Source organism: Chitinophaga niabensis, assembly GCF_900129465.1.
Classification (GTDB): domain Bacteria; phylum Bacteroidota; class Bacteroidia; order Chitinophagales; family Chitinophagaceae; genus Chitinophaga; species Chitinophaga niabensis.
Genome location: NZ_FSRA01000002.1, coordinates 2,821,227 through 2,878,897 on the forward strand (window position 1 = coordinate 2,821,227; position 57,671 = coordinate 2,878,897).

Here is a 57,671-nt window from a genome sequence, read left to right on the forward strand (position 1 = left end):
GTTTTAGTAAAAAACGGGTACGTACCTCAAAATAGGAAAAGATTTTAGTTTTTCATAGGTAAAAAAAAGCCCCCGATCTGTACCGGGGGCTTGTAAGCTAATTATTTCCTGTTTTGTAATTCTTTCAGCTTCGCAGCGAGTTTCTTTGGGTCCTTCATATAAGGCTTCAGGTCAAACAGCTCCACCTTCCTGTATTCTATCGGATGGCTTTCACTCTGCAAAGCAATATATCCTTCAGATAAAAGCTGCCCGTCCTTTTTCAAAGCAGGGTCATAGTTGGAAACATTCCCGCCGCCTATCTGTGGTTTTTCATACATCAGCACTGTGTCTTTCTCCACAATATGTTTAACGATGGAATCTCCCAGCACAAGCACTTCCGCTCTCACCCATACATCATTATCATAGGTTTTGGAATTTGAGTTCACGCAATGCGCCGTGATCAGCTGATTTTTCATCACCACGTTAGTGCCTGGTGTACAGAGATTAGATGTGGTACGTTTTCCTTTTCCGTCACCACCCAGCAACTGCACTTCAATGGAAATAGGAAAATCCTGGTTCACACCCATGCTCTTAGCCGATTGGGAATGGATCATGGCCCCGCTGTTGCGGTAAGCCCATCCCGGGCCGCCTTTCACCTGCTCACCTACAAAGCGGTATTCCATCACCAGTAAATAAGCAGAGAATTTCTGTTTGTGGAAGATGTGGCCATATTGTTCATCAAATGCTTTGTACCCATCATAGGATACAGTGAGTTTGCCATCTTTCACGCTGAAAGTATTACCGTTGTTGTCGTTCAGCTGGTGTCCGGTGATCTTGATGTCCCAGTTTTTAAGGTCTTTTCCGTTAAAGAGCTGCTGCCATCCCTTTTGAGATTTCTGTGCGGTGCTTATCCCTGATACAAACGCAAGTGTGAGCGTCATCAGTAATTTTATTTTTTGCATAGACGTGTATTAGGCTGTTAAGCTATGAAATTACTTTAACTCGTCAAACCAGATATCCATTAACGGATATTTTTCGGCGTCTTTCAGGTAATAATGCCACCATTCCGTTTCCAATGCCACAAAGCCATGTGCTTCCATCATTGTGCGGAGGAACACCCGGTTCTCTTTTTCTTCGTCAGTTATCTTTGCATAGGCATGATGGGCTTTTTCCGAAAGATCATCGTAATCTGTTCCCATGGGGAACTCCTTGCCGGTTTTAAGGTAGATCAGGGTAAGGTCTACTGCTATGCCCCGGTTATGGCCGGACCCTTTTTTGGGATCTGCGGCATAACGGTCGTCCGGCATCACCTCCCACATTTTCTCTGTCACCCGGTAAGGCCGGTACCCGTCAAATATTTTAAGGCCCACACCCATAGGTTCCAGCACCATTTGCAAAGCCTGCAATGCCTGGTAGGCGGGAAGCCTTAACCATACTACGGGGTAAGGGTACAATTGTACCTTGGTGAAATTATTAGCAGTAGCATAACGTACATCCTGTGCAATATCGTCGATCTTTACTAAACGAAGATCTTTGTGCTGTTTTACCAGTTCTTTGTATAATTGAAGGGAATTCACAACAGGCAGGCCGTGTTTGTTCAGCGGGATTTCCTGTGCCGAAAGCTTCCATGGTAGTAGGAATAAGCATAAAATGTATATATTTTTCACAGCATTGGGTTTAATTACATATGAAAATAGTCAAGAAAGTACAAAATCAGGGTAAAAAAGGATTGCAATAACGCTTATAATTACGGTATTTTAGAACCCTTAAAATAAGTAAAAGATGAGTTTGTTCCGTTTAGATGGGAAAGTTGCTGTTGTAACGGGTGCCGGAAGTGGCATCGGACAAGCAATTGCAAGGTGTTTTGCCGGCAGTGGGGCTATTGTTCATGTGCTGGAATTAAATGAAGAGGCCGGGAAAGGTACAGTAGATGAAATTGCTGCTACAGGGGGTAAAGGATTTGTGCATGCTGTGAATGTGGCAGAGCAGGCTGCAGTGGTAGCCGTTATGCAAAAGATCATACAAACATCCGGCAAACTGGATATATTAGTGAACTGCGCCGGCATTGCCCATGTAGGAAAACTGGAAACTACTGCCGAGCAGGATTTCGACCGCGTATTCTCCGTGAACGTAAAAGGTACTTATAACTGCATGTACGCAGTGATCGAACAGATGAAAAAACAAGGCGGCGGTGTGATCCTCAATATCGCTTCCATCGCTTCCAGTGTGGGTATCCCGGACAGGTTTGCCTATTCTATGAGCAAAGGCGCCGTATATACCATGACGCTCTCCGTAGCAAAAGATTACCTCGCTGATAAGATCCGTGTGAACAGTATTTCTCCTGCCCGTGTGCATACACCATTTGTGGATGGTTTCATTGCCAAGAACTATCCCGGTAAAGAAGCGGAAATGTTTGAGAAACTGTCCAAAACACAACCTATAGGCCGCATGGCCAAACCGGATGAAGTAGGTTATCTCGCTTTATATCTCTGCTCTGATGAAGCAGGTTTTATCACCGGTTGCGATTATCCGCTGGACGGAGGCTTTATTAAACTGAATAACTAATGAAACAATTCCTCGCCGCATGTGTGCTGGCAACAGGTATCATAGCCTGTAACAATTCCACGGACCAGAAAGAATCAAGTGCTGCTTCCACTGTAACGGATGATGCCGTAAAGGAAGCCACTCCCGCCGGGACCATCAATGTAGCTTTTAGCAAAAAAGACAAAGACACTTCCACCGTTACTTTCAATTTCACGGTAGACACGCTCAAGTATGAAAAATCATTTGACGATCTGCCGCTAATGAAAGGGTTCGCCGATACCGCCATCTACCGCATCCTTTGGGATAAGCCCAACAGCGTATGGATAGGCATTATCAAAGCTAACAGGGATAACCGCTATTATCACGGAACACAGGATGGCGCATCATTAAAGATCTTATGGGTGCCTTCCCCGCCTGCACGTATTTATCAATACATCGATAAAAAATTAGGCCTGGGTGATGTGATCCGCCAGCAGCCACTCGTGGAAAAGTATAAAGAAAACTTCCAGTCCGGCCTGATCATCTCCGATTTCATTGTAGAGTTGAGGCCTTCCAGCTCACCCAACTCAATTGATATCTATATCAAATTCGGCGGGGCGGAACGCACACTGAATATGCCGGTATACAGTAACGGCAAACCCTACATTCAGGCTTACAAAAAAGATGATGTGTTTGTTGGCTTGCAGATAGATGGCGAGCTGGAAGAATATTATGAAGTAAAAGTAGTAGAAGGCCGCATTGGCGCAAGACAATTAAAATCAGTTGTAAAATAATATAGCATATGAAACTTATCAGGTTCGGATCGTTGGGAGAGGAAAAACCAGGCATCATAACAGATGCCGGTATGTTTGATGTATCTGCTTTCGGAGAGGATTACGGAGAGCGCTTTTTTGAAACAAATGGTTTGGTGCGCTTAACCGAATGGTGGGCCGCCAATAGCAATAACTGTCCCAAAATAGCAGAAGGTACCAGGCTGGGTTCCTGCGTAGCACGTCCATCAAAGATCATCTGTATTGGATTGAACTATGCAGACCATGCAAAAGAAACCAACGCTGCCATCCCGAAAGAGCCGATCGTATTCTTCAAATCCACCTCCTCTCTCGTAGGGCCAAATGATAATCTCGTGATCCCGCGCAACAGTGTAAAAACTGACTGGGAAGTGGAACTGGCAGTGGTAATTGGAAAGAAAGCCAGTTATGTGGAAGAAAAAGATGCTTTGCAATATGTTGCCGGTTACAGCCTGCATAACGATTACAGCGAACGCGAATTCCAGATAGAAAGAGGTGGCCAGTGGGTGAAAGGAAAGAGCTGCGATACCTTTGCTCCCCTCGGCCCATGGATGGCTACACAGGATGAAATAGAAAATATCGACAACCTGCGCCTCTGGTTAACCGTGAATGGCAAAAAGATGCAGGATGGTAACACATCTAACTTCATCTTCAAAATACCTTTCGTTATTTCTTACCTGAGCCAGTTCATGACCCTGCTCCCCGGTGATGTGATCTCTACCGGAACACCTGCAGGTGTGGGCCTTGGATTCAATCCACCGGTATACCTGAAAGCAGGAGATGTGGTAGAGCTGGGTATTGATGGATTGGGTACATCTAAACAAACAGCGGTTGCATGGAAACAATAAAAAGATATTGCCTGGCGCTTGACCTGAGGGATGAACCACAACTGATCGCGGAATATGAAACATACCACCGTGCCGTATGGCCGGAGATCCTGGAAAGTATCACCAGTAGCGGTATTACCACTTTGGAGATCTACCGGGCTGGTAACCGTATGTTCATGATCATGGAAGTGGATGATACTTTTTCTTTCGAAAGGAAAGGTGCAATGGACGCTGCCAATCCTAAAGTTCAGGAGTGGGAGGAACTGATGTGGAAATATCAGCAAGCCATCCCCGTAGCAAAGCCCGGAGAAAAATGGGTATTGATGGATAAGATATTTAGTTTATGATAGATGCGCATCAGCATTTCTGGAATTTTGACCCCATCCGTGACGCATGGATCACGGAGGACATGGGCGTAATCCGCAAGGATTTTTTACCCGCTGATCTCGCACCCGTATTACAGGCAAATGGTATAACAGGTTGTGTAGCCGTACAGGCTGATCAAAGCGAAGCAGAAACAGACTTCCTGTTACAGCTTGCAGCAGAGAATCCCTTCGTTAAAGGAGTAGTAGGCTGGGTGGATCTGAAAGCAGTCAATGTACAGGAACGCCTGGCACATTATGCACAGTTCCCGCTACTTAAAGGTATCCGGCACATTGTGCAGGGAGAACCTGACCGTAATTTTCTGCTGCGTGAAGACTTCGGCCGTGGCATTGCAGCACTGGCTGCATTTGGCTTAACGTATGATATCCTCATTTATCCGCATCAGCTACCCGCCGCTGTGGAATTCGTGAAGAAGTTCCCCAACCAGCCGATGGTACTTGATCATCTCGCTAAACCGGATTTCGAAACAGGCGAATTGAAAGGATGGGAACAACATATCCGCGCCCTCGGAAAACAGCAGAACGTTTACTGCAAACTAAGCGGTATGGTAACGGAAGCGGATATACAGCATTGGAAGAAAGAAGACTTTACACCTTTCCTTGATGTGGCACTGGAAGCATTCGGCCCACAACGTTTAATGTTCGGATCAGACTGGCCGGTATGTTTGCTGGCAGCAGACTATGCACAGGTAAAGGATATCGTAACGGATTACATCAGCCGTTTATCTGCTGCTGAACAGGCACAGATCATGGGTGGTAATGCCATTGAATTTTATAAACTAGCTTAAATTTCACAAATGGATCTCGGATTACAGGATAAAGTAGTGATTGTTACAGGTGGTGCTAAAGGTATTGGAGAAGCAATAGCACGGCTGATCGTAGCAGAGGGCGGCATTGCCGTGATTGCAGGCCGCAAGGAAGCGGATAATGAAAGAACAGTAGCGGAACTGCGCAAAGGCGGTGGTAAAGCTTTTGGTATTACTGCTGAATTAGGTAAAGTAGAAGATTGCAAAAAGGTAATAGATCAAACCATCAAGGAATTTGGCCGTATAGACGGGTTAATCAATAACGCCGGTGCCAATGATGGGGTAGGACTGGAAAGCGGCAACCCGGAGAAGTTCATGCAATCCCTGCAGAACAACTTATCCCACTACTACAACCTGGCGCATTATGCATTGCCATACCTGAAAGCAACAAAAGGTAATATTGTGAACATTGGTTCTAAAGTGGCAACAACAGGGCAGGGGAATACTTCAGGTTATGCAGCATCCAAGGGGGCTATCAATGCACTTACCAGAGAATGGGCCGTAGAACTGCTGCCATTTTCAGTGCGCGTGAACACCGTGATCCCTGCAGAAGTATGGACACCGTTGTATGAAACATGGATCAAATCATTACCTAACCCGGAAGAGAAATTGCAATCCATCGTTTCTAAAATTCCATTTGAAAAAAGGATGACCACTTCCGAAGAGATTGCCGGTATGACGGTATTCCTCTTATCAGGATTATCATCTCACACCACCGGGCAGATCATTTATGTGGATGGGGGATACACACATCTGGACCGTTCTGTCAGTTAACAAACACTTGCACACAAATTCCACTTATAATCATTCACCTTAAACGCAATTGTATATGGCAGGCGGCGCAGCTGGCACAACCAATTATACATCCACGGGCACTACAACTGGTCAGAAGTTCCTCTTTCCTTTTATCCTGGTGACCAGTTTATTTCTATTGTGGGGGCTTATTCACAACCTAAGCCCAATTCTGATACCACACCTTAAAAAAGCGTGTCAGTTAACAGACACACAATCCTCTTTCATTGATTCCGCCATATTTCTTGCCTATTTTTTATTGGCATTACCGGCAGGTTATGTGATGAAGAGGTTTGGTTATAAAGCTGGTATTATTATGGGGCTATTGCTGTATGCTGTTGGCGCTTTCATGTTTATTCCTGCAGCAAATGCCAGGGATTATTCTTTCTTCCTGGTGGCATTATTCATTATCGCTTCCGGGTTGACCTTCCTTGAAACTGCAGCCAATCCTTATGTAACTATCCTGGGCAAACCGGAAACAGCTACCTTCAGATTGAACCTGGCACAATGTTTTAATGGATTTGGCGCATTTATAGGGCCCATTATCGGAGCGCAATTTATTCTCTCCGGTGTTGAGCATACGAAAGAGCAATTGAGTGCTATGCCAGCTCCGGAATTACAGCAATATCTGGCAGGCGAGGCGGCCACTGTAAAAATGCCTTACATGATCATTGGCATAGTAGTGTTATTGATAGCCGTATTATTCATCTTCACAAAATTACCCGATGTAAAAGAAGAAGATACTCCGGCTGCCAAGGCTGTTAATGAAGGAAGTATATTTAAACACAAACATCTGATCGCCGCCATTATTACACAGTTCTTTTATGTGGGAGCGCAGGTGGGCGTGAATGCATTCTTTATCCGTTTTGCAAAATTCGCAGGAGGAATGCCGGAAAAAGAAGCCGCTAATCTATTGGGAGCAGTAGCAGGCCTTGGCTTCCTGATAGGCCGTTTTGTTGGCACATTCCTCATGGGCTTTATAAAGCCACGGATATTGCTTGCATTGTATGCCTTATTGAACATTGTGTTAGTGTTGATAGCCATGAATTTTAAAGGAGACATTGCTATTTGGGCGGTGCTGGCAATACCATTCTTTATGTCCATTATGTTTCCAACGATCTTCTCATTAGGCCTCACTGGTTTAGGTGGAAGCCATACTAAACTTGGATCCTCTCTTTTGGTAATGTCCATTGTAGGTGGCGCCATTTGCCCTCCGTTGATGGGCATGATCTCAGATGCTTCCAACATTCAGATGGCTTACCTGGTGCCTCTGGTTTGTTTTGCTGTGGTACTTTGGTTTGCCATAAAAGGGTATAAATTACAGAAAGCACAGTAAGTCAACCGTTAATGTATAATAAACGCTGTAAGGCCACTTGGGTTTTACAGCGTTTTTTTATGTAACTTCAACATAAGAAACCACTTATATGAAGCTGCACCGCCTCCTGACCGCATTGTTAGTTTTATGCATGGCCTGTAAAAAGGATGTTCAGGATCAAAAAGGCACCCTGCAGATCATTTTCAAAAATGTAGTGAACGGCGCGGCACTCAAATTGAACACTGCTAATTACACCAATGCCGCCGGTGAAACATTCACCATTTCCACCTTCAAATATTACATCAGCAATATCACACTCATTAAACTGGATAACAGTGAATTGAAGTTGCCCGCTGCTTATTATCTCGTTAACGAAGCAGATTCAGCTTCCAAAGTGATCAATATCCCTGCCCCCGGAGGAGAATACAGGGCTATTTCCTTTATGCTGGGAGTAGATAGTATACGGAATGTAAGCGGTGCACAAACAGACGCACTGGATCCTGTAAACGGGATGTTCTGGAGCTGGAACAGTGGTTATATTATGGCGAAACTGGAAGGTACTTCCCCTGTGTCCACTGCCGCCAACAATGCACTGACCTTTCATATCGGAGGATTCAGCGGACGATACAACGCGCTGCAAACAATACAGCTGGTCAGCCCCATCAGTTTATCTGTTTCAGAGATACGCAAACCACAGATCACGATCAACGCCGATGCATATGCCTGGTTTAGTCAACCGAACCTGGTCCGTTTCCAGACAACTTCTACCATTCACGTACCGGGAGAAGATGCCTCGAAAATAGCCACAAATTATCGCAACATGTTCCGCATTACAGATGTAACTGACCTGTGACAAGATACCTGATATATACAGCCTGTCTGTTCCTGCTCGTATGGAGCTGCAGACGCGGAACGGATGTAAAACCGGGCCCGCAGCCGTATCCCCTCAACTTACCTTCCAACTTTCCGCAGCCAGTATATGATATGTCCCAGAATCCGCTCACCGTACAAGGTGTAGCGTTGGGAAGAAGGTTATTCTATGATCCCCGCTTATCCCGCGATAGCACTATCTCCTGTGGGTTCTGTCATCAGCAGTTTGCTGCTTTTGCGCATTTTGATCATCCTTTAAGTCATGGTATTGATAATAACACCGGCTTTCGCTCTGTGCCGGGTCTTTTTAACCTGATCTGGCAAAGGGAGTTTATGTGGGATGGTGGTGTGAATCACCTGGAAATACAACCGCTTACACCCATTACAGATCCCAACGAAATGGGAGAGGACCTTGCCAGGCTGATCGCAAAGCTGAATGGAGATGCGAAATACAGAGGATTGTTCAATGATGCCTTTGGAGCAGGAGAAATTAACAGCCAGAAGGTCTTTAAAGCCTTAGCGCAATTCATGGCCACCATGAATTCCTTCGATTCAAAATACGATAGCATCATGCGGAATGCCCCCGGTGTGAAATTCACAACGGAAGAAGAAAATGGCTACAAGATCTTCCAGGATAAATGTGCTTCCTGCCATAAAGAACCACTGTTTACAGATGGATCTTACAGGAATAACGGTCTGCCCATCAACGCCTCTTTACATGATGCCGGCCGCATGCGCATTACCAATAACACCAACGACTATCTGAAATTTAAAGTACCTTCTTTGCGTAATATCATCAAGAGCCCCCCGTACATGCATGACGGTCGTTTTTATGATATTTTCAATGTGTTCGACCACTATTCTGAAGGCGTAATTCAAACCCCAACCATCGATCCGCTCCTGCGGAATGGACTGCCGCTCACGGAGAGTGAAAAGCGTGAGTTGTACTTTTTTCTTAATACATTAACAGATCCCGGCTTCATCAACAGTAAGGCCCTGAGTGAGATAGTGATTACTAACTAACTGATAATTAGTTTCTTATTACGTTTTAACATTATCTGGCAGGAAATTTGCCAAAAGGGGGTGTCATGAAATATCTTATATTATTTATACTATTTATGGGTGGGGCACCTGTGATAGCACAACAAAAAACTAAATCTCCCTCTACCGGAATAGCGAGTTATTACGCACAGAAGTTCCATGGCAGAAAGACCGCGAGTGGGGAGATCTTTGATAACAACGCAATGACCGCCGCACATAATACGTTACCATTAGGCACCTTTATTAAGGTTACGAATATCAGGAATAACCGCTGGGTGATCGTGAAAGTAACGGACCGTTTGCATGCAGCTAACCGCAGGGTAGTTGATCTAACGCAGGCGGCGGCAAAGAAACTGGGCTTTATTCATTGGGGATTGACGAGGGTGAGAGTGGAAGTGGTGTCCAGGGAGTTTGTGAATAGTGTGCCGTTGTGGGATGTGGCGGTGAATTAATCTCATTTATATATAGGCGAAAAGAGGATGTGTCAGAACCTGATACATCCTCTTTTTTTGAATCAGTCTAAAAATCTGCTTCAAATCCGTGACCGTTTTTGCCATAAAAGGTCAGCCATTTTCCTGCGGAGTATAAAATATGAAGTTTGCTTTCCAGGCTATTTTCATCCGTATCAGGAGGAATACGTTGGTCTTTTATATGTTGCAAGTTATTAGCCGATGCTATTTCATCTGCAATAGCTAAAAGTTGTATCCCATATTTTAAAGTATCATCTGCTAATTTTGTTTCCCAGGCTTCATTTAGCAGATCTTCGCCGATCAGATCCTTACAATCAGCTAAAAACTGTCCCCTGAAGACATTCCTGTCTTGCCCCATGGCAATATATACAGGTACTCCATCTGTTTCTTCCGCTAGTTCTATTACATAGTATCCATTGAATTCCCTTGCAAATTCATCGTATGGAACCGATTTGTCAGAACTTTCATATTGATCTTTCAACCACTTATCGGCAGGAGCATCTCTTCCTACCAGCGGGGCCTTAATAGTTTCATAACTTTTAATCTGAATGGAGAACCATTCGTCTAATAATTCATCATGTGTTGGACGTTTCTTCCCTTTGAGTTTATCCAGGAAACTCAATTGAATTTTATCTTTACCCTGAATGATACGGAAGATTTCATTGAACCTTTCTTCGAAGCCAGGCTTCGGTTTCCCGAAAGGGCGCCAGTCGAGTCCCATTTGTTATCGTTTAAGTTTTATTTATTACTGTTTATCCTTATAAATTTCCTGATTCCCAGTTTGTCCAATGGTTATTTGGTTCTTTAGTAGGCTTCCAGTTTACTATTTCTCCTGTCACCAGAATATTGGCAATAAGTTTATACATTTCTTGTGAAGATGGAGGAACCGACTCATCATATGCACTAATAAAATGAAAATCATTTATGATCATTAGTTTAGGCAGTTCCTGTGGGATATGTTGATAGATCTCTTCTTCCCTGGCAGCAATAGCAGATGGGTCAGTTTCATGGAGATATCTCACGAAGTCCCCGAAGCCAATAAGCTTTTTGGGATTATCATAGTCCCGTACATTAATTCCTGTTTTTTCATAATTTTTGTAATCGCTATCAAATGGAATAAGCCTATCGCGAACTTTAATTTCTTTTATATCCTGCCCTATCAATTCAAATGTCTCCATTTCTTCGCCGACTTTATTTTCGATCCTTTCGAATTCTTCCGGATCAATAAGCACTATTCTGCTTGTATTGGATATGTAATTCCTTTCAGGGTACTTATTAACCGGATAGTCGATACAATTACCAATATAAGTCAGTTCTATTTCAGCAGCAGTTGCACGGTTTTGATAGCCGCTTTTTTCAAACACGATTGCCCATCTTGCGGTATCTCCATAGAGATGAATGCGACTACCTGCCGTTTCGCAGTAACCATGCTCCAGGTCAAGGAAAAAATTGTACTTAATATCCTCTGGTTGTGTTGCAGGATAATATGCACTTGGTTCCCCTTTGAATGTTAAGTCTAATTGGCTTAATATCTCCGCTTCTGTAAACATTTGGCTAATATAGGGGAATATTCATTTCAGCGGTACCGGAATTGCTGTAAGGCTTCGCAATTTTGGCCGGATACCCCCACCACAATGTCCATTTATACCCTCTTTAAATAGTATGCAGTCGATAACTTTGTCAAATGAAAATGAAACCCGGAGAGTTCATTGCCTTATCTGCCTGCACAATGATGCTCACAGCTTTAGGGATTGACATCATGCTTCCTGTATTAGGCGCACTACGAAAGCATTTTGGTCTTGAACCTGCATCTACTGCTGCTGCCCAGGTGATTGGCTTCTTTTTTATGGGGCAGGTGGCGCAGATCATATTTGGTGTGCTTTCAGACCGCTTTGGGCGTTTGCCGATCCTGCGTATAGGTTTCCCCTTATACATCATCGGGGGGCTCGCTGCGGCTTTTGCACCGAGTCTGCAGCTCATGTGTGCAGCGCGCTTTTTTGCTGGCATGGGAGCATCCGCTGTATTTATGACCACTATTGCAGGTGTTCGTGATCGCTTCGTTGGAGATGAGATGGCACGCATCATGTCGCTGATCTTTACTATTTTCCTTTTTACGCCTGTAGTGGCGCCTTTTTTAGGGATGGCCATTCTGAATATTTCATCCTGGAAAATGGTATTCCTCACACCTCCCATTTTTGCAGTTATTATCTTTCTCTGGTCACTCAGGCTGGAGGAATCCCTTCTTCCCGGGCAACGCGTCGCACTCAACTGGAAGAGCATCCGCAAATCTATCCGGACAGTTATCAGTAATCCCGTTTTTCTGAGGTATGCCGGCGTTAGTACATTACTTTTCATGGCATTAAGCGCCTATGTTTCCAGCTCTGAACACATTGTGGGAGAGATCTACGGTAAGCCGGAATTATTTGCCTGGATCTTTGGAAGCATGGGATTGGTAATGGCGCTTTTCACCCTGCTCAATTCCCGCCTTTCATCCAGGTATGGGGCAAGGCGTACGATAAAATGGCTGGTTGTACTATATACTATCATAGCAGGTATACTGCTGCTTTTGACCTCTGCTTTGGGGGATCCGCCAACAATGCCGGTTTTCTTTATTGCCATTACGCTTTTGATGGCCCTCAATTTAGCCATAGAACCTAATAGCAGTGCTTTAGGCTTAGAGCCACTGGGAGAAATGGCTGGTATGGCTTCATCTGTCTACGGAACTGCTTTCTTTTTCATTGGTGCTTCCCTGGGATCGGTGATCAGTTATTTAATGGTGAAAGAGGTTTTTCCACTAGTACTCAGTTATTTTATAATTGGGCTTATTGCAGTGATCCTGGTATTTAGTGATCGCAGGCCATTCAGCAAAGAAATTTAGTTAAATTTAAAGATGAACCTGCAAAAGCAAATCCTGCTCCTTCTGCTATTGGTCATCCCTTTTCCCGGATGTAAGGGACAGCCCAAAATTATCGGGATGTCTGGCAATGTTATTTGTGAGCTGCAGGATAAAGCAGGCAACATTTGGTTCAGCACAGGGCAGGGAGCCTATCGGTACGATGGCCGGTCCTTTACCAATTTTACAACCAAAGATGGACTGGGCAGTAATAATGTAAATGAAATTATTCAGGACAAAGCTGGGAATATTCTATTCGCCACTAACAGCGGTGTTTTTAAGTACAATGGCAAATCCATTACTGCTCTTACAGCGAACGATGATGTAAGCAAAAAAACTGTTTCAAGCCTTTTAGAAGACAAGGAAGGAAACCTTTGGTTAGGAACAATGCAAAGCGGCGTTTACCGATACGATGGTAAGACCTTTGCTAACTTTCTGAATAAAGATGATCACGCATTTAACCTTGATGCGCATCACCAGGCCATTATAGATATTTTACAGGATAAAAAGGGAAACATATGGTTTTGTACCTGGAACCGCGGCGGTGTGTGGAAATATGATGGGAAAGTTTTCACTAATTATCTGCCATCTGCCGGTTATTATTTGCAGGAAGAACAACCTGCCAATAATGTAAAATTCTTTCTGAAGAAAGATCCCAATTCCCAATCGCAGGATAGCATCACCGATGATATGATCTTTTCTATCTCAGAAGATAAGACCGGTAACCTTTGGTTGGCCACCAGGAGGCACGGCGCCTGCCGTTATGATGGGCAGAGCTTTATAAGCTTTACGAAAAATAAGGGCCTTGTTGATAAAGGGATGTATGCTATTTTAGAAGATAAAAAAGGAAATCTTTGGTTCACCACAGAGAAAGATGGGGTGTGGCGGTTCGATGGCAAGTCCTTTAAAAATTTCACCACACAGGATGGCTTGACCAACAATTCAGTGTTTAGCATTTTAGAAGACAGGAACGGCAATCTTTGGTTTGGGACAAGGGGTTTTGGTCTGAGCCGTTACGATGGGAAGAATTTCACCGTTTTTTCTGAATCACATAATTAATTAAGTTATGAGTAAGATCAAGATCACGACATTCTCCATTTCGCTGGATGGGTTTGGAGCAGGACCACTTCAAAGCTTAAAAGATCCACTCGGCATAAGAGGGGAAGAGCTTCACGCATGGATGTTTGAAAAAGCAAACAGTGATGGCACCGGCGTGGACAACGATATTGCCAGGAAGTCCATGGAAAATGTAGGCGCCTGGATTATAGGGCGTAATATGTTCGGTCCGGTCCGCGGAGCCTGGCCGGATGATGAATGGAAAGGCTGGTGGGGTGAACAACCACCTTTTCATGTTCCTGTATTTGTTTTAACCCATCATGCAAGGGAATCTTTCAAAATGGAAGGGGGAACAACGTTTCACTTTGTCACCGGCGGTATCGAAGCTGCACTTGAGGAAGCTAAAAAGGTAGCGGATGGAAAAGATATCCGCATCGGGGGAGGTGTTTCAACAGTTCACCAATTCTTACGGGCAGGCTATGTTGATGAAATTCAATTGACGTTCTCACCCATTTTTCTTGGTTCAGGAGAAAACCTGTTTTCCGGGATTGATCTGCCTGCCCTTGGTTTTAATAAGATCGAGAAGATAAATGGAGAAAATGCAACGCATATTATTTTGAAAAAATAATAGCATTTGAGCAGTTACTTCTTATATTTCCAACACCCCTGCACATGATCATTCACCATCCCTGTTGCCTGCATATAGGCATAACAGATCGTTGAGCCCACAAACTTAAACCCCCGCTTCAACAGATCCTTACTCATAGCATCAGACTCCGCAGTCTTAGCAGGTACATTGCTCAGGCTCGCAAACCTGTTCAAAATAGGTTTATGTCCCACAAACTGCCAGATGTATTTATCAAAGCTGCCGAATTCCTTCTGCACAGCAAGGAAGGCTTTAGCATTGCCAATGGTGGCATGGATCTTCAGCTTATTGCGAATGATCCCCGGGTTCTCTAATAAAGAAGAAATCTTCTTCTCTGTGTAACGGGCTATCTTATTAGCATCCCATTGATCAAAGGCAGCACGGTAGTTCTCCCTTTTAGTGAGTACCGTATACCAGCTTAGCCCTGCCTGCGCACCTTCGAGATTGAGCATCTCGAATAAATGTGTATCATCGTGATTGGGTACGCCCCATTCATTGTCGTGATAGTCCTTATATAGCTGATCTTTCAGGCTCCAGCCGCAACGGTTCTTTTCCATCAGAGTTCCCATTTTTTGATCAGGTCCTTCACTTGTTTCTTATAGGCTTTCAGGTCCGTGATCGTTTGTTGAATAAAACTGTTCTCATCCAGTTTGCCTACTACTGCTTCCATTTCTTCCTGGTTCTCGTAGGTCATCTGGCGGAAAGGATTTACATAATCTTTTTCCCGGCTGCGATAGATACCTTCCGTTAAAGCACCAAGCGTATGCACGGATTGCTCCAGGCATTTTCTGAGCTGGGAGGTAGTGAATTCTTTGGGTGTGAGCTGTAACAGCTCTAACAGGCTGGCCAGCGCATGTTGTAATTTATCCTGTTCATATCGCTCGCCTAACTGCCGGTAAGTATCATGCAACTGCTGCCAGCTGTTGATCTTTCCTTTCCTGATCCGCATTTTGATATCATCCATATCCTCTGCTTTGATCAGCTGCCCGCCGGCATTATGCCATGCTGTGCGTTTGCTGTTCCTGCAAAGGGCCGATAAAGCATTAAAAGATGGAACCACTACGATATTTTTCAGCAGGTTACGCATAGCGTACAACACAATCAGTTCGCGGAAAAGAGGATAAGAGCGATGTACTTTCAGCAGCTGCACTTTGCGGGCGGAGTTTTCGATACCGTCTGCATAGATTGTCATCCGTTTAACGGATTCATTTTCTTTCAGCAGCAACTGCCGGCCATCCTGCCGCAGGGTTTTCTCGCTTACTTTTTTATTACCATGGTGTGCCTTTCCTACAGCCAGTTCCAGCAGTTCCAGCGTAGTGAATAACTCTTCCACGGAATCCGGTGCCAGGTAATCAAATTCCAGCACCTGTGTTTTATCAGTGCGTTTATCTCTGTCTATATACTTCCAGGAGTTGCGGGCCAATGCGTACATATTGTGCATGAGCCAATATCCTGGCATTACTTTCAGGCTGTTCTCATGTTCATCATTCACAACAAGGCTGAAAGGATAGGGTACCTGTAATTCATGCAGGTAATTGCCTTTGGAGATCAGGGTGAAGCTGGCAAATTTGGAATTATGTTTCAGGGTTACGGAGAGACCTGGCCAGAAGCCCCTGCCTGCAATGATCTCACCATCTGCTCCACGGGAATTATGGTTGGAACCAATGGTAGCACCTGCTGCCATATTACTCTGGCCCATGATCAATGCGGCGCAGAGGAAGGAGTTGTTATGGTGTTGCTCATGTGCCGGGAAGATCAGTGAATTCAATACTTCACAGCAGGAGATAGTAGCGTTGTTGCCCAGGTAAGAGTTGATCAGCCGCGCACCATATTTTAACTGCGAATGCGAGGCCATGATAAAACGAACGGCTTTTACACCATAGAAAGCGCGGCAGCCCAGCCCTATGATCCCGTTCACCATCTCACAGCCTTCTCCTATCTGGGTAGGGGCACCGGCTTCACTGTTGATGGTGAGGTTCTTTAATTTATTGGCACCTTTCAGGTAAGCGTCCGTACCGATGGTTACATCTTTAATGATCTTACAGTTCTTGATCACGGTACGGTCTCCTACCATGCCGTAGTACCCTCTTTTCTTGTCGAACTCTTTTTCAGTGAAGGCTTTGAACTGCTCTTGCAGAACGGCATCGTGCCGGTTGCGTGTCCAGAGCCAGGCATCTCCCGGCAGCATGCCGTCGAAAGGCATTACACTTCTGCCGCCGTTCTCATTACAAAGCTCCAACCAGATGCGTACGCTTTCCGGCTCCCCTTCTTTTACAATACCATTTCCGAATTTGGCATGGTCTGTAGTGGCCATTTCGTTTACATTGGCAATGATCACTTCGTTGCCGATGATGTAATGGGAAAGGAAGTTCACATTTTGCACTACCACGTTGTCCCCGAAATCGCAGGAGGCAATGGTGCTGTTATAAAGCCCTACCGGCAGGCGGAGGTTATGGAATTCCAGGAAGTAGGGTTCCAGTTTGCCGATGCGCACCATGCCATAAAAGTGGCAGTGCTGCACCAGGTTGGGGTCAAAGTCGTTATCTACAAATATATTGTTCCAGTCGTCCGAGGTATTGTCGTTCCGAACCAATGTTTCAATTTCCCTTGCATTCAGTTTGCGGTGTACGGTTTCCTTGCCGCGTTGTTTATCCCGGAGGTAGTATTCATTCTTTCCTTCCGGCAGATAAGGGCCGTCAATGAACTGATACCCCAGCTGGTGGAGTGGTTTCTTTTCTATATGGTTCATAAGGATATTATTCTACAGTTACAGACTTGGCCAGGTTCCTTGGTTTGTCTACATCCAGGCCTTTTAATACACCAATGTGATAAGCCAGTAATTGGAGGGGGATCACGGAAATAATAGGTGCTACCAGTTCATCTGCTTCCGGAACCACGATCACATCATCTGCCATACCGGAAATGATCTGATCGCCTTCCGTGATAACGGCGATCACTTTTCCTTTACGTGCTTTGATCTCTTGTATATTGGATACTACTTTGTCGTAGTAACGGTCTTTGGTAGCTACAAATACTACAGGCAGGTTCTCGTCCACCAGGGCAATAGGCCCGTGTTTCATTTCGGCGGCAGGATAACCTTCTGCGTGGATATAAGATATTTCCTTCAGCTTGAGCGCGCCTTCCAGTGCAATGGGGAAGTTGTATCCACGGCCCAGGTAAAGGAAGTCGCGTGCATCTTTGTATTTATTGGCGATAGCTTTGGTCTGATCATTCAGTTTGAGCGCAATGGCTACTTTATCCGGTACGCCTTCCAGTTCATCCAGCAGGTGCTGGAAACGTTGTGCGGTGATGGTACCTTTTGCTTCTGCTATCTTAAGGCCTATAAGGCATAATACCGCAAGCTGTGCAGTGAACGCTTTTGTGCTGGCTACGCCTATTTCCGGCCCTGCATGCGTATATACGCCGCCGTTGGACAACCGGGCGATAGAAGAGCCAACCACGTTACATACGCCCAGGATGATAGCACCTTTTTCTTTAGCGCTTTCCATGGCAACGAGGGTGTCTGCTGTTTCCCCGGATTGTGAAACGGCAATGATCACATCACCTTTTCCTACAACAGGATTGCGGTAACGGAATTCAGAAGCGTATTCCACTTCCACGGGAATGCGGCATAATTCTTCTATCATGTATTCTGCTACCAGCCCTGCATGCCAGGAGGTACCACATGCTACAATAATAATGCGGTTGGCATCCTTCAGGAGGTCCATGTGTTCACGAAGTCCACCCAGTGTAAGCTGGCCCGCTTTTGCATCCAGGCGTCCGCGTAAACTGTCAAAGATGGTTTGTGGTTGTTCAAACACTTCTTTCAGCATGAAGTGGTCGTAACCGCCTTTCTCAATGGCGGCCAGTTCCATGTCCAGCTTCTGTATATAGGGTGTTTGTATTTCGTTGGAAATATTTTTGAGGATGAGTTCGTCTGCTTTAAGGATCGCTATTTCATAGTCGTTCACATACACAACTTCTTTTGTGTATTCAATGATGGGGGAAGCGTCTGATGCGAGGAAGTGTTCTCCTTTGCCAACGCCTATCACCAGCGGGCTGCCTTTCCGGGCTGCGATCAGGGTATCCGGATTATCTTCATCCACAATGAGGATCACATAAGCGCCCACTACTCTTTTCAGGGCTATCCTGAGGGCTTCTTCCGTGCTGCATTGATTGCTTTTTTTAATCTCCTGGATAAAGTGGATCAATACTTCCGTATCTGTATCGCTGGTGAACTGATGCCCTTTGTTCAGCAGTTCCTGTTTCAGCTGGGCATAGTTTTCTATGATCCCGTTATGCACCATGGCTAATTTACCATCGCCGGACATTTGAGGATGTGCATTCCTGTCACTTGGTTCTCCATGCGTGGCCCAGCGGGTGTGGCCTATCGCGATATGGCTTTTGAGGTCTTTACCGGTAATATAATCTTCCAGTTCGGCTACTTTTCCTTTCTTCTTATATACTTTCAGACTTCCACCGTTCAATAAAGCAACGCCTGTACTATCGTATCCACGGTATTCAAGACGTTTCAGGCCTTTGATAACTACCGGATACGCTTCCCGGTGACCTATGTATGCAACAATTCCACACATAAAATTCAGTATGTTTTAATAAGGTTATCTATGCAATATGCACAAAAAAAGCGGCCGGGCAAAGGTGTTTAAACATCTTTACCCGGCCGCCGCCATAAAATAAAGGATCAGTTCGCGTTGAGCATAGCTCCCAGGTTCATGTCATTGTCCCACCGGTAACGGTTCTTGTATTTCACCTGGCGGATCACTTTGATGAATTGTTCAGGTACAGACCTGTCTGCATCATAACGGATATCCGTGAGCTGTGTGAGGGATTCGTTGCTGGAAGACTGCTTTTCATCCTCCGGCTGGAGGCCGCTGATACCAAGGTACCAGGTATCTTCTTCCTTCTGTTTGTATTTATACAGGTAAACGTTGCCCTTTTTGAAACGGTGGGTAGTATGCTGTTTACCCAGCAACACTATGGAATCGATCCTGGTGTTGTAATCCACCATGCCATATAAAACGCTCCTGGCAATGGATTCCTGCTTTTTATAAGCTTTTGGGAATTTATCAAGCTGTTGTATTTCCTCCAGGGCTTCCCATAAGGCAACACGGTATTTCTCCTGCGCGGCGATCTGTTGCAGCAGGCTGTCTGCTACCGGCAGCTTGTGCCGGAGGTATAACTGCGCCAGCAGGATCTGCTGTAAAGGATTCTTTGTGCTTTCATAACGACTAAAGAACCTTTCCGCATTCTTGTTTGTGTTGCGGTAAGGCAATAGCAGTACCGCGTATTCGTGCAGTACATTATTGGGGTGAAAGCGGCTTTCTATATCATTATCGTCGTCCTCGTCTATTTGCTCCTGTTCATCTGCTATTTCTTTTTGCAGCGCTATCCGGGCATCAAAAGCAATCTGGCTGATATGATGCTCGTACAGCGATGGCTGGATCACGTTACTGTCCAGCATAGTAGCGAGCAGGCTGTATACCGGTTCTTTATAATCCGTGAGCGCGGTGAGCTGGAGCAGATCAGGGAAAAGGGATTTGCTGAGTTGCAGTGAATCCCGGAGGGGAGACAGCATAGCGTAGATATTATCCTCGTTACTGAAAATGGGGATCTCTTTCAATACCAGGTTGCTGAACACTTTATCTGCTTCCATGGTTTGCTGTTTCAATAAACTTTCCAGGATGTTGCGTTGCAGGCTGGCGGTATCGTTAGCAGCGAGGTAAGCGCTTTCGAGGAAGGGCAGTATTTCCGGATGGCTGATGTAACCCAGTTCTGCAATAAGGTCGTTCTTCACTTCCAGGTAATTCTTTTCACCGGCTCCCCAGCTCTTTATAAGCCTGATCAGTTCCGGCGCATGTTCATCTTTATAATGAACGGTGCTGATGGAACTCTTTGCCTGCTGGCGGGTAGTGCTGTCTTTACTGTTAAAATCAGCGAAGAACTCCGGGGCTTTGCTCAGGTAAATGGATTTACCGAATACGGTATCCCCGGGCGTAAAAGTATCAAAGAAAGAAGTGATGAAAGAAGAGGGGCCCTTGATATTATCGGTAACAGCAGAGAGCGTGTACTGGGCACCATTGCGCACAAATACTTTGCAGTAGAAGTTCCTGGTGCTGTTGGTATCCCGCATTTGCAGCAGGGTGCTTTCCCAGCCGGGTAAACGTTCATACTTTTTACTATGGATCACCAGGTCCCCCTGGTCTGTCAGGTTGTCGATCTCTCTTCCCCAGAATTGCGCACTGTCCTTAGTGCTGTAATAACGGTTGAATTTCTGGAACACTACTTTTACTTCTTCCCCTGTACTGTCTGAGCGGAAAGTTTTGTTCTTCACCTTATAGGCATGGTCCGTATTTTCTTCCGTACTGCCGGCTCCGGAAAATGCTTCCATCAGGGCATCGTCGTCTTTAGGGATCACGGGTGTTTTTACAGAGAAGTAAAGGCTTGTATCTGTATAGGCTTGTGCCGTGTTGTAAACAGGGTTTGCAGGCACAAAAGATTGAAAGAAATCGGATAAGGCTTTCTTATCATTCCTGTAATGGGCAGACAGGATGAAGTAATGTGGCCCCTGCAACAGGATGCGTGTTTGGGAGAAGCTGTTATCTGTATGCTGGTTCACTATTTCAAGACAGGTGTAACCCTGCCAGGTCATGAATTTCCTGCTCTTTTGCTGTTTGATGAATTGTGACTGCTGAAAACTTTCTTCTGCAAAACCCAGCTCTACGGTATCTTCTTCCAGTACGGAATAATCGGGGATGGTTTTACGCATCACCAGGTAACTGTTGCCGGTTTGTTTATCTAAAGCTTCGTACTCCTGCCGTTTGCTGAGGGAACGAAGGGTGATATTATTGGCGAATACAGGTGTATGGGGCATTTTTACAGAAAAGGTATTACCTGGGGAGTGGTAATTGACCCACGCGCCGCTTTGTAATGTTTTTAATTTGATGGAGGCAAAGAAACGGTCACCTTCTTCTCCTTCCACATATTCCCCGTTACCACTGATCTTGAAGATGAACACTTCAAAAGGTGTAACAAAGATGTTGTACCGCTGCATATCACCCCGCCGTGTGCGGTTACGGATATCAAAACCTTTATAACCGTTATTGCTGATCGCTTTTTTAGTGATGATCTTACCGGGAATGTTCTCGTATAAAAGACTGTCTATTTTCAGGGATACATCTGCTTCACTTTGCCCGAGGCTCAATGCGTTGGTCTTGATGCGGCTCACCAGGTAATAGGCGCCATTGGCCAGGTCTGCATACTGTAACTGGTTCAACATGGTCAGGCCGCTGAAGTTGAAAAGTTTGCCGGGTACATCTACCTGGATCCATCCGTCTTCTGAAGTATAGGTTTGAAATACTACCGGGGCCTTTACTTTCTCCAGCTGGTCCTTTTGTTCACTGTCGCGATTGTTGAACACAACCGGGCGTACAGTATAACCGGCTTTACGTAACATATAGATCAGGCCGCGGTCTCCGGGAAGGTGTGCTGCGCCTACACCGGCAAACAGGCTATTGATACGGATAATGGAATCGATCACCCGGAACATGTTTTCGTTCCGTTTGTAAAGGAATTTTTCCATGAAAGCAGGAGAGGTGTATTGATTGCTGGAAATGGAATCCAGCATATCCAGGTCTCCGCGGCGGTAGGCATCATTCAGTTTATTCCTTGAGTCCAGGGGATTTTCTGCATCCCTGTTCACCTTTTTTTGCTTTTTGTCTTTCGCCGCATCCCTGTATGCTTCCAGCATCAGGCGTTCGGACTCTTCAAAGCTTTCCACGCCGGTTGCACGTTTGCCCATTTTTTTACCTACCTGGTAGATGTACATATCCAGGAAAGTATCTTCCTCAAAATCTTCCTGTGCAGCAAAAGAGCGGTAGAGCAGGTGATTGATCATTTCAGGCCGGTAAGTAAGGCCGGTCCTGATCAGATCCCCATAGGCGCCAATGGTGAAGGCATCTTTGCTCATACTGCCATTCCCGGCCAATTCATTCATATAGCGGGAACTGAGGCGTAACATATTGCTTTTGGAAAAGTCTTCCTGCAATTGCTGCGGATCTGTTTCCAAAGAAACGATATCAGCGTTCTTGATACAGTGATAGAAAGAATCGCTGAGATGGAATGCCAGCTTATTGCTTACGTGCATGGTACCAAAGAGGTAGGAAGGCTTCGGCATGTTCTTGCCGGTGATCTCCCATAATAAACCCTGGTATTTCTTATTATTCGCCTGTTTATGCTGAGCAGCTGCAACAGAGCCTGTCACTAACAGCACACATACCAGTACACTTCTTTTCAATTGGTTCATATGAGGACGGTAGGGAATTAGATGTATTCAAATATACTGAAAATACTGCGGTGGCAGGCATTAGCGCCGCTGCAACACTTTCTCGAACAGGCCCAGTATACGTTTGTACTCATCCGTCCAGCTGGCAGGCTCTGTAAAGCCGTGATCTTCAATTGGGTATACGGCCAGTTCCCAGTTGTTTTTGCCGAGTTCTATGAGGCGCTGGCTGAGGCGTACAATATCCTGGAAATGCACATTGGTATCCACCATGCCATGGCACATCAGCAAATGCCCCTTTAACCCTTCTGCATAATAAATGGGGGAAGACTTCCGGTAAGCGATACTATCAGTAAAAGGTTCGTTGAGGATGTTTGAAGTATAACCGTGATTATAATGCGCCCAGTCTGTAACAGAACGGAGTGCTGCTCCGGCGGCAAAATCATCCGGTGTGGTGAACATGGCCATGAGAGTAATAAATCCGCCGTAACTGCCGCCATAGATCCCCACACGTTTAGGGTCTACGCCATAGTTTTGTGCCAGGAATTTAGCGCCATCCACCTGGTCTGTAAGGTCCTTTCCACCCATATAGCGGTAAATGCCGGTACGCCAGTTCCGGCCATAACCTGCACTGCCACGGTAATCTATATCCAGTACGGTATAACCAAGGTCTGTTAAAAGATTATGGAACATATATTCCCTGAAATATTGGCTCCACCATTTATGCGCATTCTGCAGATAACCTGCGCCATGTACAAAGATCACGGCGGCGCCATTGCGTTTGGCAGTTTCAGGAGTATACAGCCGGGCATGCACCATTTCATTGTCACGTGCTTTGAAGGTGATCACGTTGGCTTCCCTCCAGGGATAAGCTTTAAATTCTTCTGATTGGGCCAGCTGTGTGATCTGTACCGGTTTGGCACCTGCTTTATTTTCCTGGAGGTACATTTCCCAGGGTTTGTTGGAAGTGGAATAACGGTAAGCGATCCATTTTTCATCCGGGGAAAGTGTAACGGTATGTGCGCCGGGCATGCTGGTAATGCGTTCTGCTTTACCGCCGGTTACCGGCAAACGGTAATATTGCTTTTCACCGGGATGCACTTCATTGGTGAGCAGGTAGAAGTATTGTTTGTTATGAGATAAGGTTACATCCTGTACTTCATAGTTCCCGCTGGTTAAAGCCTGCTTTTTATTGCTGGCTACATTCATGGTGTAGAGATGGGAATAACCGGTTGCTTCACTCTGGAACCAGATGGTTTGTTCATCTACCCAGCCGATATTTCCCCAACCTACGCCGGGGCCACCTATCCATGCTTCATCCCGCTGGCGGTCCAGCAAACGGAGTGTACCGTTAGCGGCATCCAGTAACATGATCCAGCGGTCTTTGTTATCCTGTGAATTAATGTCCACTACAGCATAAGTTCCTTTCTCTGACCAGTAAGGGCCGCTGATGATCACACCGCGGTTTTTGGCTTTGGCCGTATCCTGTTTTGCATAATCAGGCTTGTCTGTAATGCCCGGAATGCCGGCCGTTTTAATGGCGATCACCGTGTCCTTTTCCCTGTCGTACACAAAGGATTCAAAACTTCCCCAGGGAGCGCCTACTTTGCTGCGGCTCCTGATATCCGTAGTATAGCCTGTTTCTGTTACATAGTTGGGAACGATGGTGGTTTTCTCTCCTGGCGGTTCATCATTTAAACGGTACACTACAAAACGGCCGTCAGGACTTAATACCACTTCTCCCAGCGATTTGTCTTCCAGGTAGAGCGTACGCATTTGCGGCACTTTAGGAAGGCTTTTGGTATATGCTGCCGCAGCATCTGCTTTTGCTTTTTTATCCTTCAGCACCTGCATTAATTCCAATTGCTGGTTCTTCAGGAACTGGTCCTGCGCACTCAGCTTTTCTTTTCTTTCCAATGGTTTGGCGCCCTGCACAAAATCCGTGAACTGTTCAATCAAACCTGTTTTAATATCCCAGGTGAAAAGGTTGCGGTTACGGCGGAAGAGGATGCGGGTATCCTGCATGGCAAAGTCTGCCTGTGTTTCTGTTTCTGCGGTATTGGTGATGCGTGTTTCTTTTCCGGTGGCCACCTCCCGAAGGTAGATGTCTCCGTAATAAGTATAGACGAGTTGGGTGTGTGCTTTATTATACTGTCCAAAACTCCTGGCATTGATCAGTACCCTGTCTGCCGCGTTGGTCTTTACCGGTGTATGTTTGCTGAGGGTGATGGAATAAAGCGAATCTGCCATTGCTTTTTCCGGGTTCCAGTTAAAGTATACGGTTTTACCATCCGCACTCCATTTTAAATTATCCGGAGAGGTACCGATCCATTTGGGATCGCGCATGATCTTCTCTACAGTAAGGGTTTGTGCGTAAGTAAGGGTTGATAAGAACAGGCCAGCGAAGGAGAGCAGTATTTTTTTCATATTGTATAATAGTGAAGAATTCTATAATTTGTTGCAATATAATAAACAACCCAGCATGATCTCACGCAAAATGATGTACGGCACAGTATTGGTAATCACGCTGTTAACAGCTTGCGGGCCTGCGCCTGTGAAGCAGGAGCGGGTACAGGTGCCTGTTACGGAAGATAGCACTTTTCTTACAGGTACTTTCTTTGTGGTACGTCATGCGGAAAAGAACCCGGGAGCAGACTCCACATTAACCGAAGCCGGTTTGAAACGGGCCGGGAAGTTATACAGGATGCTGAAAGATTCCGGTATTACACGGATCTATTCCACACCATTCAAACGCACTTTGCAAACAGGCGATTCTTTGCGCATCCTGGGTAAGATAGATACTGCCTTATATAAACCGGATAGCACAGGAGAATCGCTGTTGTATGAGATCAGCCGTAATAACGACTGGGGTAAAAAGATCCTCGTGATCGGTCATAGCAATACCCTCATTCCCATCCTGAAAAGCCTGAACACTTTTCCGAGGGATACCATCCGGGATGAAGATTATAACTTCCTGTTCATGGTATATAAAGGAAGGAAAATGGCGAAGCTGATCAGAACGAAATATTAAAGCAGGATACCTTTCAGGAAAATATACGCGACAGAGAAATAGATCAGTAATCCGGTAACATCCACCAGTGTGGCCACAAATGGCGCAGAGGAACTGGCAGGGTCAGCACCTGCTTTTTTCAATATCAATGGCAGCATGGAACCGGATAAGGTGCCCCATAATACTACGCCTATCAATGATACGCCCAGTGTAAGACCAATAAGCACCGTATGATCGCCGTAAGTATGGAAGAAGGAGTTCCAGATCAGGATCCTGATAAAACCAATAATGCCCAGGGCCGAACCCAGTAGTACACCGGAAATGATCTCCCTTCGCATCACCCTCCACCAGTCTTTGATGGTTAATTCACCCAGGGCCATGGCCTGGATGATCAGTGTGGAAGCCTGTGAACCGCTGTTACCGCCACTGGAAATAATGAGGGGAATGAACATGGCCAGCACAACCGCCTTGGCGATCTCATCTTCAAAATAAGCCATTACGGAAGCGGTGAGCATTTCACCAATGAACAGGATGATCAGCCAGCCCACCCGTTTCTGAACCAACCGAAGTAAGGGCATATCCAGGTAAGGTTCATCCAAAGCCTCGGTACCCCCGATCTTCTGGATGTCTTCCGTATGTTCTTCATTTAAGATCCATAACATATCGTCGATGGTAACAATCCCCAGCATAACACCGGCATCGTCCAACACCGGAAGGGCTACACGATTTTCTAACCTGAACACCTGTACCGCTTCTTCCTGTTCATCGTTTACATGGAGGGAAACAAAGCGGTGGTCCATCAGGGATTCCACCAGGGTATCAGGAGATACCAGCAGGAATTCGCGGATCCGGAAATCGTCCAGCAGTTTACCCTGGTTATCTATGATATAAATAACATCAATGGTTTCAGAATCCCGGCCATACATCCGGATGTGGTTGAGCACCTTGGCTACCGTCCAGTGAGATTTGGCGGCTATATAGTCCGGCGTCATGATCCGGCCTACACTGTTCTCCGGGTAACCCAGGAGGGCGAGGGTGATCTTTCGTTCTTCCGGGTTCAGTAGTTTAATGAGCTCTGTTACTGCCTGGCTGGGGAGTTCTTCCAGGAAGGCCGTCCTGTCGTCCGGCGGCAGTTCATTGAGCAGTTCTGCTATCTTATGTGCCGGCAGGTCCCGGATGATATCTTCCTGTGTGGGAAATTCAAGGATCCTGAATGCGGCGGCAGCACGCCCAAGCGTAAGTTGATTAATGATCAGGGCTGCCTGTTCCGGCACCTCGTAAATAAGTTCAGCAATATCGGTAATGAGCTGATCGTCCAGGAAGTCCTTTAACTCCCGGAAGTTCTGCTCATGAGCCAGTTGCTCAAACCTTTCCAGTAATACTTCATTTTCCATAAGATCAGACGCTTGGGCGAAATTAGGCAATTACAGTATCTCCTGCACATGCTTGCGGATATTGCCCGCAATAGTCTCTGTTGGCAGGTCGTTGGCATCTTTGCCAAAGGGGTCTTCAATTTCTTCTGCAATCAGCTCCAAACTCGCCAGTACATAGAAAATGAACACCACCATGGGGATCACCAGGTAACCTAATCCGAATACATATCCCATGGGAAGGGTCATCACATAAAAGAAGATGAACTTTTTCAGGAACACACTATAGGAAAAGGGGATAGGGGTGTTCTTGATCCTTTCGCAGGCACCGCAGATATCCGTAAAGGATTCCAGCTGGTTGTTCAATACAATCAGCTGATCTCCGGTGATCACCTGCTGGCGGTACAGTTCATTGGCCTTTGACATGATCATGGTGGCTATCTGGTTAGGAATATGTTCCCCTGAATGCAGATGGCTTAATTCTTCCTGTGTTAAACCTTCCAGTTTGTGTGGATGGAATTCCCCGCGCAGGTGATCTTTAAGGGCCATGGCATAGTTAGGGATCATATGGGAAAAGTACCTCCTGGCAAGGTGGCCCGTAGGTAACATGCTTTGTAGTTTAATAGCCAGGTTACGGCTGGAGTTCACCAATGCACCCCATTGCCTGCGGCCTTCCCACCAACGGTCATAGGCTGTATTGGTGCGGAACACCAACAGCAATGATATCACAAAACCCAGCAAGCCATGCATGGCTGTTATATTCCTGATGTGATCTTTTTCAGATAATTTAAAGACCTCCAGTTCCAGCCATGCTATGCCGGCTGAGTAAATGGCAAGGGCTATAAACATCGGCACCAGCTTCTTAACCGTGTCTGCCTGATGGATGCGGAAGATGAATGTGAACCACTCCCGGGGATTATAATTGATCATAGCTGCAAAAATAATATCTATATGGATCACTTGTTATTTTGATAACTGATGGGTTTGTCTTTACTTTACGGCTTCTATATTATAAGTGAGTTATGATCAAGCCGTATTTATACGTTAATAAGACCAAAGAGAAAGGCCGTGGTGTTTTCACCAAAGAAGCCATTCCAGCCGGAACACAAATAGAGGTTTCTCCTGTACTTGTACTGTCCGGTAACGATACATCGATAGTGGACAAAACTAAACTGCACAACTACATCTTCCTTTGGGGAGCAAGAGAAACACGCTCATGTATTGCTTTAGGTTTCTGTTCTATCTACAACCACGCCTACGAGCCTAATTGCGAATACGAGATGGATTTTGATGCCGAAACAATGGCCATCAGAACCCGCCGTGATATCAAAAAGGGCGAGGAACTCTCCATCAACTACAATGGAGATATCGAAGACAAATCACCTGTTTGGTTCGACGTAAAACGTAAATAATTTCCCTAAAAGAAATTCGGATGAAATGATCCGGATTTCTTAATATTGTAAAATATATAAGCACTTATATATTTTATGAGCTTCTATCCAAAACTCGGTTACCTGATCTTCGGCAGCCGCCTCAGGCGGTTGAGTGAATATTTCCTCGCGGAGGTCAATAAGGTGTATGATCAGGCAGGCATTGCCTTTGATGCCAGCTGGTTCCCTCTCTTCTACCTCTTGTCAGACAAAGAGCGGTTAACGCTTATGGATATTTCCCAGGAACTGGAAGTATCCCATTCCGCTGTGAGCCAGCTGATCACAAACCTTAAAAAGAAAGGCCTGGTAGATACCAGCCGTTGTGAAGAAGACGGGCGGCGGCAGTGGGTGGAATTCACGAAAGAAGGATCAGCCTTACTGGCACAGGTATTACCTATCTGGAAAGGTATTGAAACGGCCATGACGGAACTGGCCATGGAACATAAACAAAGCAGTAAGATACTGGAAGCTATCGGTGCATTGGAGCAGTCTGTGGAAAACAAACCACTGGCGCAACGTATACAGGTAGCTATGGATAAAAACACCAAAACAATCCATCAATGAACGAGGTTTTTAAATACGGTCAGGACTCCCTGACCGTTGCTATTGCGATGAAGATCGCATCCGGTAAAACCCGCGGCATCCTTACGCCGGAGGTGATGCAAAGGGTGAATACCAGCCATGAGCATGTACAGGCTATTGTAAAGGAGCATACCACGGTATATGGTATCAATACAGGCTTCGGGCCTTTATGTGATACCAAGATCTCTGAAGAAGATACCAGGGCTTTGCAATACAACATCCTGCAAAGTCATAGTGTGGGTGTAGGCGCACCTATTCCTGAAGAGATTGCCAGGTTAATGCTGATCACAAAAGTGCAGGCGCTGGCACAGGGATATTCCGGTGTTAATCCTGTTACGCTGCAAAGGATCGTATGGTTCATTGATAACAACATTACACCTTTGGTGCCGGAGAAAGGCTCTGTTGGCGCATCCGGGGACCTGGCTCCTTTATCGCATCTCTTTCTCCCGCTCATAGGTTTGGGGGAAGTATGGTACAAAGGAACGAAGGTACCCGCAGGCCATGCTTTGCAGCAGGAGGGACTGAACCCCGTTGTATTAGGACCAAAGGAAGGCCTGGCATTGATCAATGGCACACAGTTCATTCTTTCATTTGCAGTGAAAGCGGTAGCACGTTTGCATAATGCACTGGAGGCTGCAGACCTTATCGGTGCTATGTCCCTCGAAGGTTTGATGGGCACTGCCAAACCCTTCGATCCCCGTTTACATGCTATCCGCCCTTATCCCGGTAACCAGTTAGTGGCAAACCGCCTGAGCGCTTTGCTGGCAGGTTCTGAGATCATGGCTTCTCATAAGGATTGCGATCGTGTGCAGGACCCTTATTCCTTAAGATGTATGCCGCAGGTGCATGGTGCTTCCCGCACAGCCTGGAAACATCTGCAGGAACTCACTTCCATTGAACTGAATGCAGTAACGGATAACCCTATCATTTTCTCTGCGGAAGATACCATCAGTGGCGGCAATTTCCACGGGCAACCTTTGGCCATTCCGCTGGATTACGCTACTGTAGCAGCCGCAGAGCTGGGGAATATTTCCGATCGCAGATGTTATATGATGATAGAAGGGCGGTATGGATTACCTAAACTACTGATCCAGGATGCAGGATTGAACTCCGGATTTATGATCCCGCAATACACCACCGCAGCTTTGGTAACAGAGAATAAAACATTGTGTTTCCCCGCGAGTGCGGATAGCGTACCTACTTCCCTTGGGCAGGAAGATCATGTATCCATGGGTTCTATCAGTGGCCGCAAACTCCTGCAGGTGATCGGTAACCTGGAATACATCCTGGCGATAGAATTGCTCTATGCTGCGCAGGCTATAGATTTCAGGCGGCCTTTCAAATCAGCTCCCGTACTGGAAGCCTGCCATGATTACGCACGCTCTAAGGTTAGCTTTGCTGCTAAGGACCGCATCTTCGCAACGGATATTGCTGCCCTGCATGAGATCATCGCCGATCAGTCATTTGTTCAAATCGCCAATAATATGGCCATATTAAACCAGATCAATCTAAACGGTTCGTATGAAAAACAATTCCAACTTTCTTAATACTTATGCGGCACATCCGCATTATAAAGCTCCCCGTGGTACTGAACTGAATGCATTATCATGGCAAACGGAAGCGCCATTACGTATGCTGCTGAACAACCTCGACGCGGAAGTAGCAGAGAACCCGGATGAATTAGTGGTGTATGGTGGAATAGGCCAGGCAGCCCGCAACCGTGAAGCTTTACAAAGGATCATACAAATATTACTAACGCTGGATGAAGAGCATTCCTTACTCGTGCAATCCGGTAAACCGGTAGGTATTGTACGCACACATCCACAGGCACCACGGGTATTATTAGCGAATAGTAACCTGGTACCCAAATGGGCTACCTGGGAACACTTTAATGAACTGCGTGCCAAAGGCCTGATGATGTACGGGCAGATGACGGCAGGCAGCTGGATCTATATTGGTACACAGGGCATCCTGCAGGGCACTTACGAAACCTTTGTGGAATGCGGCCGCCAGCACTTTAACGGTGATCTGAAAGGAAAGCTCCTGGTAACTGCAGGCCTCGGTGGAATGGGTGGTGCTCAGCCACTGGCGGCAACCATGGCAGGTGCTGTATTCCTTGGTGCAGATGTGGATGCCACCCGTATTCAAAAACGCCTGGATACAAAGTACATAGACAGGATGACGGATTCTTATGAAGAAGCGATCCAATGGGTGCGCGAAGCACAAAGCAAAGGCGAAGCTGTATCTATAGGCCTGGTAAGTGATGCCGGCGATCTGCTGGAACGTTTGATCAAAGACAATATCACTCCGGATATCCTCACAGACCAGACTTCTGCTCATGATCCCGTGAATGGTTATGTACCCAACGATCTGACTTTAACGGAAGCTGCTGCCATGCGTATCAGCCATCCTGCTATCTATAAACAAAGGGCATTGCGCAGTATGGCCCGTCATGTGGGATATATGCTGCAATTGCAAAGCCGTGGCGCCATTACATTCGACTATGGCAATAACATCCGTGAGTTTGCGAAAGAAGGAGGGGAGGAAAACGCATTCAACTTCCCCGGTTTTACACCAGCCTATATCCGGCCCTTATTTTGTGAAGGTAAAGGACCATTCCGCTGGGTAGCACTCTCCGGCGATCCGGAAGATATCTATACTACAGACCGTGCATTGATGGAAGCATTTCCTGAAAACACGGCGCTGATCAACTGGCTGAAAAAAGCACAGGAGCGTGTGGCCTTCCAGGGATTACCGGCACGCATCTGCTGGCTGGGCATGGGGGAGAGAGAAAAAGCAGGATTGATCTTTAATGAACTGGTGAGAACAGGTAAAGTAAAAGCGCCTATTGTTATTGGCCGTGATCACCTGGACTGTGGTTCCGTGGCTTCTCCCAACCGGGAAACGGAATCCATGAAAGATGGCTCCGATGCAGTATCCGACTGGACCTTACTGAACCTGATGTCTAACACCGCAGGTGGCGCAACCTGGGTATCTTTTCATCATGGCGGAGGTGTAGGCATGGGCTATTCACAACATGCAGGCATGGTTGTGCTGGCAGATGGAACAGACCGTGCAGCAACCTGCCTGAAAAGGGTATTATACAATGATCCCGCATTAGGTATTTACCGGCATGCAGATGCAGGATATGAGAGAGCACAGGAGTGGCAGGAAAAACATGGATTAGGATTCTAAATTAAAATCATCTTGTATGAAACTGACCGGACCATTTTCACAGATACTGCCACTGAAGGACCTGCCGTTAAAAGGCCCGCTGAAAGATGAGCAACTGGAGATCATTGAACAGGGCGGTGTGATCATGCAGGAAGGAAAAGATCCTGTGATAGGTGTATTCACAGCACTGCAAAAGCAGTATCCCGGTATATCTACTCATTACATAGAGGAACCGGCAGTATTGTTACCCGGCTTTATTGATGCGCATACGCACATCTGTTTTGCCGGCAGCAGGAACCGCGATTATGCCATGCGCATCGCCGGAAAGTCGTACCTGGATATTGCGCGTGCCGGCGGTGGCATCTGGGATTCCGTTATGAAAACACGGGAAGCAGGTGAAGCAGCATTGATAGCAAATACCGTTGCCCGTGCAGACCGTCATTTAAAAGATGGGGTAACCACCATAGAAGTAAAAAGCGGCTACGGCCTGAACCTCGAAGCAGAACTCACCATGCTCCGGGCCATCCGTTCCGCAGGATTATACACCAAGGCAACCCTCATTCCTACCTGCCTGGCTGCACATATGCGGCCGCGTGATTTTGACGGGGACGAAAAAGCTTATCTCCGCTGGGTACTCAGTGATCTGCTGCCTGTATTAAAAGAAGAACAACTCACTAACAGGGTAGACATCTTTATTGAAGAAACAGCCTTTTCCACAAATGATGCATTATCATTTTTAGAGGCAGCGGCAAAAGCAGGATTCAAATTAACCGTACATGCTGATCAGTTCAGCAGCGGGGGATCGCAGATAGCCGTGAAAGCAAAAGCATTATCGGCAGACCACCTGGAAGCTTCCACGGAAACGGATATACGGCAACTGGCATCCTCCGGAACAGTAGCGGTAGTACTACCCGGTGCTTCATTGGGTCTGGGCATGCATTATGCACCTGCCCGTAAACTCCTCGATGCAGGAGCCACCGTAGCCATTGCCAGTGACTGGAATCCCGGCTCCGCACCCATGGGAGATCTGTTAACACAGGCTGCCATACTGAGTGCTGCAGAAAGATTATCTACTGCTGAAGTATTGGCCGGCTTAACTTCCCGCGCAGCAAAGGCCTTGGATATAGCAGTACCCGCTGCAGATTTTCAGGCTTATCCCTGCAAAGATCACCGGGACATACTTTACTACCAGGGCCGCATGAAACCTTTTATGGTGTGGAAGAACGGAGAACTCATTCAAACCACTATCGCATGACCTTAGTTTGTTATCAACCCCCTGCTGCACCATGGGAAGGCCGCATGGATGGAGATGATCCTGCTTCCTTACGCTGGCATCAATATATCAGAAGAGCAGATATCAGCCGGGAGGGATTGCCCGTTTTACAACAAGGCCGGAAAGGCATTGCCTTGTTAGGTTTTGCCTCTGACGAAGGCGTACGGCGTAATAAAGGTAGAACAGGTGCCGCTGCAGGACCTGCCGCGATCCGGAAGATGTGCGCTAACTTCCCCATACATTTTGATGATCATATATTAGTAGACGCCGGAGATATTGTTTGCGATGGTAATCAGCTGGAAATGGCGCAGGAAGCGCTTTCCGCCACTGTGAATTATATATTGAAAGAAGGATACCTGCCTGTACTGGCTGGTGGCGGGCATGAGATAGCTTATGCACATGAACGTGGTATCAGGCGTTTTACCGGCACAACACAACAATTAGGCATCATCAATTTTGATGCACATTTTGATCTGCGGGAACCAGATGCAAACGGCCCCAGCTCCGGCACTGGTTTCTTTCAGATGGCGCAGGACAGGGCCGCAGAAAATATGCCCTTCCATTACCTGGCCCTGGGCATTCAGCAAAACAGCAATACCCGTAAACTTTTTCAAACAGCAGACACCCTCGGGGCTGAATACCTCCAGGCCTCCCTCTTTCAATTGAAGTACCGCGATCAGCTGCTGGGTGCCATCCAGGCATTTATCAAACGTACAGATAAGATCTACCTCACCACCTGCATGGATGTATTTGCATCCCCTTATGCACCCGGCGTGAGCGCCACTGCTTATAACGGCCTGGTGCCGGATGCTTTGTTCCTGGATTGTTACCGTACGGTGTTAAGGAGCGGAAAGCTCGCCGGGACGGACATTGCAGAAGTAAACCCCTCGCTCGACCAGGATAATCGTACCGCTAAACTGGCAGCATCACTTGTCTATGAGATAGTGATGAATTACTTTGCAGTATGAAGATTGGATTGATGTCTGATACGCATGGTTACCTGCATCCTAAAGTGTTCCATCATTTTGAGAAAGTGGATCAGATCTGGCATGCCGGTGATATCGGGAATGTAGCCCTGGCAGATGAACTGGAAGCTTTCAAACCGCTCAGGGCAGTATACGGGAATGTGGACGGGCAGGAATTGCGCGTTCGTTATCCTGAACATAACCTGTTTATGTGCGAAGGCATGAAGGTGTGGATGACACATATTGGGGGATATCCTCCCAAATATACCACAGCCATAAAGCCATATATTGTAAAGAAACGCCCGCAACTCTTTATCAGCGGGCATTCACATATACTTAAGATCATGCCGGATCCGGCACTACAATTGTTACATATAAACCCGGGGGCCTGTGGTAAACAGGGCTGGCATAAAGTAAAAACACTGGTACGGTTCGATGTGGAGAATGGAGGGATTAAAAATGTGGAAGTGATAGAATTGCCGGATTGATCTTATCTTGTAAAGCCTACTGACTGTTATGATTATACGCTGTGTTGTACTTGTATTAGTGCTTTTTCTATCTGCTTCGGCAGCATTCGCGCAACAGCGCCTGAAAAGATTGCTGCAAACGGAAAATGATTCTGCTTATATAGAAGATCATACGGAAGATCTTACGGTACGTGTATTCGGCTCCAGGAAGTACACCTATTATGATATTGTGGACAAACGCCTCAAAGAAGAAGTATTATACCGTCCCAATACCAGCAATAACATAGGTTTTGGCTTCAACTACAAATTCATCGGCATCAATATCGGCTTCAAACTTCCTTTCATCAATAATGATGACGATCAGTATGGTAAAACCAAGTACCTGGACCTGCAATCGCATTTATACCTGCGCAAACTGGTGATAGATTTCTACGGTCAGTATTATAAAGGTTATTACCTGGCCAACCGCAGGTTCAATTCGCAGGCTTTATCACTCAGGCCGGATATGTATAATACAGACCTTGGTTTGAACGTACAATATATCTTCAACGATAAAAAATTCTCTTACCGTGCCGCTTATCTGCAGAATGAATACCAGAAAAAGAGTGCAGGTTCTTTCATTGTAGGAGGTGAGGTCTTTGCCTGGAAGATGAAGGGAGATTCCGCTTTGATCCCTTCCAACCTGGGGATAGAGGGCTTTTTCGATAATGAGCCCTTCCATAGAACAAGTAGTGTGAGCATGGCTGCCAATGTGGGATATGCGCATACCTTTGTTATTAAAAAATACTTCTTCGTTACAGCTTCGCTAACGGGTAGTGCAGGTGTGAATCAAACTGTACTGAATTACCTTGACGGGCGCAATAAACGCCGTGAGTTTGGATGGCAGCTGAATAACACGGTGCGTTTCTCTGCCGGGTATAATTCCAGTAAATACTTTGCAGGCATCCATTATGTGGATATGGTAACCCGGAGTGAATCTCCTGTTAACCGTACTTATCAGACCTTTGGTACGGGCAACTTCAGGGTGAGTGTGGCCAGGCGTTTTGCTTTGAAGAAACCACTATTCTAAAGGAGTTCCAATTCCCGTTCCATATTCTCCCGGGCCTTCTTCTCATACTTCTCCCTGAAAGCAGCTGTTTTATAAATGCTGGGCTGACTTAAAAAGTGCTGTAATACTTTCTTCCTGCCTCTTTTGTATATAAAGGAGGGGTAAAGGCCGTACTCTTTCCTGATCTGCCGGGTATATGCCTCATATTGGGAAGGTGTGGAACCAAGGATATGCAGGTCAAAATCCAGCAGGTAATCAAGGTCCGGATCTCCCAGCGGGTTTACATGCTTTTGGGTGGCCGCAATAAAAGTAAAGATCTTCTGTTGCTTATCATCCGGGTAACCGATCCTGTTTAAGAAAACCACGGCTTCCTGCGCGCTTCTTTCTTCATTGTCGCTGTGGGTTACCTTATACACAATATCATGAAAGTAAATGGCATATAACAGGCTGTCGTTATCCATAATGAAAGGGGCGTACTGCTGTTGCAGGCAGATCAGGTCGCTGAGATGTGCCGTGTTATGATAATGCCTCCCGGGAGCGCTGTACCTTTTAATGATCCTGTCGATAGCCTGCGAGGCAAAATTTGGGTTACGGACGGATGTTCTATTGGTTAACAGCAGCCAGTAGTTCTTGATACTATCTGTGTGCATATAAGCGAATTTGCAAATAATGGGCCAGTTCCGGTTGTTTATACGCGATAATATACCACCATAATTAGTGAAATATCTGGAAATAATTGATAAAAATTGTTTTGGCTTGTTGCAATTTCAGTTGATGACCCTTATGGACAGTATAACTATGGCGGCGATCAAAACAAAATACGATGCACAGGTGCTGATCCAGAATCCGAATTATTGATTATAAATGGGCGCTGTTCCATTAATGAACAACCCTGCTCACATTCTAATAAAAAAGCCCCGCTCCATAAGGAACGGGGTTTGTTTTTTTGAGTAATAAATAACCCCGGTTCTCTTATTGCCAATCTGCTCATATTGCTGATAAAAAAAGCCCCGCTCCAAAAGGAACGGGGCTTCGTATCAGTGTATGATGTTCTCTTTATTTCTTAGCAGCAGCAAACTGTGCCCTGATCACATTCAATGCACCACCTGCTTTGAACCACTCGATCTGTTGTTCATTGTAGGTATGGTTCACTACGATCTCATCCTTAGAACCATCTTTATGATTTAAAACAACCGTAAGTGGTTTACCGGGAGTGAACTCAGTCAGACCAAGGATATCAATGCTGTCGTCTTCCTGGATCTTTTCGTAATCGTCTTTGTCATTGAAGGTCAGCCCGAGCATACCTTGCTTTTTTAGGTTGGTTTCATGGATCCTAGCGAAAGATTTCACGAGGATAGCGCGAACACCCAGGTGGCGTGGTTCCATAGCAGCGTGCTCGCGGCTGGACCCTTCACCATAGTTTTCATCACCCACCACAATAGAGCCAATGCCCGCAGCTTTATAAGCACGTGCAGTAGCTGGTACGGGGCCATATTCACCAGTCAGCTGGTTCTTAACAGTATCTGTTTTATCGTTGAAGCCATTGATGGCACCAATGAGCATGTTGTTGGAAATGTTATCCAGGTGGCCACGAAACTTCAACCATGGGCCGGCCATGGAGATGTGGTCTGTTGTACACTTACCTTTTGCCTTAATGAGCAGTTTCAATCCTTTCAGATCAGTACCTTCCCATGCAGTGAAGGGAGCCAGTAACTGCAAACGGTCTGAAGTTGGGGAAACGATCACCTGTACGCCGCTGCCATCTTCAGCAGGAGCCTGGTAACCAGCGTCCTTCACATCAAAACCTCTTGGAGGCAGTTCAAAACCTGCAGGTTCATCCAGTTTCACATCTTCACCTTTCCTGTTCTTCAGGGTATCTGTAAGCGGGTTGAAAGTGAGGTCTCCGGCAATAGCCAGTGCAGTAACGATCTCGGGAGAAGCTACGAATGCATGGGTAGAAGCCAGGCCATCGTTCCTTTTCGCGAAGTTACGGTTGAAGGAAGTGATGATAGAGTTCTTACGGTTAGGATCGTCTATATGACGGGCCCATTGACCGATACAGGGACCGCAGGCATTTGCCAGTACCACACCACCGAAGTCAGCAAAGGTTTTCAGCAGGCCATCTCTTTCGATGGTGAAGCGAACCAGTTCAGAACCCGGAGTAATGGTGAATTCGGAATGTACGGGAAGGTCTTTATCGATAGCCTGTTTTGCCAGGGAGGCAGAACGGCTGATATCTTCGTAGGAAGAGTTGGTGCAGGAACCGATCAGGGCTACTTCCAGTTTCTCAGGCCAGTTGTTTTCCTTTACTGCCTGTGCAAATTTGGAGATAGGCCATGCCAGGTCCGGCGTGAATGGTCCGTTTACATAAGGCTCCAGTTCATCCAGGTTGATCTCGATCACCTGGTCGTAGAACTTAGCAGGATCGTTGTATACTGCTTCATCCGGGCGGAGGTGTTCCCTAACGCCATCTGCCAGTTCAGCTACTTCTTTGCGGGAAGTGCCTTTCAGGTAGTCGGACATTTTAGTGTCGTATGCAAAAACGGAGCAGGTAGCACCGATCTCAGCACCCATGTTACAGATAGTGCCTTTACCGGTTGCGCTCATGCTGTCCGCACCTTCACCGAAGTACTCCACGATGCAGCCTGTACCACCTTTTACAGTGAGGATACCAGCCACACGCAGGATCACATCTTTGGGAGAAGCCCAGCCGCTCAGCTTACCTGTCAGTTTCACACCGATCAGTTTAGGCATTTTCAGTTCCCAGGCGAGGCCTGCCATTACGTCTACCGCATCTGCACCACCAACGCCGATGGCCAGCATACCAAGACCGCCCGCATTGGGCGTATGAGAGTCAGTACCGATCATCAGACCGCCGGGGAAGGCATAATTCTCCAGTACAACCTGGTGAATGATACCAGCACCCGGTTTCCAGAAACCGATACCGTATTTATCAGAAATAGAGGCAAGGAAATCGTAAACTTCTTTATTGGTGTCTATAGCAGTAGCCAGATCCGCCTCTGCACCGGTTTTAGCCTGGATCAGGTGATCGCAGTGTACGGTAGAAGGTACCGCAACTGATGCACGGCCACAGGTCATGAACTGCAACAAAGCCATTTGGGCAGTAGCATCCTGCATAGCAACACGGTCTGGCGCAAATTCCACATAAGATTTACCTCTTTCAAAAGGGGTAGTGGTTGGCGCGTACAGGTGGGCATAAAGGATCTTCTCTGCCAATGTAAGCGGGCGACCTAACATCTTACGGGTAGCTTCCACTTTACCCGGTAGTGCCGCATACAATTTTTTAATCATGTCAATATCAAACACCATGGAAATAAATAATTTATGAGCGAATACATTAAAAATTGCACCGCGAAGTTAAACAATTTCATAGCGTTTTCAAAGTAAACGGCCCCTGTTCTGATGTATAAATCCCCTAATTACATTTGTTATTTATGCTAGATTGTAATAAATTTGATATATGAATAAGATCAAAGACTTTGTAGAATGGAAGGCCTTTGGTGTTTGTACTGCGCTGGGTGAGAAATTGGGCATTGCCACATCACGCATCCGGATATTCTTTATTTATGCCACATTTTTAGCCATGGGGTCGCCCCTGATCGTTTATATGATCCTGGCTTTCTGGATGAATATCAAGAATTATATCGCCAAGGCACGCCGGAATCCCTTACGCTACCTTTGAACAGGTAGGCAAAATTTACTGGAAGCATATTAACTGATTTATCAAACGATATCAGCTGTTCTTATAAGAGCAGCTTTTTTTATGCCCCAAAGCGAAAGGCTGCTCTTTTAAGAAGATCTTTTTAAAACGAGTAACCATGCGCAACCCCTCTTTAATGCAAGCCGTGTTATTATGCACGCTATTTTTTGCAGCCTGTAAAAAGCCTGCCACCACTAAACCCGGTACCCATGTGCCGGCAGTACCTGAACTGCATTCTTTCCTGCCTGCCAAGGGAATGTCCCAAACAGAAGTAAAGATCAAAGGTAAAAATTTCAACCCCGCTAAAGCCATGAACGAAGTGCGTTTTGGGGGAACGCTTACGCAGGTAGTGGAAGCTACCGCCACAGAACTCACCGTAACAGTACCCATGGGTGCGGCTACAGGAAAGATCACCGTGAAGGTGGGTGATAAAACCGTTACCTCTGCCACAGATTTCACGGTAGAGCCGGAAACACTGAGTATCATTGACTTCACTCCTAAACAAGGTCCTTTCGGCACTACCGTCACTATCGCCGGCAGAGAGTTTGGGAATGATATCACGGTGAAGATCAATGGTGTGACTGCGCAACTAAAACAAAGAAGCACCACTTCCATTGTTTTCCTGGTCCCTGCCAACACTTCCCTCACCGCGCATAAGATCCAGGTGATCTCTGATGGCAATACGGTAGAGACTGCCACTAATTTTACCGTTACAGCTCCGGGCGCTTACGCAGAATGGGTAGACCTTCAAAAGGAATTTATTCCGGCAGGCGTATTCCCTTTCGGGGTATCTTTTGTGCATAAGAACAAGATCTACTGGGGTTTCACTAATCTGACCTTTGCAGAACCACAGACAGACTATGTTGTATACGACCCTGCAGATCACGCTAAAGGTTGGGCATTACAGAACCACCCACCGGCAGATATGGCGCCTTCAAAACTCATTCATGCTACTGCGGTGGTAGAGCAGGACAGGGTGTTTTTCGGAACAGGTTTCCTGCAGGATGCCACTAACGATTGGTGGGAGTTTAAACCGGAAAGCAATACGGCCACCCGGTTAACCAATTACCCGGAGAAAACAGCAAACGGCTTGTCTTTTGTTTTAAACGGAAACATCTATGCGGGTTTTGGCGGCGTCAGCAAACAGCTCTATAAATTCGATCCGGCAGGGAACGGCACATGGCAACCTGTTGTTACTGGTACGTTCCGGGAAATGAGTGGCGCCACTGCAGCTGTATTAGGAAATAATGCTTATATCGGGGGCGCTATCATAACAGTTGGCGGTGCAAGGAATGCGCTCTTCAAATTCACGGCGCCTGATCAGCTGGTGAGAGTGAACGATCTGCCGGATGAACTGGCACCTTCCGTTATTTCTTTTGTGAAGGACAATAAAGTTTATTTCATATCACAGCGTAACGTATGGGAATACACCCCGGATGCTGCGGGCGGTACTTACAGGGCAGTGATAGCCACAACAACAGGGCCGGTGATCACACATGTAGCGGAAGTGACGGTGAATGGTGTGAAAGAGATCTATGGATGGACGGGGTCCGGGAGGTTACACAAATTCAGGTTCAAATAAAACACTACCGGTTCAAAATAAAAAGAACGCTTCATTCAAAAGCAAAGGGCGGAAACATCTTCCGCCCTTTGTTTTTATTCCAGATGAAATAAGGTCATACCTGCATAATGATTCTGTAACTGATGCACCATAATACTACCGGGTATATTGCGTGTTTCATCCCTGTAATGCAACCGGGTATGCGGCTCTGAGCCATGAGGAAGCATCACGGTAAAAGGCCCGCGCACATACGTGCCGTTGTCTTCTGCCTTCGAGAACTTTAGTTTTACCAGTTGCTCTTCCGTGAGTGGGATGGGGAAGAGGTCTTCCGCACTGTACCAGCTTTCCTGTTCTTCATGCGTTAAAACACAAACCTGCTTCAGTTCATGGTCTACCTGCAGGATCTTTCCTTCCATTATCTGCTCTGCATATTTCGCCAGCACAATATCACCTGCTTTTAATTCTGAAAAATTAATCATGGTGCTATTTTTAGTGTGCTATGAATTTAACGTAAAAAAGGAAAAGTAAAAAGTAAAAACTGCTTCATTTTCAGTAACAAATATTACTTTTTTTTGTTTTGATCGAAAATATATACCTTGTTCTACCGGGGATAATCTTCTTAGATAAATACACGTTATGGATACAAAAGGGGCGGTGCCATTGTTGGTGCTGCCCTATTTTTTTGCTACTGTGAAAAATAATTTATTAACTTGTTCCCGAATAACACCAAAATCCTCCCGCTCCACCGAGGAGGTACCGGAACTGATACAGCATATACCTGCTGAGGTTCCTTGTGCCTTATATCCAACTTTTAGTCTAAATTATTTTTACCATGAGAACAGGGCTATTCTTTGCGCTCCTCTTATTGATGGCTTTCCGTTTGCCGGAAAGGGTGGAACTTACAACAGATTATATCCGTCTTCGTTTGGACGGATCAGGGAACATGATCAGCTTAACGGATAAAGCCACAGCCAGGGAATTGATCCCACAGGGCCAGCCTGCTCCTTTGCTTTCCCTCTACAAGGATTCCGTATATACCTATCCCGTTTCCCTGTCTTACAACACTTCTAAAAAGCAGATCACCCTGAAGTATAAGAACGGTGCTGCTGCTATTGTTGCTGTAGAGAGCAAAGGAAAATATATCCGGTTCGAACTATTATCCTTAGCCCCGCGTAAAGGTGTGCAGGCTGTAGTATGGGGGCCTTATCCTACCACTATCAGCAAGCTGATAGGAGAAACAGTAGGGGTAGTGAGGGACGAAACATTTGCCGTAGGTGTGCAGGCCCTGAAGATCAATACTACGGAAGGTATTCCGGACGATGGTGATCAGGCAGGCGGTGGTTCTTTTATTGATCCGCTGCCCGGGCAAAAAGTACCGGATGCTTTGAAAGATAAGATCGGTCAGCCGGTGGGTGCGGATGTGAACACGGATGGAGATATGCCGGAATATGTACGCCTGTACAGGGGAAGCCTAGCTGTTAAAAAACCTTATGGCAGTGATCTGCGCCTCTTTTCGCGGGACAGGCGGATACCGCGTACCATTGGCAGCGGTGCCACATTGCAACAGGTTCAACCCGTGAATGCAGACCTGGCCGGCAGTGCTATTGCATTGTTCGGATGCCCTGCCAACGCCGCGCTGGATGTAATAGAACAGATAGAAACAGGAGAAGGATTGCCGCATCCCATGCTGGACGGTGTCTGGATCAAACGCTCTCCCAGGATGTCTGAAGCATATCTCATGTACGAAGGGAAAAGTATAGAGAATGCCTTGCAATATGCCAAAGAGGGTAATTTCAGGTTAGTACATATCGGAGATATCTTCAAAAGCTGGGGGCATTTCAGGCTGGAAACAGGCCGGTTCCCAAATGGCGCACAAGATGTGAAGCAGTACACAGCCAAAGCAAAGGAAGCTGGTATTTCCGTAGGCGTACACACCCTCACTACTTTTACCGGTACCAATGATCCTTATGTATCACCTGTTCCTTCAGATAGCCTGATGAAATCCGGCAGCTCCATACTGGCCAAAGATTTGGGTGAAAATGATGAGGTGGTATATGTGAAAGATCCATCCTGGTTCCGCAATATGGGCATTACGCGTACGATTAAGATCGGCCATGAGCTGATAGGTTATAAAGGTGTATCGGATAATGCTTTAACAGGCTGCATAAGGGGGCAATTCAAAACAACAAAGAGCAGCCACAAAGCTGGTACTGTAGTGGATAAACTGGTGAACAGCGGTTACAGTGGCTTTCTGCCGGATATTAATTTACAGGATGTATACGCGCGCAGGCTGGCACAAGTATGTAATGAAACCGGCGTAGACCTGATGGACTTTGATGGTTTTGAAGCGTTGGGATATACCGGCCATGGCACCTATGCAGAGAACAGGTTTGTAGACCTCTGGTACCGTAACCTGGATCGCTACCGTATGACCTGCGGTGCCAGTACATCTCACTATTACTGGCATATCTATTCCTTCATGAACTGGGGAGAACCCTGGTACAGCGCATTACGGAAAAGCCAGGTGAATTACCGCATAGAGAACCAACGCTACTTTGAACGCAATCTTATGCCGGGCATGCTGGGCTGGTTTAAAATGGAGCCCACTTACCGTCCTGAAGAAATAGAATGGATCCAGGCAAGGAGTGCTGCTTTCAATGCAGGGTATCTTTTAAGGGTAGATGAAAACATTGAAAAGAACGGTTACAAAGCAGCCTTGTTCGAAGCTGTGCGTGAATGGCAGAAAGCGCGCAATACAAAAGCCTTCACAACAGAGCAGATCACAAAGTTCAAAGACCCAACGAACGAATTTCATCTTGAAAAGAAAGGTGAAGGAAGCTGGAACCTGTACCCTGTAAAGCTGATCACCGAGCTGGCGCATAAATACAAAATGATGCAGACAGGTGAACCGGTAACCTCAAAATTCAAAGTGAATAACCCTTATGCTGCACAACCCGTAAAGTTCTACATCATAGCAGAAGCGGTAGAAGGAAATAAAACAGAAACGGTAACAGGTATACGGATCATCATCAACGGCTTACCACCCATTGAAATAGACGGGCCGGTAAAAGCAGGTGATAAATTTATTTGCGACGGGCAATCCATTTACCAGTGTGATGGTTTTTGGAATAACAGGAAGGAGATAAAAGTGGGTAGTTTACCACAATGGCAGGCCGGGGAAAATGAAATAACCGTGAAGAGTGAGTTCTCCGGTGAGCAGGGACCAACACTGAAATTCGATATTAAATTCTCTGGAGCTGCGGAAAAAGTGGGGAAGTTGTTTTAGGAGGAGGTATTAGGAAAGTAATGAATCTTAGAGCAACTAAAAAGGGCCGTATCAGTTTTGATAACGGCCCTTTGGTATGTTTAGCGCAGCATTAACTATTGCGCTTGTGTGTCGTATTTCACAATTACGCTTTCACATATACGGCTTCCCTGATCCGTACCAGCTCTTCCAGCAATGGTTCCAGCAGGTCAAGCCGAAGCACGTTGGCGCCATCTGATTTAGCTTTTGCGGGTTCAGGATGTGTTTCTATGAACAACCCGTTTGCACCGGTTGCAATAGCGGCCTTGGCAATAGTGCCGATCATTTTGGGATTGCCGCCGGTAACGCCGGATGTTTGATTGGGTTGCTGCAGCGAGTGGGTACAATCCATGATCACGGGAACGCCCATTTCTTTCATGATAGGAATATTACGATAATCCACCACGAGGTCCTGGTACCCGAAGGTAGTGCCCCTTTCTGTAAGCATCACATGTTTATTGCCCGCCTGCTCTATCTTCTCCACTGCAAATTTCATGGCTTCACCACTGGCAAACTGCCCTTTCTTCACATTTACAAACTTGCCGGTATCTGCAGCAGCCAGTAATATATCCGTCTGGCGGCAAAGGAAGGCAGGTATTTGAAGGACATCCACATAAGCAGCTGCCATAGCAGCTTCTGCAGCGGAGTGAATATCTGAAGTAACGGGGAGATTAAAGGTTTGTCCTACTTTCTGTAAAAGGTCCAGTCCTTCCACATCACCAATACCGGTAAAGGAATTGATGCTTGTTCTGTTGGCTTTGCGGTAAGACGCTTTGAACACATATGGAATATTCAGCCTTTTGCAGATCGCAGATACTTTTTCAGCGATGCCCATCACCAAGTCTTCGTCTTCGATTACACAGGGACCAGCAATAAGAAAGAAGTTTTCAGGATTGTATTGTTCTTTAAATAGTGCTTTTAACGTTTTCATGGCGCAAAATTAAGGTTAATTACAGAGAATAGGTTGGATTGTTATCGTATTGTCATTGTTTGCATCCCCCTTTCATCTAATATTGCGTCAGGAGCATAAATTTGGGCACAAAATCTACAACCACCAATATGAAGAAAGATAAGATACTGGTTATTGGCGCATGCGGTCAGATCGGCGTGGAACTAACGCTGGCCCTGCGCAAAATGTATGGCGATAATAACGTAGTGGCATCCGATCTCCGCGAAGAGCACGACCTGCTGAAAGGCACCGGCCCTTATGTATCGCTGGACGTGATGAACAAAGAAATGCTGCATGTACTGGTTATCCGTCACAACATTACCCAGGTCTATCTGCTGGCTGCCATCCTTTCTGCTACCGGGGAAAAGAACCCGCTGCTGGCCTGGCATATCAATATGCAAAGCCTGCTGAATGTGCTGGACATTGCCAAGGAAGAGGGGCTGGACAAGATCTACTGGCCCAGTTCCATTGCCGTATTCGGCCCCAATTCACCTAAAGAAGATACACCGCAACATACCATCATTGAACCTACTACCATTTACGGCATCAGTAAATTTGCCGGCGAACGCTGGTGCGAATATTACAACCACCGCTATGGCATAGATGTACGCAGCCTGCGTTATCCCGGCCTGATCAGCTATAAATCTGCCCCGGGCGGCGGTACTACAGACTATGCGGTAGAGATCTACCACGAAGCCCTGGAAGAAGGCAGTTACAAATGTTTCCTTTCAGAAGACACCTACCTGCCCATGATGTATATGCCGGATGCCATCCGTGCTACTATTGAGCTGATGGAGGCAGACAGTGCAAAGATCAAGGTGCGCTCTGCCTATAACCTGTCTGGCATGAGTTTCTCCCCTAAAGAGATCGCCACTGCCATCAAACAACATATACCTTCCTTCAGCATCAGCTACGAACCCGACTACCGCCAGCAGATTGCCAACGGCTGGCCCCAAAGCATCGACGATGGCCTGGCCGGAGCGGATTGGGGCTGGAAACCTGAGTTCAACCTCGAAAAAATGACCGAGGATATGCTGAAGAACCTCAAACAGCAGAAAGGAATGAAATAAACACTTGACTACCATAGGTTTAACCGGGCCGGGGGCATTGCCTCCGGCCTTTTTTGTTGTATAAAAGGAGCCTGTTCCTATATCGCTCCTATAGCATTCCTATAGCATTGCAGGCACATAGGTATATCGAAACGATATAGGAATGCTATAAGAGTGCTATAGGAATGAGCCTTCAGTGATATAGGGATATACAAATACAATACTTCCATCCACCTGCCATTAATGCACTATGTATTATATATTATTAGTATATTACATCGTATTATCCTATGAAAAAATGAGAAGAGCCTTATCCCTCTGCCTTTTGGCAGTATTTCCGTTTGCGCTGCATGCCCAGATCAAAACAATTGCAGAGAGCCCTTCCTTTGAGGAGCCTTCCGGAGGCTTAGCCCGCATCCTGCAACTGAAGAACGGTAACACCCTGTATGTACATTTTCCCTCCAAAGGGGTCAATATCCAGCTATATGATTCCAGCCACCGGCGGATAGACACTACTACCGGAACATCCACTTTTGCCCATATCAGGAATGGTAACCTGGACGCTATTTTTGAATCGCAGGGGAATGCCACGGTGCTGTATAGTGTAAAGGAAAGCAAACGCCCCCTGTTGGTGAGGCTTACCATCGATGCCGGCACGGGACAATTATTACGGGAGGATACCGTAGCCAACCTGGATAAAGTGAACCGCCGCAAAAAGAAGTTGAGCAGTTCGGACTTCCTAGTGATCAAAGATCCCTACAGCGAAAACTATGCGGTATGGATGTATGCCAACATGGAAGAGGCAGATGCAGGTTATGAGATCGTACATTATGCAGCAGATCATCATGAAATCAGCCGTGCACGTTTTACCGGCCCGGATAACGAAACGAGGTTCCAGTATTGGGACATGGTGGTAATAGGCGATAAAAAGCTCTGTATCCTCGGTATGGCACAGAATGCTGCCAATGAAGTGGCCAGCAGCGAAATGAAGCTGGCAACGCTGGAAAAAGGGCATATCTTCTTCCGTTTCTCTTCCCTTTCTTTTCCTACAGGTGTATCCGTACAGGGTGGTTTTGTAAAGTACAATCCATACACGGACCAGCTGATCCTTTTAGAAGCCCATCTGAAGGAAGACAAAAAAATGGCCACCTGGCTCACAACTGTACAACTGAGTACCATGGAAGCGGTGGCAGCCAAAGAGATCTTTCCCGATAAAGCCAACCAGAAAAGCCTGGAAGTATTTGGCCCTAAAGCATCTTATGAAGGCGTGCCGCAGAATGTATTCATAAAAAAGGACGGTGGTTATTCCATCGTGTTTGAAGAGCTGGACAATTTTGTGCGTTTAGTGAACAGTGTGCCCGTGGTGATCAGCACCATCCTTTCCAATGTAGCGGTGATAGATATGGATGCGGAAGGGAAGGAGATCAATACCTGGATGGTGCCTAAAAGGCAATTGAATCCCGGCCTGATCATGAAAGCCTTCTACCAGAAGAACCGCGAGAACGCTACGGATAAAATTGATCTTTCAGACCAGTATAAATTCTTCTCTTATGTTCCCGGCGTTAAACATGATTACATCCTGATGAATGACCTGGAAGAGAATAAAGAGAAACTGGAGAAAGGAAAATTGACGGTGATGCGTGATGCCCGCGAAGGCAATGGTTTCTATTATGCGCTGGAAGGAAAGGAGGTGATACCCCGCCGGAATGCGGTTTTTCAGCAGCAAAAAAATATTGCATTGTTCTCTATGGCGGACTACGATATAGACAGAAATACGCTCGTAACACTTAAACGCTCACAGGAAAACAGGAGAGATGTGAAGTTGGTTTGGTTGAATGTGCATTGATTGCAAATGTAAAAGCCGGAAGTAATACCTCCGGCTTTTTTTATTTTAGTTGACATATGGCTTAATCCACGAAACCCACTGCAACGGTTGCATTGCTGAATTCATCCACCAGGATGAAGGTGCCGTTTGCAGGGTTGGCCTGGTAGGCATCTGCAAATACAGGCTGGGCTGTTTTTAAAGTGATCTTACCGATATCATTCAATCCCATTTCCGTTTTCTCTTCTATACGGTTAGTGGTCACTTCTACCACGTTATGCAGCTGCTGCACTTTTGCTTTGATGCGGTTAGCACCATGCTGCAACAGGTAAGTTTTACCTGCGCTGAGCTTTTGCTGGTCCATCCAGCAGATGTGTGCAACAATCTCTTTGCGGCCTTCCGGAATGTTATCCGGCGTTACCAGCAGGTTACCACGACTGATATCTATTTCATCTTCCAGCGTGATCACTACACTTTCTGTAGCATGTGCCGCATCCAGTTGCTGTTCAAACTTTTCAATTGATTTGATCTTACTGCGCTGACCATTGGGCAGGGAAACAATTTCCGCGCCCACATGAAAACTGCCGCTGGCCACCTTTCCGGCGAAACCGCGGAAGTCGTGATGCTGTTCAGTTTTAGGACGGATCACATATTGTACGGGGAAACGTGCAGGATGCTGACGGTCTGTTGCATCCAGTTCAATTCCTTCCAGGTATTCCAGCAGTGGCAGGCTTTTATACCAGCTGATCTTTTCAGTTCTCGTTACCACATTTTCTCCATAGAGAGAGGAGATGGGGATGAACTTCACTTCTTTATCCTCGTAGAAAGAACCTTTCAGCAGTTGCTGAAAATCTTCCGTGATCTGGTTAAAGCGGGCCTCATCATATTCCACGAGGTCCATTTTATTGATACAAACCACCAGGTGCGGAATGCGCAGCATGCAGGCGATGAAGAAGTGGCGGTAAGTTTGTTCAACAATACCTTTCCTTGCATCGATGAGGATGAGCGATACCTGTGAAGTGGAAGCACCGGTGACCATGTTACGGGTGTATTCAAAGTGGCCGGGCGTATCTGCAATAATGTATTTGCGGTTAGGCGTAGAGAAGTAAATATGAGCCACATCAATGGTAATACCCTGTTCCCGTTCAGCGATAAGGCCGTCTGTAAGGAGGGAGAGGTCTGTAAAATCCAGGCCCTTGCGTTTGCTTGCAGCAGTGAGGGCTTCCATTTTATCCTGGGTGATAGATTTAGTGTCAAACAGCAAACGGCCGATGAGTGTACTCTTTCCATCATCCACACTACCTGAAGTGGTTATACGTAAAACATCCATTGTTAGTCAATTCGTAGTTTAAAAATACCCTGCGTTCTTGCGTTTTTCCATGGCGGCTTCTGAGCGCTTATCATCAATACGGGCGCCTCTTTCGGAGATCTTGGCGGCCAGTATCTCTGTGATGATGTCTTCCAGCTTATCTGCTTCAGACATCACTGCTGCGGTACAGGTCATATCCCCTACTGTGCGGAAGCGTACTTTAGCCGGGAAGGGCTTTTCATCTTCCGTGGTGTTGAGGAAATCAGAATAAGGCCAGTACATGCCGTCCCTTTCAATGATCTCTCTTTCGTGAGAGAAGTAGATGGAAGGGATGGCGAGGCCTTCTTCACGGATATAATTCCAAACGTCCAGTTCCGTCCAGTTAGAGATGGGGAACACCCGAACGTTCTCACCTATGTTGATCTTACCGTTGAGATGGTCAAACAATTCAGGGCGCTGGATCTTGGAGTTCCATTGGCCAAATTCATCGCGTACAGAAAAGATCCTTTCCTTGGCGCGTGCTTTTTCCTCATCTCTGCGGGCGCCGCCGATGCAGGCATCAAACTTCAGTTCTTCAATGGCATCCAGGAGGGTAACAGTCTGCAAGGCATTCCTGCTGGCGTATTTACCGGTTTCTTCCTTCACTTTGCCCTGGTTGATACTGTCCTGCACATTACGTACGATCAGTTCAAGGCCGAGTGATTCCACCAGCCAGTCGCGGAACTCTATGGTTTCGGGAAAGTTGTGACCAGTGTCCACATGTAATAAAGGGAAGGGGATCTTGCCCGGGTAAAAAGCTTTTTGTGCTAAACGTACAAGTGTGATAGAATCCTTTCCACCTGAAAAGAGGATGGCAGGCCGTTCAAACTGCGCAGCGGTTTCCCGCAGGATGTAAATTGCTTCATCCTCCAGTGCCCGCGGAAATTGCCATTGAATACTACTCATATAACGATGTTAAACTTGATCAACTAGTGTGTAAACCGCATTCTTTCTTGGATTCTTCCCACCACCACCTTCCGGCGCGCGGATGTTCTCCTGGTTCAATAGCGCGGGTACAAGGGGCGCAGCCGATACTGATGAAACCTTTGTCGTGCAGTTTATTATAAGGCACGTTGTGTTTATCCAGGTAGGCTGTCATTTCTTCAAACGTCCAATGGATGAGGGGGTTGTATTTATAGAGCTGGCGGCCTTCGTCCCATTCCAATACCGGCATATCGTGCCGGTTTTCACTTTGTTCTGCGCGGAGGCCGGTGATCCAAACCTTTGTTCCCTGCAAAGCACGGTTCAAAGGAACCACTTTGCGGATGTAACAGCATTCTTTGCGGTTTTCAACAGAGTCGTAAAAGCTGTTCATGCCTTTTTCTTTCACCAGAGCTTCTACAGCAGCCGTTTCCGGGAAATAGATCTCGAAAGGCTGTTTATAGCGGGCCCGGGTAAGGTCCATCAGGTCATATGTTTCCTGGAAAAGCCTGCCGGTATCTAATGTAAAGACCCGTACAGGCAGGTTGTTCTTCCAGATGATGTCTGCCAACACCTGGTCTTCCTGGCCAAACGACGTGGAAAAGGCAACAGCGCCGGGAAATTCGGCTGTTAAAATGCGTATTCCTGCTGCAATATCTTTCTGCTGGGCTAAAAGCCCGGGTAAATCTTTCATGTGTAGCTTCCTTCTACAATACAGCAAAAATACATAAAACCTATAAAAAAGATAGACTAAATATTGGTATTGTGGAAAAAGTTTGGGGGAAGGGGGACTGGGTTGCAGGGGAAGAGGCAGGAGCTGCATGAAGGGTTTGGAAGCCTGTAAAAAGCTGGCAGGAAGTCCGTGAAGGGCCGGCCGCCCTGAAAAAACTGGCAGGAAGTCCGTGAAGGACCGACCGTCGTCCCGTAAAAAGCTGGCAGAAAGTCCGTGAAGGGCTAACCGCACTGTAAAAAGCCAGCAGGAAGTCCATGAAGGACCGACCGCCCTGAAAAAAGCTGGCAGGAAGTCCGAAAAGGGTTTGGAAGCCTGTAAAAAGCCGGCAGATCAGTTAAAGGCTGCCGTCCTGTAAAAGCTTAGGGCCAGCCCCAAAGCGCAATCACTTTGCAGCCAGCCCTTTAACTTTCCTGGGGAACGTCAATGCTTATGATCAAAAGGTCGATTAATTCCATCCGGGATTAGCCATTGCTGATATCTTTCTGCTTTAAATCGCAAACCCGTTCACAGGGGTGGTTGTGGGGCTCCACCTCCATTTCCGCTGGAACAGGTATACGGTTTTTTACGTTTTGACGATTCTCTGCTGTATAGGGATTAGGATATTGACAAGTTGTTGTTTTTCAGCCAATTAAAGGGTAAAGATAATTTGGCCGAAAATGGCCGGCAATACCTATAAGTAGGTATTTTTCAGGGCTTCCGGGAAAAGAAAAAGGGAAAGACCCATGGCCTTTCCCTGCTTATATAACCCATGTAAATAAGTTAGTCCCTTGTGAGGATATCTTTTAAAGACTTGTTTTCCAATAGTTTAAGTGTGGCATCCCTTACTTTGCTCATCACTTCATGCAGGCCGCATACTGCTTCATCTTTACAGTTTTCGCAGCGTTCGTAGTAATTCAGGCTCACACAGGGCAGAAGGGCAATAGGGCCGTCCAACAAGCGGATGATACGGGCCAGCGGAATCTCTTTTGGCGTACGCATGAGGTAATATCCCCCGCCTTTCCCTTTTTTACTCCCTAAAATTCCGGCATTTTTCAATTCCAACAATATATTTTCCAAAAATTTAATGGAAATACTTTTTTCGGACGCTATCTCTGATATCAGGATAGGCCCTTTGTCAACATTTTCGGCCAGATATATCAATGCGTGAAACGCATATTGTGTTTTTTTAGACAGCATGTTTAGTAATGAATCTGTAGTTTTTGCACTCCCAAAGTACAAATATAACAAAAACCGGCGTCTTTTTGGGGCTATGCCTGATAGCTAGAGGCTTAGCACATCCTTCATGGTAAAGATACCTTTCTTGCCCTTCAGCCATTCCGCTGCGGTCACAGCGCCGGCGGCAAAACCTTCGCGGGAATGTGCGGTATGCGTGATGGTGATATCGTCTATAGGAGAGCTGTAAGTGATCGTATGAGTGCCGGGAGCGGGGTTGATCCTTTTGGAAATAATCGCCAGCTGGGCCGGGTCAGTACTTTCCTCATTCACCCAGCCTTTTTTGCCGGGCACCTTTTCCAGGATCTGTTCTGCCAGGGTAATAGCGGTACCGCTGGGAGCATCTTTTTTCTGTGTATGGTGGATCTCTTCCATGCTCACGCCGTAAGCGCTCTGGGGAGCCATCAGCTCAGCCAGGCGGCGGTTGAGTTCAAAGAAAATGTTCACTCCGATGCTGAAATTGCTGGCATACAGGAAAGCCTGATGTTTTTCAAGGCACTGGGATTTTACCTGGGGAAGTTTGTCCAGCCAGCCGGTAGTACCACAAACAACGGGCACATTGGCATCAAAGCAACGGATAATATTGTCATACGCAGTTTCCGGCGTGGTGAATTCAATAGCTACATCTGCCTGTTGCAGGTGTTCTTTTTCCAGCAGGTGGCTGCTGTTAATGTCTATCCTGTGAACGATCTCGTGTCCACGGCCCAGGGCAATGGCTTCTATGGCCTGGCCCATTTTGCCGTATCCTATTAATGCTATCTTCATATCTAAAAAATGCAATGTGTTATCTGAAAGCCAGTCCCGTTTTTGCTTTACGGGGACTAAGGGAAATATTGAGCTGAATACCCAGCGCACGGTTGTTGATGATGGTGGGTGCTACACGCAGGCTCAGATCATCACTGATATCAAACTGCCGTAAGTGCGCAAACACGGTGGCATCTACAATTTGCAGCGCGTATGCTGCCACAAAGACGAGTACGGAGTAATCCACATATTGCCGGTAGGCGTCCCGCAGGTATTTGAGGTCTTCACCACTATACCGGGGATAAGGATCTACGAAGTCCGGGTTGTTTGTATTGGCCACCCTTACGCGGTAGGCATTCCGGAATTCCGTGTATTTGTCCATATTGAAGATAAACACGCCGGTGCTGATACCGATGGCAGCATACACGAGGGGTAATTTCCAGTATTGACGGTTGTATATCTGGCCCAGTCCCGGAAGTACGGCTGAATAGAATGCAGCTCTACGGGGGCTGTGCAGTGCTTTGTAATTGGCGAGGAGGGTATCTGCAACAGTAGGAGGCACAGTGATGGTATCCCGCATCGCAGCTTTCTCACGTTTGAGTGAGTCCATCACCAGCCGGTGTACCATTGTTGTGTCCTGCGCATGGCTTGAGAATGCAGAGAATAAGAACAGGCACAACAAGATACGCAACATGTACCCTGCCTTATTTTTCACCGTATAATGATAATTTTTCCAGGATGCTATCCAGTTCTTCATCTGAGTAAAACTCGATATTGATACTTCCTTTTCCGTTCTTACTTCTGTCCAGGTTCACTTTGGTGGAAAAATGGGAGGCCAGGTTGTCCTGTATTTTCTGATAAGCAGGAGGGAGGGAGCTTTTAGCCGGTTTCTTCACACTACCCCTGTCACTATTTTGATTCACTTTCCGCACCAGTTCTTCCGTTTGGCGTACAGAAAGGCCATTTTTCATGATCTCACCGAAGATGAACAACTGCTTTTCCACGTTCTCCACACCAATCAGCGTACGGGCATGGCCCATGCTTAATTTGCTGTTCCTTACTGCTACCTGGATGTCTGGCGGCAGTTTCAGCAGGCGTATGTAGTTGGTAACGGTGCTTCTTTCTTTACCCATCCGGTCTGCCACCTGCTCCTGGGTGAGGGATACCTCTTCCATGAGCCTTTTATAGCTGAGGGCTATTTCTATGGCATTCAGATTTTCGCGTTGGAGGTTTTCCAGCAGGGCCAGTTCCAGGAGTTCCTGGTCGTTAGCCTGACGAACATAAGCAGGGATATCCTTCAATCCGGCCATCTTACTGGCACGGAAGCGGCGTTCACCGGCTATCAGCTGGTATTTCTTTCCAACTTTGGAAACGGTAACAGGCTGAATGATGTCGTGTAACTTGATAGACTGACTCAGCTCCTGTAAAGCCTGCTCGTCGAAATCCCTTCTTGGTTGTTTGGGATTCACCTCAATCTGGTCCAAAGGAATGCGCTCTATGCCGGTAGCCTGGGCTACAACAGTATCACCCAAAGCACTGGTAGTTTGCTTCAGGTCCGTATCTATATTTTGCAGCAGCGAGCGGATACCTTTCCCCAACGCTTCTTTCTTACTCGGATTGGTCATCGTTTATTGCTAAGATTTTATCTTCTGTTCTGATCTTTGTGAAGTTATGCTTTTGCAGGATCTCTTTGGCCAGGTTCAGGTAATTGATGGCACCTGTACTCATAGCGTCGTACATGATCACCGACTTACCGAAGCTGGGTGCTTCTCCCAGTTTGGTGTTCCGGTGAATGATGGTATTGAACACGCTTTCTTCGAAGTGTTGTTTTACTTCATCCACTACCTGGTTGCTGAGGCGCAAACGGCCATCGTACATGGTCATGAGGATGCCTTCAATCTCCAGGTCTGTATTAAGCCTGCTTTGAACGATCTTGATAGTATTGAGCAATTTACCCAAACCTTCCAGTGCAAAGAACTCGCACTGAACGGGAATGATCACGGAATTGGATGCTACAAGGGCATTCACGGTGATCAGGCCCAGGGAGGGAGAACAATCTACGATCACGAAATCATAATCGCCCTGAACGGAATCAATTACTGACTTCATCACTCTTTCCCGGTTAGGGTGATTGATGAGTTCCAGTTCAGCACCTACGAGGTCAATATGAGAGGGTAGCACTTTCAGGTTAGGGGTATCTGATTCCAGTACCACATCCTTTGCCTGTACATCATTCACCATGCAGTCGTACAGGCTCTGCTGTACATTGCGCAGGTCAAAGCCCAGCCCGGTGGTGCTGTTAGCTTGCGGATCTGCATCAACGAGCAGTGTTTTGTACTCCAATACTGCCAGGCTGCTGGCCAGGTTAATAGCGCTGGTGGTTTTTCCCACGCCCCCTTTCTGATTGGCGATTGCGATAATTCTTGCCATTGTTCTGTCTTAAATTCTAAGGTTGAAATAGGATAATCAGGAACCTAAATATTGATCGTTTCCCCTATCGCCGGCAGCAGCAAAGTTAATCCTGCTGCTTCAAACTGCTGGGTTGCTTCCTTATGATCTATTTTAATATATCCGAACGTGTCGTAATGTACGCCAACGATCCGGCTGCATTCAATAAACTCTGCTGCAATGATGGCATCTTCTGCCCCCATGGTGAAGTTATCTCCTATTGGCAGGATGGCAAAATCCAGTTTGGCGAAACGCGGAATAAGTTCCATATCGAACGTCAGCGCCGTATCCCCGCTATAATAAAAATTGCCTTCTGATGTGGTGAAAACAAAGCCCAGGGGATTTCCTCCATAACTGCCATCCGGCAACCCGCTGGAATGATGTGCAACTACACATTTAACAGTGCCAAAGTCAAAAGCCCATTTACCACCCGTATTCATAGGGTGTACATTGGAGATGCCCTGTTTGGAGATCCATTCCGTCAACTCAAATGCGCCTACCACCTTTGCACCCGTTCGCTCTGCCACTCCTTTCAGGTCTGCCACATGGTCCGCATGCCCGTGGGATACAAATATGTAATCCGCCTCAATACGATTTACATCTATTGAACTGGCCAGATCGTTGGGAGTAATAAAAGGATCGAAAAGGATCTTTTTACCCTTTACCTCCACTGCAAAACTCGAATGGCCGTAATAGGTGAACTTCATATTGTATTTTATAAATTATTAATGCCCAATCCGACAAAAATACAACGAATCACTAAAATATGGGGCAGGCCCCTCATTTATTTATTCACACCCCACCGGTGGGGAAAAGTAAGGATTTTTCTTCGGGGATTGCAATTTTTCAGTCACATGATCGTCTACTTAACCAAACAACCATTCCTAACCGGGCGGTTTATGGTAAATTTGCCGTTTCGGCTTTTAAGAAATAATTGATTTATACATATTTATGAGAACGGGACCTTCAGCCTTGTCTACCTTATTTATTGTACTCCTCTTTCTGGCGATGGACGCATACGTGTTTGTAGCGATCCGTTCTATAGTGGCTACATTTTCTCCGAAATGGAAAATGGTGATCTTCACCCTCTACTGGGTAGTTTCCGCCATTATCCTGGCCTCTGTTCTTTTTTATTCCAAAATTCCCTGGGAAAAGTTCATGCTGGCACGTTCCTATTACATTACGGTAGCGGTGGGTGTGTTCTTTGCCAAAGCTTTGGTGATCGTTTTCCTGCTGATCGATGATGGCCGCAGGGGCGTGCTTTGGGTGATAGAAAAAGTACGTTCTGCTCCTGCAGTGGCTTTGGTGGAACAAGGCAAGGAAGAAGCCACCGGTATTTCCCGCTCCCAGTTCCTGATGAAAACAGGCCTTTTGCTTGGGGGGACTATGCTGGGCACACTTTTGTACGGGCTTAGTAACAAGTATAATTATCATGTGCGCAAGATCCGACTCACTTTTAAAAACCTGCCGGCCGCTTTCAAAGGCATGACCATTGTGCAGATCTCTGACGTGCATTCAGGCAGTTTCAATGATAAAGAGGCAGTTATGAAAGGGGTGGAACTGATCAAAGCCCAGAAACCTGACCTGGTAGTGTTCACCGGAGACCTGGTGAATGATAAATCTGACGAAATGGACAATTACATCTCCGTTTTTAACCAGATCAAAGCTCCCATGGGTGTATATTCCACACTGGGTAATCACGATTACGGAGATTACTACCCCTGGCCGGATTATGACGAGAAACGCCAGAGTGTGCTGAAGGCGAAGAACTTAGAACGCCTTAAATCTATCCATGGAGAAATGGGCTGGCGCCTGCTGATGAATGAAAATG

The 57,671-nt window shown here is 46.4% G+C and carries 52 protein-coding genes (1 of these 52 only partly in view); 28 read left to right on the plus strand and 24 right to left on the minus strand.

Annotated elements, in window-relative coordinates; genetic code table 11:
• Positions 1 to 101: 101 nt before the first annotated feature.
• Positions 102 to 941, minus strand: coding sequence for a 3-keto-disaccharide hydrolase (locus BUR42_RS28905; protein WP_074242995.1), 840 nt, complete (start codon positions 939 to 941; stop codon positions 102 to 104).
• Between the two features lie 30 nt (positions 942 to 971).
• A complete protein-coding gene (locus BUR42_RS28910) occupies positions 972 to 1,646 on the minus strand; it encodes a M15 family metallopeptidase (protein ID WP_159442366.1) in 675 nt (224 codons plus the stop codon).
• Between the two features lie 115 nt (positions 1,647 to 1,761).
• On the opposite strand from BUR42_RS28910, the gene BUR42_RS28915 reads away from it, so the two are divergent.
• The 10 genes from BUR42_RS28915 to BUR42_RS28960 all read left to right on the plus strand — a co-directional run bounded on the left by BUR42_RS28915 (position 1,762) and on the right by BUR42_RS28960 (position 9,797).
• The gene (locus BUR42_RS28915) at positions 1,762 to 2,544 is read left to right on the plus strand and encodes an SDR family NAD(P)-dependent oxidoreductase (protein WP_234979823.1); all 783 of its coding nucleotides are present in this window, start codon (positions 1,762 to 1,764) and stop codon (positions 2,542 to 2,544) included.
• Complete coding sequence (locus BUR42_RS28920) at positions 2,544 to 3,296, plus strand: hypothetical protein (protein ID WP_074242996.1); 753 nt, start codon at positions 2,544 to 2,546, stop codon at positions 3,294 to 3,296. Before BUR42_RS28915 ends, BUR42_RS28920 begins: the two co-directional genes overlap by 1 nt.
• Positions 3,297 to 3,304: 8 nt before the next feature.
• Positions 3,305 to 4,159, plus strand: coding sequence for a fumarylacetoacetate hydrolase family protein (locus BUR42_RS28925; protein ID WP_074242997.1), 855 nt, complete (start codon positions 3,305 to 3,307; stop codon positions 4,157 to 4,159).
• The gene (locus tag BUR42_RS28930; RefSeq protein WP_200798384.1) at positions 4,147 to 4,485 is read left to right on the plus strand and encodes an L-rhamnose mutarotase; all 339 of its coding nucleotides are present in this window, start codon (positions 4,147 to 4,149) and stop codon (positions 4,483 to 4,485) included. Before BUR42_RS28925 ends, BUR42_RS28930 begins: the two co-directional genes overlap by 13 nt.
• Positions 4,482 to 5,309 (plus strand): amidohydrolase family protein, encoded by an 828-nt coding sequence (locus tag BUR42_RS28935; RefSeq protein WP_074242998.1) that lies wholly within the window; start codon positions 4,482 to 4,484, stop codon positions 5,307 to 5,309. The genes BUR42_RS28930 and BUR42_RS28935 overlap by 4 nt, the downstream gene beginning before the upstream one ends.
• A gap of 9 nt (positions 5,310 to 5,318) precedes the next feature.
• On the plus strand, positions 5,319 to 6,101 hold the full coding sequence (locus tag BUR42_RS28940) for an L-fucose dehydrogenase (protein WP_074242999.1): 783 nt from the start codon (positions 5,319 to 5,321) through the stop codon (positions 6,099 to 6,101).
• A gap of 55 nt (positions 6,102 to 6,156) precedes the next feature.
• On the plus strand, positions 6,157 to 7,455 hold the full coding sequence (gene fucP / locus BUR42_RS28945) for an L-fucose:H+ symporter permease (RefSeq protein WP_074243000.1): 1,299 nt from the start codon (positions 6,157 to 6,159) through the stop codon (positions 7,453 to 7,455).
• An 88-nt stretch (positions 7,456 to 7,543) separates the two neighbouring features.
• The gene (locus BUR42_RS28950) at positions 7,544 to 8,287 is read left to right on the plus strand and encodes an MbnP family protein (RefSeq protein WP_074243001.1); all 744 of its coding nucleotides are present in this window, start codon (positions 7,544 to 7,546) and stop codon (positions 8,285 to 8,287) included.
• Between the two features lie 131 nt (positions 8,288 to 8,418).
• Positions 8,419 to 9,327, plus strand: coding sequence for a cytochrome-c peroxidase (locus BUR42_RS28955; protein ID WP_143197651.1), 909 nt, complete (start codon positions 8,419 to 8,421; stop codon positions 9,325 to 9,327).
• A gap of 65 nt (positions 9,328 to 9,392) precedes the next feature.
• Positions 9,393 to 9,797, plus strand: coding sequence for a septal ring lytic transglycosylase RlpA family protein (locus tag BUR42_RS28960; RefSeq protein ID WP_074243003.1), 405 nt, complete (start codon positions 9,393 to 9,395; stop codon positions 9,795 to 9,797).
• 67 nt (positions 9,798 to 9,864) lie between these two features.
• On the opposite strand, the gene BUR42_RS28965 is transcribed toward BUR42_RS28960, so the two are convergent.
• Entirely contained in the window at positions 9,865 to 10,536 is a 672-nt protein-coding gene (locus BUR42_RS28965) for a hypothetical protein (RefSeq protein WP_074243004.1), read from the minus strand.
• Positions 10,537 to 10,573: 37 nt separating this feature from the next.
• Positions 10,574 to 11,365: a DUF7003 family protein gene (locus BUR42_RS28970; RefSeq protein ID WP_074243005.1), complete on the minus strand. Its 792-nt coding sequence runs from the start codon at positions 11,363 to 11,365 to the stop codon at positions 10,574 to 10,576.
• 134 nt (positions 11,366 to 11,499) lie between these two features.
• Here BUR42_RS28970 and BUR42_RS28975 point away from each other — a divergent pair, with 134 nt between their 5' ends.
• From BUR42_RS28975 to BUR42_RS28985, 3 genes are all read left to right on the plus strand, one after another.
• A complete protein-coding gene (locus BUR42_RS28975; protein ID WP_074243006.1) occupies positions 11,500 to 12,693 on the plus strand; it encodes an MFS transporter in 1,194 nt (397 codons plus the stop codon).
• Positions 12,694 to 12,789: 96 nt separating this feature from the next.
• Complete coding sequence (locus BUR42_RS28980) at positions 12,790 to 13,767, plus strand: ligand-binding sensor domain-containing protein (RefSeq protein WP_159442367.1); 978 nt, start codon at positions 12,790 to 12,792, stop codon at positions 13,765 to 13,767.
• A 7-nt stretch (positions 13,768 to 13,774) separates the two neighbouring features.
• Positions 13,775 to 14,392 carry a dihydrofolate reductase family protein gene (locus tag BUR42_RS28985; protein ID WP_074243008.1) on the plus strand — a complete coding sequence of 206 codons (618 nt, stop codon included), beginning with the start codon at positions 13,775 to 13,777 and terminating at the stop codon, positions 14,390 to 14,392.
• Positions 14,393 to 14,406: 14 nt separating this feature from the next.
• Here the strand turns inward: BUR42_RS28985 and BUR42_RS28990 are convergent, their stop codons facing one another.
• The 5 genes from BUR42_RS28990 to BUR42_RS29010 form a co-directional block, all read right to left on the minus strand.
• Positions 14,407 to 14,967, minus strand: coding sequence for a DNA-3-methyladenine glycosylase I (locus tag BUR42_RS28990; protein WP_074243282.1), 561 nt, complete (start codon positions 14,965 to 14,967; stop codon positions 14,407 to 14,409).
• The gene (locus BUR42_RS28995) at positions 14,967 to 17,159 is read right to left on the minus strand and encodes a DUF4954 family protein (RefSeq protein WP_074243009.1); all 2,193 of its coding nucleotides are present in this window, start codon (positions 17,157 to 17,159) and stop codon (positions 14,967 to 14,969) included. The genes BUR42_RS28990 and BUR42_RS28995 overlap by 1 nt, the downstream gene beginning before the upstream one ends.
• Before the next feature lie 7 nt (positions 17,160 to 17,166).
• Positions 17,167 to 19,005 (minus strand): glutamine--fructose-6-phosphate transaminase (isomerizing), encoded by a 1,839-nt coding sequence (glmS, locus tag BUR42_RS29000; protein ID WP_074243010.1) that lies wholly within the window; start codon positions 19,003 to 19,005, stop codon positions 17,167 to 17,169.
• 107 nt (positions 19,006 to 19,112) lie between these two features.
• A complete protein-coding gene (locus BUR42_RS29005) occupies positions 19,113 to 22,733 on the minus strand; it encodes a TraB/GumN family protein (protein ID WP_074243011.1) in 3,621 nt (1,206 codons plus the stop codon).
• A 60-nt stretch (positions 22,734 to 22,793) separates the two neighbouring features.
• Positions 22,794 to 25,136: a S9 family peptidase gene (locus tag BUR42_RS29010; protein ID WP_074243012.1), complete on the minus strand. Its 2,343-nt coding sequence runs from the start codon at positions 25,134 to 25,136 to the stop codon at positions 22,794 to 22,796.
• 55 nt (positions 25,137 to 25,191) lie between these two features.
• Here BUR42_RS29010 and BUR42_RS29015 point away from each other — a divergent pair, with 55 nt between their 5' ends.
• On the plus strand, positions 25,192 to 25,740 hold the full coding sequence (locus BUR42_RS29015) for a histidine phosphatase family protein (protein ID WP_143197627.1): 549 nt from the start codon (positions 25,192 to 25,194) through the stop codon (positions 25,738 to 25,740).
• Here the strand turns inward: BUR42_RS29015 and mgtE are convergent.
• The gene (mgtE, locus tag BUR42_RS29020) at positions 25,737 to 27,113 is read right to left on the minus strand and encodes a magnesium transporter (RefSeq protein WP_074243014.1); all 1,377 of its coding nucleotides are present in this window, start codon (positions 27,111 to 27,113) and stop codon (positions 25,737 to 25,739) included. The two genes, BUR42_RS29015 and mgtE, sit on opposite strands and share 4 nt — an antisense overlap.
• 30 nt (positions 27,114 to 27,143) lie before the next feature.
• Complete coding sequence (locus BUR42_RS29025; RefSeq protein WP_074243015.1) at positions 27,144 to 28,019, minus strand: bestrophin family protein; 876 nt, start codon at positions 28,017 to 28,019, stop codon at positions 27,144 to 27,146.
• A 92-nt stretch (positions 28,020 to 28,111) separates the two neighbouring features.
• Between BUR42_RS29025 and BUR42_RS29030 the strand changes: the two genes are divergently transcribed.
• The 8 genes from BUR42_RS29030 to BUR42_RS29065 all read left to right on the plus strand — a co-directional run bounded on the left by BUR42_RS29030 (position 28,112) and on the right by BUR42_RS29065 (position 36,049).
• Positions 28,112 to 28,501 carry an SET domain-containing protein gene (locus BUR42_RS29030; protein WP_074243016.1) on the plus strand — a complete coding sequence of 130 codons (390 nt, stop codon included), beginning with the start codon at positions 28,112 to 28,114 and terminating at the stop codon, positions 28,499 to 28,501.
• A gap of 75 nt (positions 28,502 to 28,576) precedes the next feature.
• The gene (locus BUR42_RS29035) at positions 28,577 to 29,083 is read left to right on the plus strand and encodes a MarR family winged helix-turn-helix transcriptional regulator (RefSeq protein WP_074243017.1); all 507 of its coding nucleotides are present in this window, start codon (positions 28,577 to 28,579) and stop codon (positions 29,081 to 29,083) included.
• On the plus strand, positions 29,080 to 30,648 hold the full coding sequence (gene hutH, locus BUR42_RS29040; protein WP_074243018.1) for a histidine ammonia-lyase: 1,569 nt from the start codon (positions 29,080 to 29,082) through the stop codon (positions 30,646 to 30,648). Before BUR42_RS29035 ends, hutH begins: the two co-directional genes overlap by 4 nt.
• Positions 30,623 to 32,296: a urocanate hydratase gene (gene hutU / locus BUR42_RS29045; protein WP_074243019.1), complete on the plus strand. Its 1,674-nt coding sequence runs from the start codon at positions 30,623 to 30,625 to the stop codon at positions 32,294 to 32,296. Before hutH ends, hutU begins: the two co-directional genes overlap by 26 nt.
• 16 nt (positions 32,297 to 32,312) lie before the next feature.
• Entirely contained in the window at positions 32,313 to 33,530 is a 1,218-nt protein-coding gene (gene hutI / locus BUR42_RS29050) for an imidazolonepropionase (protein WP_074243020.1), read from the plus strand.
• Positions 33,527 to 34,516: a formimidoylglutamase gene (gene hutG / locus BUR42_RS29055; RefSeq protein WP_074243021.1), complete on the plus strand. Its 990-nt coding sequence runs from the start codon at positions 33,527 to 33,529 to the stop codon at positions 34,514 to 34,516. The genes hutI and hutG overlap by 4 nt, the downstream gene beginning before the upstream one ends.
• The gene (locus BUR42_RS29060) at positions 34,513 to 35,001 is read left to right on the plus strand and encodes a metallophosphoesterase family protein (RefSeq protein ID WP_074243022.1); all 489 of its coding nucleotides are present in this window, start codon (positions 34,513 to 34,515) and stop codon (positions 34,999 to 35,001) included. The genes hutG and BUR42_RS29060 overlap by 4 nt, the downstream gene beginning before the upstream one ends.
• A gap of 28 nt (positions 35,002 to 35,029) precedes the next feature.
• Complete coding sequence (locus BUR42_RS29065; RefSeq protein WP_074243023.1) at positions 35,030 to 36,049, plus strand: DUF4421 domain-containing protein; 1,020 nt, start codon at positions 35,030 to 35,032, stop codon at positions 36,047 to 36,049.
• Here BUR42_RS29065 and BUR42_RS29070 read toward each other — a convergent pair.
• Together BUR42_RS29070 and BUR42_RS29075 are read right to left on the minus strand one after the other, a co-directional pair.
• Positions 36,046 to 36,678 (minus strand): HD domain-containing protein, encoded by a 633-nt coding sequence (locus BUR42_RS29070; RefSeq protein WP_074243024.1) that lies wholly within the window; start codon positions 36,676 to 36,678, stop codon positions 36,046 to 36,048. The two genes, BUR42_RS29065 and BUR42_RS29070, sit on opposite strands and share 4 nt — an antisense overlap.
• Before the next feature lie 406 nt (positions 36,679 to 37,084).
• Entirely contained in the window at positions 37,085 to 39,358 is a 2,274-nt protein-coding gene (locus tag BUR42_RS29075; protein ID WP_074243025.1) for an aconitate hydratase, read from the minus strand.
• A 151-nt stretch (positions 39,359 to 39,509) separates the two neighbouring features.
• On the opposite strand from BUR42_RS29075, the gene BUR42_RS29080 reads away from it, so the two are divergent.
• Positions 39,510 to 39,731, plus strand: a complete 222-nt coding sequence (locus BUR42_RS29080; RefSeq protein WP_074243026.1) for a PspC domain-containing protein — start codon at positions 39,510 to 39,512, stop codon at positions 39,729 to 39,731.
• 136 nt (positions 39,732 to 39,867) lie between these two features.
• Positions 39,868 to 41,331, plus strand: coding sequence for an IPT/TIG domain-containing protein (locus BUR42_RS29085; protein WP_084185879.1), 1,464 nt, complete (start codon positions 39,868 to 39,870; stop codon positions 41,329 to 41,331).
• 74 nt (positions 41,332 to 41,405) lie between these two features.
• Here the strand turns inward: BUR42_RS29085 and BUR42_RS29090 are convergent, their stop codons facing one another.
• Positions 41,406 to 41,789 carry a hypothetical protein gene (locus tag BUR42_RS29090; protein WP_074243028.1) on the minus strand — a complete coding sequence of 128 codons (384 nt, stop codon included), beginning with the start codon at positions 41,787 to 41,789 and terminating at the stop codon, positions 41,406 to 41,408.
• Positions 41,790 to 42,142: 353 nt separating this feature from the next.
• On the opposite strand from BUR42_RS29090, the gene BUR42_RS29095 reads away from it, so the two are divergent.
• The gene (locus BUR42_RS29095) at positions 42,143 to 44,596 is read left to right on the plus strand and encodes a hypothetical protein (protein WP_143197628.1); all 2,454 of its coding nucleotides are present in this window, start codon (positions 42,143 to 42,145) and stop codon (positions 44,594 to 44,596) included.
• Positions 44,597 to 44,720: 124 nt separating this feature from the next.
• On the opposite strand, the gene kdsA is transcribed toward BUR42_RS29095, so the two are convergent.
• A complete protein-coding gene (gene kdsA, locus BUR42_RS29100) occupies positions 44,721 to 45,545 on the minus strand; it encodes a 3-deoxy-8-phosphooctulonate synthase (RefSeq protein WP_074243030.1) in 825 nt (274 codons plus the stop codon).
• A gap of 128 nt (positions 45,546 to 45,673) precedes the next feature.
• On the opposite strand from kdsA, the gene BUR42_RS29105 reads away from it, so the two are divergent.
• The gene (locus BUR42_RS29105) at positions 45,674 to 46,633 is read left to right on the plus strand and encodes an NAD-dependent epimerase/dehydratase family protein (protein ID WP_074243283.1); all 960 of its coding nucleotides are present in this window, start codon (positions 45,674 to 45,676) and stop codon (positions 46,631 to 46,633) included.
• A gap of 277 nt (positions 46,634 to 46,910) precedes the next feature.
• On the plus strand, positions 46,911 to 48,458 hold the full coding sequence (locus BUR42_RS29110) for a hypothetical protein (protein WP_143197629.1): 1,548 nt from the start codon (positions 46,911 to 46,913) through the stop codon (positions 48,456 to 48,458).
• A gap of 61 nt (positions 48,459 to 48,519) precedes the next feature.
• Here the strand turns inward: BUR42_RS29110 and BUR42_RS29115 are convergent, their stop codons facing one another.
• From BUR42_RS29115 to BUR42_RS29155, 9 genes are all read right to left on the minus strand, one after another.
• A complete protein-coding gene (locus BUR42_RS29115) occupies positions 48,520 to 49,764 on the minus strand; it encodes a sulfate adenylyltransferase subunit 1 (protein ID WP_074243032.1) in 1,245 nt (414 codons plus the stop codon).
• An 18-nt stretch (positions 49,765 to 49,782) separates the two neighbouring features.
• Positions 49,783 to 50,688, minus strand: coding sequence for a sulfate adenylyltransferase subunit CysD (gene cysD, locus BUR42_RS29120; protein WP_074243033.1), 906 nt, complete (start codon positions 50,686 to 50,688; stop codon positions 49,783 to 49,785).
• 19 nt (positions 50,689 to 50,707) lie between these two features.
• Complete coding sequence (locus tag BUR42_RS29125) at positions 50,708 to 51,397, minus strand: phosphoadenylyl-sulfate reductase (protein WP_074243034.1); 690 nt, start codon at positions 51,395 to 51,397, stop codon at positions 50,708 to 50,710.
• A 798-nt stretch (positions 51,398 to 52,195) separates the two neighbouring features.
• Entirely contained in the window at positions 52,196 to 52,612 is a 417-nt protein-coding gene (locus BUR42_RS29130) for an RrF2 family transcriptional regulator (RefSeq protein WP_074243035.1), read from the minus strand.
• An 84-nt stretch (positions 52,613 to 52,696) separates the two neighbouring features.
• Positions 52,697 to 53,413, minus strand: coding sequence for a 4-hydroxy-tetrahydrodipicolinate reductase (gene dapB / locus BUR42_RS29135; protein WP_074243036.1), 717 nt, complete (start codon positions 53,411 to 53,413; stop codon positions 52,697 to 52,699).
• Between the two features lie 19 nt (positions 53,414 to 53,432).
• Complete coding sequence (locus BUR42_RS29140) at positions 53,433 to 54,086, minus strand: DUF5683 domain-containing protein (RefSeq protein WP_143197630.1); 654 nt, start codon at positions 54,084 to 54,086, stop codon at positions 53,433 to 53,435.
• Between the two features lie 10 nt (positions 54,087 to 54,096).
• Entirely contained in the window at positions 54,097 to 55,017 is a 921-nt protein-coding gene (locus BUR42_RS29145) for a ParB/RepB/Spo0J family partition protein (RefSeq protein WP_074243038.1), read from the minus strand.
• Positions 55,001 to 55,822 (minus strand): ParA family protein, encoded by an 822-nt coding sequence (locus BUR42_RS29150; protein ID WP_074243039.1) that lies wholly within the window; start codon positions 55,820 to 55,822, stop codon positions 55,001 to 55,003. The genes BUR42_RS29145 and BUR42_RS29150 overlap by 17 nt, the downstream gene beginning before the upstream one ends.
• Positions 55,823 to 55,866: 44 nt before the next feature.
• Complete coding sequence (locus tag BUR42_RS29155) at positions 55,867 to 56,547, minus strand: metal-dependent hydrolase (protein ID WP_074243040.1); 681 nt, start codon at positions 56,545 to 56,547, stop codon at positions 55,867 to 55,869.
• Between the two features lie 244 nt (positions 56,548 to 56,791).
• On the opposite strand from BUR42_RS29155, the gene BUR42_RS29160 reads away from it, so the two are divergent.
• A protein-coding gene (locus tag BUR42_RS29160) for a metallophosphoesterase (RefSeq protein ID WP_074243041.1) crosses the window boundary here: on the plus strand, positions 56,792 to 57,671 show its 5' portion. It continues 404 nt past the right edge of the window; the window shows 880 of its 1,284 coding nt (coding positions 1-880); it begins with the start codon at positions 56,792 to 56,794; its stop codon lies off the right edge, out of view.

Coding starts and splice junctions, on each gene's coding strand:
- BUR42_RS28905 (WP_074242995.1), bottom strand. CDS start 941: ATGCAAAAAATAAAATTACTGATGACGCTCACACTTGCGTTTGTATCA.
- BUR42_RS28915 (WP_234979823.1), top strand. CDS start 1,762: ATGAGTTTGTTCCGTTTAGATGGGAAAGTTGCTGTTGTAACGGGTGCC.
- BUR42_RS28920 (WP_074242996.1), top strand. CDS start 2,544: ATGAAACAATTCCTCGCCGCATGTGTGCTGGCAACAGGTATCATAGCC.
- BUR42_RS28925 (WP_074242997.1), top strand. CDS start 3,305: ATGAAACTTATCAGGTTCGGATCGTTGGGAGAGGAAAAACCAGGCATC.
- BUR42_RS28930 (WP_200798384.1), top strand. CDS start 4,147: ATGGAAACAATAAAAAGATATTGCCTGGCGCTTGACCTGAGGGATGAA.
- BUR42_RS28935 (WP_074242998.1), top strand. CDS start 4,482: ATGATAGATGCGCATCAGCATTTCTGGAATTTTGACCCCATCCGTGAC.
- BUR42_RS28940 (WP_074242999.1), top strand. CDS start 5,319: ATGGATCTCGGATTACAGGATAAAGTAGTGATTGTTACAGGTGGTGCT.
- fucP (WP_074243000.1), top strand. CDS start 6,157: ATGGCAGGCGGCGCAGCTGGCACAACCAATTATACATCCACGGGCACT.
- BUR42_RS28950 (WP_074243001.1), top strand. CDS start 7,544: ATGAAGCTGCACCGCCTCCTGACCGCATTGTTAGTTTTATGCATGGCC.
- BUR42_RS28955 (WP_143197651.1), top strand. CDS start 8,419: ATGTCCCAGAATCCGCTCACCGTACAAGGTGTAGCGTTGGGAAGAAGG.
- BUR42_RS28960 (WP_074243003.1), top strand. CDS start 9,393: ATGAAATATCTTATATTATTTATACTATTTATGGGTGGGGCACCTGTG.
- BUR42_RS28965 (WP_074243004.1), bottom strand. CDS start 10,536: ATGGGACTCGACTGGCGCCCTTTCGGGAAACCGAAGCCTGGCTTCGAA.
- BUR42_RS28970 (WP_074243005.1), bottom strand. CDS start 11,365: ATGTTTACAGAAGCGGAGATATTAAGCCAATTAGACTTAACATTCAAA.
- BUR42_RS28975 (WP_074243006.1), top strand. CDS start 11,500: ATGAAAATGAAACCCGGAGAGTTCATTGCCTTATCTGCCTGCACAATG.
- BUR42_RS28980 (WP_159442367.1), top strand. CDS start 12,790: ATGTCTGGCAATGTTATTTGTGAGCTGCAGGATAAAGCAGGCAACATT.
- BUR42_RS28985 (WP_074243008.1), top strand. CDS start 13,775: ATGAGTAAGATCAAGATCACGACATTCTCCATTTCGCTGGATGGGTTT.
- BUR42_RS28990 (WP_074243282.1), bottom strand. CDS start 14,967: ATGGAAAAGAACCGTTGCGGCTGGAGCCTGAAAGATCAGCTATATAAG.
- BUR42_RS28995 (WP_074243009.1), bottom strand. CDS start 17,159: ATGAACCATATAGAAAAGAAACCACTCCACCAGCTGGGGTATCAGTTC.
- glmS (WP_074243010.1), bottom strand. CDS start 19,005: ATGTGTGGAATTGTTGCATACATAGGTCACCGGGAAGCGTATCCGGTA.
- BUR42_RS29005 (WP_074243011.1), bottom strand. CDS start 22,733: ATGAACCAATTGAAAAGAAGTGTACTGGTATGTGTGCTGTTAGTGACA.
- BUR42_RS29010 (WP_074243012.1), bottom strand. CDS start 25,136: ATGAAAAAAATACTGCTCTCCTTCGCTGGCCTGTTCTTATCAACCCTT.
- BUR42_RS29015 (WP_143197627.1), top strand. CDS start 25,192: ATGATCTCACGCAAAATGATGTACGGCACAGTATTGGTAATCACGCTG.
- mgtE (WP_074243014.1), bottom strand. CDS start 27,113: ATGGAAAATGAAGTATTACTGGAAAGGTTTGAGCAACTGGCTCATGAG.
- BUR42_RS29025 (WP_074243015.1), bottom strand. CDS start 28,019: ATGATCAATTATAATCCCCGGGAGTGGTTCACATTCATCTTCCGCATC.
- BUR42_RS29030 (WP_074243016.1), top strand. CDS start 28,112: ATGATCAAGCCGTATTTATACGTTAATAAGACCAAAGAGAAAGGCCGT.
- BUR42_RS29035 (WP_074243017.1), top strand. CDS start 28,577: ATGAGCTTCTATCCAAAACTCGGTTACCTGATCTTCGGCAGCCGCCTC.
- hutH (WP_074243018.1), top strand. CDS start 29,080: ATGAACGAGGTTTTTAAATACGGTCAGGACTCCCTGACCGTTGCTATT.
- hutU (WP_074243019.1), top strand. CDS start 30,623: ATGAAAAACAATTCCAACTTTCTTAATACTTATGCGGCACATCCGCAT.
- hutI (WP_074243020.1), top strand. CDS start 32,313: ATGAAACTGACCGGACCATTTTCACAGATACTGCCACTGAAGGACCTG.
- hutG (WP_074243021.1), top strand. CDS start 33,527: ATGACCTTAGTTTGTTATCAACCCCCTGCTGCACCATGGGAAGGCCGC.
- BUR42_RS29060 (WP_074243022.1), top strand. CDS start 34,513: ATGAAGATTGGATTGATGTCTGATACGCATGGTTACCTGCATCCTAAA.
- BUR42_RS29065 (WP_074243023.1), top strand. CDS start 35,030: ATGATTATACGCTGTGTTGTACTTGTATTAGTGCTTTTTCTATCTGCT.
- BUR42_RS29070 (WP_074243024.1), bottom strand. CDS start 36,678: ATGCACACAGATAGTATCAAGAACTACTGGCTGCTGTTAACCAATAGA.
- BUR42_RS29075 (WP_074243025.1), bottom strand. CDS start 39,358: ATGGTGTTTGATATTGACATGATTAAAAAATTGTATGCGGCACTACCG.
- BUR42_RS29080 (WP_074243026.1), top strand. CDS start 39,510: ATGAATAAGATCAAAGACTTTGTAGAATGGAAGGCCTTTGGTGTTTGT.
- BUR42_RS29085 (WP_084185879.1), top strand. CDS start 39,868: ATGCGCAACCCCTCTTTAATGCAAGCCGTGTTATTATGCACGCTATTT.
- BUR42_RS29090 (WP_074243028.1), bottom strand. CDS start 41,789: ATGATTAATTTTTCAGAATTAAAAGCAGGTGATATTGTGCTGGCGAAA.
- BUR42_RS29095 (WP_143197628.1), top strand. CDS start 42,143: ATGAGAACAGGGCTATTCTTTGCGCTCCTCTTATTGATGGCTTTCCGT.
- kdsA (WP_074243030.1), bottom strand. CDS start 45,545: ATGAAAACGTTAAAAGCACTATTTAAAGAACAATACAATCCTGAAAAC.
- BUR42_RS29105 (WP_074243283.1), top strand. CDS start 45,674: ATGAAGAAAGATAAGATACTGGTTATTGGCGCATGCGGTCAGATCGGC.
- BUR42_RS29110 (WP_143197629.1), top strand. CDS start 46,911: ATGAGAAGAGCCTTATCCCTCTGCCTTTTGGCAGTATTTCCGTTTGCG.
- BUR42_RS29115 (WP_074243032.1), bottom strand. CDS start 49,764: ATGGATGTTTTACGTATAACCACTTCAGGTAGTGTGGATGATGGAAAG.
- cysD (WP_074243033.1), bottom strand. CDS start 50,688: ATGAGTAGTATTCAATGGCAATTTCCGCGGGCACTGGAGGATGAAGCA.
- BUR42_RS29125 (WP_074243034.1), bottom strand. CDS start 51,397: ATGAAAGATTTACCCGGGCTTTTAGCCCAGCAGAAAGATATTGCAGCA.
- BUR42_RS29130 (WP_074243035.1), bottom strand. CDS start 52,612: ATGCTGTCTAAAAAAACACAATATGCGTTTCACGCATTGATATATCTG.
- dapB (WP_074243036.1), bottom strand. CDS start 53,413: ATGAAGATAGCATTAATAGGATACGGCAAAATGGGCCAGGCCATAGAA.
- BUR42_RS29140 (WP_143197630.1), bottom strand. CDS start 54,086: ATGTTGCGTATCTTGTTGTGCCTGTTCTTATTCTCTGCATTCTCAAGC.
- BUR42_RS29145 (WP_074243038.1), bottom strand. CDS start 55,017: ATGACCAATCCGAGTAAGAAAGAAGCGTTGGGGAAAGGTATCCGCTCG.
- BUR42_RS29150 (WP_074243039.1), bottom strand. CDS start 55,822: ATGGCAAGAATTATCGCAATCGCCAATCAGAAAGGGGGCGTGGGAAAA.
- BUR42_RS29155 (WP_074243040.1), bottom strand. CDS start 56,547: ATGAAGTTCACCTATTACGGCCATTCGAGTTTTGCAGTGGAGGTAAAG.